Raw genomic sequence first — 57,671 nt, forward strand, 5'->3', positions numbered from 1 at the left:
CACACGTGGATCACGCGTGCGGTGGGGACCGGTGGGAAACGGACGAGTTGGTGCAGCGTGACCTGGAGCGGGACGCCGTGCTCCGCGGCCTCGGTCAGCCAGGTACCGAGTACCGGGCCGCGGGCGGGCAGGTTGAGGGTCAGCACGCGGCTGGCCAGGTCGTCCTGGACCACGTCGTTCTCCTCCCACAGGGCGCGGCGCTCCTGGGCGTCCCTGTCGGCGGGGCGGGTGGTGCCGGAGCGCGCCGCCAGGGCCGCGAGCACGAGGCCCGCCAGCGGGCGGTCGCTGTTGAGCGCCTTGGTGTCGCCGGTGGCGTGCACGGCCAGGCTCTGCAGGAGCAGCGGTGAGGTCCCGGTGGCGGAGGCCTCGGTGTTGTGGGCGTCGACCGTCTCCAGGACCCGGACGGCCTGCCCGAAGGTGTCGGTGTCCTTCTTCCGGACCCGTCGGGTGACCGCCGCCCGGGTGTCCCGGTGTTCGAGCCAGGAGCGGAACCACTCGGCCTCGTACAGGGGGCTGGCCAGGGCCGGGGCGAGGATCCGCGCGCGCAGCTCCTCGGTCTCCCGGTCCGCCCGGCTCCTGAAACGCAACGGGGTTCCCAGGGCTTCGAAGAGCTCGGCCAGGCCGATCCCGTAGCCGGCGCGGACGGTCGCGTCGAGGTGTGCGAGTCTGACCGGCACCCGGTCCGGGTGCCGCCCCGGTTCCGTGCCGAGGAAGCCGTGGACGTGTCCGGCCTCCTCCTCGGTCAGCCCCTTGAGGGTGAAGCCCCCGGAGAGCGCCCCGTCACGGCGTTCCAGCTGTTCGCGTGTCCGGGCGAGCAGTGCGGCGAGGCGGGGGCCGCGGAAGACGTCCAGGTTCACTGTCCTGCCGCCCCGTCCAGGAGGGTGCCCGCGGTGGACTGGGGGACGTACCTCGTCGGGGCGATGCCGAGCAGTTCCGCGGCGAGTTCCTCGTTTCCGGCGAACCCGGCGTCGGCGTCCAGGGTCTGCTCGCCGTCCCAGAGCATGAGCAGGGCCGAGACGGTGTGGCTGGCCTTGTCGTGGTGCATGTCGTAGTGGGCGGCCATGGGGACGGTGTCGTAGTGCACCCACAGGTCGTGGCCGGTCATGAACATGTCCAGGTCGAAGGTGACGGTCAGGCCCATGAGTTCGGGCTTGTAGCGGTCGTCGATACCGGCGAAGGCCTCGTCGAGGGCGACGACGCGGGGGCAGGTCGGCGCGGCCGAGGAGTACAGGGCGTTGGCGGCGGCGAACAGGGGCAGGTGGATGGCGGCGGACTTCTCGCCGCCGGACATCTGCTCGTGCTTGTTCTTGGTGAGGGTGACCTCGTCCTTGCCCGGTTCGGCCAGGCGCAGTTCGAACCGGTACCAGTCGCGGTAGTCCAGGACCGCGGCCAGGACCTGCTTGTGGCTGGCCCGGGGGTGGGTCGCGTGGTAGTCGCGGATCATCCGCCGCAGGACGGCGCGGAGTTCGCCCAGGCCCCGGGGGCCGAGCCCGGCGCCGTCGCGGCGCACGAGTTCGGTGGCCTGGCGCTGGTGGTCGGTGAGGCCGTCCGAGCGGGACCAGCGGATGCCCACCCTGGTGCCGGAGGACATGGGCCGGGCGCGGGTGTCGCGGTCCATGGCGCGCACCAACTGTTTGGCGGTGCGGACCCGGTCGTGGATCTGCTGGGCGATACCGCTGAGCAGCTCGTCCTCCAGGACCCCCTGCTCCTCCTCGTGCAGGAGCGCGCCCTGCTCCTCCACCCGTTCGGCGACGGCGCGCGCGAAGGCGGAGACGGGGTTGCGGCCGTTCTCGTCGTTGACGTGCACCGTCACCAGTCCGCTGGCTCCGACCTCGTGGTCGACGCGGTAGCCCTCGGCGTCACCGCCCAGGGCCTCCTGGAAGGTGCGCAGTGCCTGGGACATGCGGTTCCCCGCGGTCTTGAGCTCGGCCTCGCCGACCTCGCCGGTGCCGACTGCCCCGGCGAAGCCGTCCAGCAGGTCGGCGGCCGTTCCGGGCAGGACCTCGCGGACGGTGGCGGCCCGACCGGTGAGCAGGCGCTGCGCGGCCTCCTCCGGGGCGGGCCACTGGTCGGGAGCGGGCCAGGTGCCCGGGGTGTCCACGCCCATGACGGCGCGCACGGCGGGCTGGGTGAGCCCGGCGAAGGCGGCGGCGTGTTCGAAGAGGGTGCCCAGGGCCTGGGCCAGGGACTGGCGTCCGCTGTCGCGCAGGGTTTCGGAGCGCACGGCCAGGTCGTGTTCACGGGAGGCCTCCCCCGTGGCGCCGCGGTGCCTGCCCCGGACGTCGCCGAGTTCGGTCTGGGCCCGCTCCAGCTGGTCGAGGAGTTCACGGGCCGGGGCGTCGATGGCCGCCTCCAGGGTGGCCAGCTCCTCCGTCTCGCGTTGGTGCTCGGTGCGGCTCCGGTCGAGGTCGGCGCGGTCGCCCTCGAGCGCTTCGGTCAGCCGGGCGACGGTGTCCCTGCGGCCGGTGAGGTCGCGTTCGTGGTCGGCGATGCCGGCGCGGGTGGCGTGCAGGTTCCGGGCGGTGTCCCGGAAGGCCCCGGCCGCGGCGGCGACCGCGTCGACGTCCTCCCTGCCGGTGGGCATCGCGCGTTCGGCGGCCGCGGTGCGGACCTGGCGGCGTTCGGCGTCGACCTGCGCGACGGCGGCGTCGAAGTCGCGGCGGGTCTCGGAGCGGGCGGCCCGGGCCGAGGCCAGGAGGGTGGAGTGGTGTTCGAGCGTGCGCAGCGCCCTGACGACCTCGGTGGCGTCGGGCAGGTCGGCGCGGGCGCGGTCGAAGTCCTTGAGCAGTTCGTGGTCCCGGGCGAGCCGGGCGCCGAGTTCGGTGTACCGGGCGGAGAGCTCGCTGATGCGGGCGTCGTGGGCTTCCAGGCGTTCGCGGCGGCGTTGGGCGCGGTTGGTGGCGCCGATGAACTCGGCGGCGGGCTTGGGGTGGGCGCCGGTGAGCGGTCCCAGGCGGAAGCGGGACCCGGTGTCCACGCCGGCCGGGAGTTCGGTGAGCGGGGCGCCGTCCCCTCCGGCGAGGGGGACGGAGGCCAGGACGCGGGCGATGGTGTCGGTGGGGACCCGGTCCTGGGTTTCCGGGACCAGGAGGTCGGCGAGTGTGGGCCCGGTGTGCGCGGGCTGCGCGGATCCGGCCCCGTCGCCGGCGTCCGCTCCCGTGCCCGCGTCCGCGCCGGGGAGCAGGTAGACGTCGGCCTCGGCCCGTTCGAGGGCCTGGCGGGTCAGGTCGGGGTCGGGGTGGATCCAGGCGGTGAGCAGCCCGGCGGTGTGCAGGGCGCCCTCGACGGCGGCGCCGTGCTCCTCGGGCAGGTCGTCGGCGAAGCGGACCAGCTGCCAGAGGGGGGCTCCGGGCCGGTCCCCGCGCGGTGCGGGGCGCAGGGGGTCGGCGGGCGGGGCGTCGTCGCGCTCGGCCGCGATGTCCTCGCGTTCGCGGCGGACGGCGGCCAGCTCCTCGCCGAGCCGGGTCTGCTCGGACTCCAGGCCGTTGGCCCGGGCGGCCGCGTGCAGCTGCTGGTCGTGGAGTTGTTCGTTGAACACCTGGGCGAGGGTGGGGGTGCCGGGTTCGCCGTAGTGCTCCAGGGTGCCGCGCAGGGCCGTCAGGCAGTCCGGTCCGGCGATCTCCCACCGCTCGGACCAGCCGTCCAGGTTCCGGGCAGCGGTGCGGCGGAGTCCGGCGAGCTCCTCCTCGGCGCCGGCGCACTCCCGTTCGCGCGCACCGAGGGTGTCCTCGGCCCTGGCGGCGGCCGTCTCGGCGCGCACGCGCCCGTCCTCGGCGCGGTCCAGGGCGGCGAGCCGTTCGCGTACGGCGCGCACGTCGTCGAGGCGGGCGTCGGCCCTGGCCCGTGCGGTCTCGGGCAGGTCGTCGCCGGTGTCGACGGGCCCTTCGGCGTCGTGGACGATACCGGAGTGTTCGGCGGCCGCGGTGAGTTCGGTGCGCAGTTCCCCGGCCCGGGCGCGTTCGCGCTCGACGCGCTCGGCGACGCGGGCGGTCTCGCCGCTCAGGCGGGAGATCTCCTCCTCCTGGGCGCGCACCCGCGCCCGCTGGGTGGCGATCTGGCGGGCGCGTCCGTCGTTGTTCTCCCGCCTGACCTGGAGGGCCTGCTGGTCGCGGAGGGTCTCGTGCTGGCGCAGGGCGGCGCACTGGGCGTCCAGGCGCTCAGCCTCCTCGGAGAGTTCGGCGGCGCGCTCGCGGGCCCGGTCCCGGGCGGCGGTGGCCCGGTCGAGTTCGGCGGCGGCCTCGGTGACGGTGCGGGCGTGGGTGTCGGCCTGGTCGGTGGCGGCGGCGACCCGGGACAGCCGGTGCCGGGCGTTGGTCGTCAGGTAGTCGGCGTAGACGCCGGTGAAGGTCCGGGCGGCCTCGTGGGCCGCGGTGGCGCTGGCGAACCGGCTCTGGACGGCGGCGAGGTTGGCGAAGTCGCGCGCCGCCTGGTCGACGAGGGCGTCGTCGAGGGGGCTGAGGCCGCCGGTGAGGGTGTGGGAGACCTTCTCCGGGTCCAGGTCCTTGGCCAGCAGGGGGCGGCGCAGGGCAAGCAGGAGGTCGAGGAGCTGGACGTAGCGCTCTCCCAGCCCGAACAGGCGCGCGTCGACGGCCCTGCGGTAGTCGGCCGCGGTGGAGTGGTGGGCGTCCTCGCCGAGGGCCGCCTTGAGCTGGCGTTCGGTGAGCGGTCGCCCGTCGGTGGCCAGCAGTCCGAAGTCCACCCCGAGGCGTTGGCCGGTGACGAAGAAGGAGGGGGTGACGCCGTCGCGGTGGCGGTGTGCGCGCAGGCCGATGACCAGGGTGACGGTCTCGGTGCCCGGGTCGGCGGCGGCCGGGGCGCCGGTTTCCGGGGTGTCGCCGTCGGCGGCGCGGGCGAACTCCATCCACACGTACCCGTACGCGGACTCGTCGCCCCGGTAGAGGAGGTTGGACTTCATGGTGCGGTTCTGTCCGCTGAAGGGGTCGAGCCTGCGGGCGTCGGTGTAGCCGTCCAGGACGAAGGGGAACAGCACCTCCAGCGCCTTGGTCTTGCCCGAACCGTTGTGGCCGCGCAGGACGAGGCGGCCGTCGGCGAAGACGAACTCCTCGTCTGCGTAGTCCCAGACGTTGACGACACCGGCCCGGCTGGGCCGGAAGCGGTCGCTCCTGCGGGTCATGGCGCGGTTTCCTCGGTTCCTTCGGTCTCGGGCTGCTCTGGCTGGGCGGTGGGCGTTTCTGTCCCGGCGGCGCCGTCGTCGGGCCGGTCGCTCTCGGGTCGGCCGCTGTCGGACCGGTCGCCGTCGGGGCCGCCACCGTTCTGACCGGCCTCGGGCTGTCCGGCCTCGGGCTGGTCGAGCGGACCGAACGGGAGCAGGCCGGTGTCGGGGCGTTCGGGCAGCGCGCCCCGGATGTTGCGGTAGCGCAGCGCGGCGGGCGTGACCAGGACCCCGCCCGGGACCGGGCGGACCAGGGCCAGGTCGGTCAGCAGGGCCAGGGCGGCGTCGAGCAGGCCCTGGGGGTCCTGTTGCCAGGTGGCGGTGAAGGAGGCGGCGCCGAACTCCTCGAACAGGTCGGCGAGCATGTCCTCCAGGCGTTCGCGCTCCACCAACGGCACCGTGGCGGGCGCCCCGACCGTCGGGACGCGCTCCCCCTCGGCCCAGGCCAGCTCCGTGACGATCCCCTCCCGGGGGATCCCGGCGTCGATCCGCGCGACCAGCCCGGGGTGCTCGTGGACGGCGCCCGGGGCGGGCAGGCGGGCCAGACCGGCCCAGGACTCCTCGAAGTAGGTGGCGATCTGGGCCAGCAGCAGTCCGGCCGTACGGGTGACGGCGCCTCCCCGGCCCGGGAAGGCCCGGTCGGTGAAGGTGCCGGAGGCGTCGGCCAGCAGGACCCCCTCCGCGCGGCGCTCCAGCTTCGTCCCGGTGAGGCGGCTCACCTCCTCGGCCGGGCCCCTGCCGCGCAGTGCGGCGGCGACCTCGGGTTCGACGTCCGCGTAGTACACCACGGGGTACTCCACCAGCAGGCGGCGGGCTCGCCGGGCGGCGCGTTCGCGCGGGGCGTCCTGGCCGAGGGCGTCGCTGAGCAGCCCGGAGGCGCTGTGCAGGTGCTGGATCGGCCGGGTGGGCCGGAAGAGGACCTCGCAGATCTCGTGGTCGATGTCGAAGAGCGCGTCGCCCTGTTCGCCGCCGCGCGCCCAGGCCTCGACGGAGCCGTCGGACAGGTGCAGGGCGCCCCGGTCCAGCAACCAGTGGACGACGTCGACCAGCGCGGCCTTGTGCGTGGAGTCGGTGGGGTCGTAGCCCAGGCCCTCGATCTGGTTGGCCGAGGGGGTGACGCGTCGGACCAGGTCACCGAGGCTGATCTCGACCTGGGAGCGCTGGAAGGCGGCCAGCAGCAGGCACAGGTAGGCCAGGCGGCGGCGGTCGAAGGGTTTGCCCTTGCGGGCGAAGGTCTGGCGCTGGGTGGGGTCGAGCAGGTCGAGTTCGCGGACCAGGCGGACGTGGTCGGTGGTGGCGATGAGGGTGTACCCGAACAGGGCGCGCAGGTCCTCGGCCATCTGGTCGGCCCAGTACAGGACCTGGTCGAGTACGCCCGGGCGCGGGCGGGAGGCGGTGATGACGTCGCAGGTGAGGACCTTGCGCACGGCCTGCTGGTAGGAGCCCAGGTCCACGGTCTCGACGCGGGGGCGGGTGCGGGCGGCCATCAGTTCCCCTTCCGGGTACTCGCCCGGTCGGCCCGGTCGGCGCCTGCCGCGTCCGCGGCGCCCCGTCGGGCTCCGCGGACGCGGGAGGCCAGTTCGACCCGGAAGCCGGGCAGGTGGAGGTTGCCCTGCGAGGTGCGCACGGTGCTGCCCCGCAGGTCGGGCACGAGCTTGACGAGGGTGCCGCCGTCGTCGCCGGTGGCGGACTTCAGGCGCCCGACGACCGCCGGCGGCGACCCCTCGGGGCCGGTGTACACCTCCCGCGACTCCAGGGCCTTGGTGACCAGCCGCAGCAGGACCCGGGTGTCGCTGTCGTCGAGGACGCGCTCGTGTGCGCCCTCGCGGACCAGGAGCGCGGCCGAGGCGCGTTCGGCCTCGCGTTCCTCACGCTGGCGGCGGCGCAGCTCGGAGCGGGCACCGGTGTCACGGCGCACCGGTTTGGGGACTCCGGGGGTGGGCGCCCGGTCGTTGCGGAACAGGGTGACCGAGACCTCCACTCCGGCCGCGTCGTGCCAGGAGTCGGTGGGTGAGAACTCGTCGCCGTCCTCGTGGGCGACGCCCAGGTGGCGGGCGGAACGGGTGTTGAAGGCGGCGCCCATGAGGGCGTGTGCCGCCCCGTCGTCGGGGGTGTCGAACACCCAGGCGGCCAGGTGGCGGAGCTGGGTGGAGCGGTTGACTCCGCCGCGCCGGGCCTCGGTGATCTGGCGCAGCAGGGCGACCACCCCGGAGACGGCGGACCGGGTGGCCTGGCCGAGTTCGGCGGCCCGGGTGGGCGCCCCGCCCTCGGAGGCGAACCAGGCGCGCACCGCCCACCAGCGGCGCGACCAGTCCTCCAGGCGTTCGGCCCGCTCCATGAAGAGTCGTTCGTCGGCCTCGGCCGCGCGGGAGAGCAGGGTGCTCAGGCCGGTGGCCTCGACCTCGTGGACGGCCCGGTCCAGGCGGGGCAGGTAGCGGTCCAGCTCGGCCATGAAGTCGGACATGTGGACCAGCAGGGCGTTCTTGTGGCGCAGGAAGACCTCCGGCGAGGCCTCCGTGGAGCGCAGGATCTCCCCGAGGGTCACGTGGAACTGCGCGGAGCGCCGCCCCATGTCCTCCATGACCGAGTCCAGGCGCGACAGGCGCCGGTAGACGTCCTCGGCCCGGCCGGTGCGGTTGGCCTCGGCCAGGGCTCCGAGGTCCTCCAGCACGTCGGAGAAGACGAGCCGGGACAGGTTGACGTCCTCCGCCCGGGCGCCGAGGACGTTCTCCACCGCGTGATAGGCCCGGTAGCCGAGTTCGCTGAACTGGTAGACGGACTGGCGGTTGCGGTAGCTCGCGAGCGTGCCCGCGCGGGAGGCGTCGTCGAAGCGGTGCACCACGCCGTCGGCCGCGAGTTCGTCGAGGCGGCTGCGCAGCCCCTGGGCGGGGAGCGCGGGCACCTCCGCGTGGGCCGCGCCCAGTTCGCGCAGGGTCGCCTCGACCTCGTCCGCACCGACCTGCACCTGGTGGACCTCGCGGAGGCGGTCCACGGCCCGCAGGATCCACAGGTAGGTGACGTGATCGTCGCGGCGGGTGAAGTTGAACAGGCGGAAGCGGTCGCTGACCGCCAGCGCGTCCAGGTCCAACGCCCTGCGTTCGGCCACCACTCAACCCCCGCGGTATCGGTCCCTGGTCGTTCCCGTTCACTCCCGTGGCGCGCGCCCCTGAAGGGCTCGCGTACGCGCGCGGGTCGCCCCCCGGCGGGACCGGTGCTCTCGTCCGGAGGGCGGCTGGTGCCATTGTGGCAGCGCCCGGGGACAGCCCCGTCCCGTCGTACCGGGACGGGGCTGTCGGGTTGGCCACCCGTGGGATGATGTGCTCCGTTATGAGACCGCAGACCGTGTCCCGGGGAGGAACGTGAGCGCACGACAGGGTCGGCGCGGGGCCCGGCGGCGTCGACGCGGGGCCCGGCTGCGGGCCCGGTGGCTCCGAGGAACTCTGCCCCTGGCCGTGGTGGTGTCACTGTTGGCCCTGGGCTGGCTGCACGACAACGCCGACCGTCCGCTGGTGTGGCTGGGCCTGGCCCTGGCGGCCGCCGCCGCGCTGGCCGTGCTGGTCTGGTGGGTCCGGGGCCGGATCCGGCTGGCCGGGGACCGCAGGGTGGTGGCCCGCACCGACCTGTCCGCGGTCGACCGGATGACGGGTGTGCGCTTCGAGGAGTACGTCGCGAGCCTGCTGCGGTCCCACGGCTACACCAGGGTCACGGTGGTGGGCGGCTCCTTCGACGGCGGGGCGGACCTGCGCGCCCAGACCCCGGACGGGCGCCCCCTGGTCGTGCAGTGCAAGCGCTGGCGCAGACCGGTCCCGCCGAACGAGGTGCGGGCCTTCCTGGGGGTGCTGGCCGGAACCCACCGGGGCTACCTGGGGATGTTCGTGGCCTCCGACGGTTTCACCGAGGCCGCCGCGTGGGAGGCGGGGGACGAGATGGTGCTGGTGGGCCGGGATGAGCTGGCCCTGTGGATGAGCGGCACCCGCCCTCCCGAGCTGCCCCGGCCCTCCTCCCACCACCCGCGATAACCCTTTGCGGCCGGCCGTCCCGGCGTGCGAGCCTGCCCGCGGGCGCCGATCGGGCGTGCGGGCGGTTCGTGAGCAGCGGGAGAAGAGCGGTCGTGGGTTACGTCGACGTCAACCGGGTCACACACACCCTGCCCGACGGGAGGGTGCTGTTGGACGGGGTGTCGTTCCGGGTCGGCGCGGGGTCCAGGACCGCCCTCGTGGGTGCCAACGGCGCGGGCAAGAGCACACTGCTGAGCCTGGTCAAAGGTGAGTTCGCGCCCCAGTCGGGCGCGGTGACCGTGGACGGCGAGCTGGGGGTGATGCCGCAGTTCGTGGGGCACGTGCGGGACGCGAGCACCGTGCACGAACTCCTGGTGTCGGTCTCCCCCGCGGCCGTGCGCCGAGCGCACGCGGACCTGGATCGGGCCGAGGAGGCCATGATGGTCTCCGAGGACGAGAAGACGCAGATGCGCTACGCCGAGGCGATCGCGCGTTACGGCGACGCCGGGGGTTACGGGGCCGAGGTCGTGTGGGACCAGTGCTGTGTGGCGGCCCTGGGCGCGCCCTACGGGCGCTGCCGGTGGCGGCAGGTGCGCACGCTCTCCGGAGGTGAGCAGAAACGGCTGGTCATCGAGGCGCTGCTGCGCGGGCCCGCGCCGGTGCTGCTGCTGGACGAACCGGACAACTACCTGGACGTTCCGGGCAAGCGCTGGCTGGAGGAGGCCCTGCGCGCCACACCCAAGACGGTCCTGTTCGTCTCGCACGACCGCGAACTGCTCAGCCGGGTGCCGGACCGGATCGTCACGGTGGAGCTGGGTGCGGCGGGCAACAGCGTGTGGACGCACGGGGGCGCCTTCGACACCTACCACGAGGCCCGGCGGGAGCGGTTCGCCCGCCTGGACGAGCTGCGCAGGCGCTGGGACGAGGAGCACGCCAAGCTGAAGGCGCTCGTGTCCATGTACAAGCAGAAGGCCGCCTACAACTCGGACATGGCCACGCGGTACCAGTCCGCGCGGACCCGGCTGCGCCGGTTCGAGGAGGCGGGGCCGCCGCAGCAGCAGCCCCGGGACCAGAACCTGCGGATGCGGTTGCGCGGCGGGCGCACCGGCAGGCGCGCCCTGGTGTGCGAGAACCTGGAGCTGACGGGGCTGATGCACCCCTTCGACCTGGAGGTCTGGTACGACGAGCGGGTCGCGGTGCTGGGCGCCAACGGTTCGGGCAAGTCGCACTTCCTGCGGCTGCTCGCCGGCGGCGGTGACGACCCCGAGTCCTCACTGGTGCCGGAGGAGGAGCGCGCCGGTGTCGAGCCGGTTCCGCACACCGGCCGGGCCCGGCTGGGCGCCCGGGTGCTGCCGGGGTGGTTCGCGCAGACGCACGAGCACCCGGAGTTCGCCGGGCGGACCCTGTTGGAGATCCTGCACAGCGGGCGGGGCACCAGGAAGGGCGTACCCCGGGACGAGGCCGGGCGGGCGCTGGACCGCTACGAACTGGCGCTCTGTGCCGAGCAGTCGTTCGACACCCTCTCCGGCGGCCAGCAGGCCCGGTTCCAGGTGCTGTTGCTGGAGCTGTCGGGCGCCACCATGCTGCTGCTCGACGAGCCCACCGACAACCTGGACGTGGTCTCGGCCGAGGCCCTGGAGTCGGCGCTGGAGGCCTACCGGGGGACGATCCTGGCGGTCACCCACGACCGGTGGTTCGCGCGGAGCTTCGACCGGTTCGTGGTGTTCGGTGCCGACGGCCGGGTAAGGGAGGAATCCGAGCCGAAGGCTCTCCTCTGAGGGTGGTGGCGGGCGACGGTGCGGGAGAGGGCGACGGGCCGGTGTGGGACGAGTGGCGGGTCGAGCCGACCGGGTAGGAGAGCGGTGCCCGGGACGTGCAGCCCACGGGCGCCGTGCGGCACGGTGGGTGGTTCGGGCTCACTCCAGCGGCAGGGAGAGGTGGACCTCGCCCTCGCATCCCTCAACGCACTCCAGGACCAGGTCGACGGTGCCGCCCCCGTCCGTGCTCTCGAACCAGAGCATGACCTGGCCCGGGGAGGCGGGTGTGAAGTGGTCCTGACCGGTGACTCCGTAGCGGGGGTCCAGGGGCCCGAGCTCTCCGTCGGGGGCCTCGTGCGTGGCGTCGAGGACACTGACCTCGACCGACTCGGTCTCCACGTCCGCGAACACGATCAGGCAGTCGGCCCGGATCGCGTGGTAGCTGCTGGCGACCGTCACGGTGACCCCTTCGACTGTGTCACCTCCTCCGCCGGGGAGGAGGTGGTCGCCGACGAGGTCGCCCTCCACCCGGAAGTCGGCGAGCAGTCCTTCCACGAACACGAAGCCGCCGAAGGTGGCGCACCCGCTGGTCCGGCAGAGCCGGATGCCCTGGTCGGTCAGCTCGACCGGGTCGTCCTGGAGACGGTGCCCGCTGACGAGGTTGGCCCGGACTCCGTTCGCCTGGTGTTGCAGGTACCCGTGGGCGGGCCAGTCCGGGTGGGCGAACTCCAGGCCCTCCTCCACCAGCTCGGGATCGCTCGAACGGCCCAGTGCCTCGACGTAGGGCAGGGCGTCCTCGGCGCTTCCCGGTTCGGGAGATGGTTCCGCTGCTGGTTCCGCGGACTCCGCCTGTGTCTGCGCGGTCTCCTCGGCGTCCCGGAGGAGGCCGCAGGAGGTGAGGGGGACGAGGAGTGCCAGGGCCAGGGCGCCGAGGGTCAACCTGGAACAGGTCATACCGAAGGACCTTCTAGTTCGGGGGATGGGGCCCGGGACCGACGCCCCGAGGACGGCAGAAGGGACTCCACGAGCGCGGGACGGAGTCGGTTCATTCCTAGCAGAACACGGGCCACGTCCCTGCCCTGCGGCGCTCTGCCGACGAAAAAGCGGGTGGCCACCATCGGCCACCTGAACCTGAACCGGGCGAAGAGCCGCTACGTCGCGGCCGCGGGCGCGGTCTTCCTCGTGGTCACGGGCCTCCTCCCGGTCCTGGGCAGGGTCGTGGCGGGGATCCCCCGTCCTGGGCGGCGGGCGGAGGCGGCCCGTGACGGCCGCGGGTTCCGCTGAGGGCCCCGCCGGGCAGCGGGAGGACGCTGTGAACACCGACCGAGCCGGGGATGCCGCAGACGCCGGGGCTGCCGGGGACACCGGGGACACCGGGGCGAAGGCCTGACCCGGCCGTGCCGCTCCTGCGTCGGGCGGATCGGCACGGCACACTCCGCGCACCCGGCCCGGGGCGCCCGGCGGGGAGCCGGAACCAGCGCCCGGCTCCCCGCCCCGGGCGCCCGAGGACACGGGCACCCGGGGAAGAGCACCGCGGGCACCACAAGCGGCCCCGGGGCCGGGCAGGCGGGTCGGACGCCGGGCTAGAACGCGTCCGGGTAGAGCTCCCGGGCGATCGTCTCCACGGCGTCGACGTTCCCCAGGGCGCCGGGGTACAGGTCGCTCGCGGGGATGGCGACGAGGAGGTCGTTCTCCACGGCCGGGACCTCGGGGAAGGTGTCGCGGAGGTACTCGCGCGTCTGCTCTTCGTGCTCCGGTCCACTCACACCGAACACGACGGCTTCGGGGCTGCGGCTGACGATCTCCTCGGGGTTGATCTGCGCGGCGAAGAAGTCGGCGAACTCGGGGCTGTCGGGGTCGAAGACGTTGGCGCCGCCGGCGGTCCTGATGATGTCCGCCTCGATGCCGGCGCCGATGGCCGACAGCGAGTTGCCCTCGACGTAGACCTGCGCGACGCTGGGCTGTTCGGAGCCGCTGATCGCCTCCTCCACGGCGGCCAGTCGTTCCTCGGTGTCCTGGACGAGCCTTTCGGCCTCCTCGGGGACGCGCAGGATGGCGCCGAGGTCGGTGACGTCCGTCAGCACGTCGGTGACCTGCGCGGTGTTGCGGCGGTCGGCGCAGCCACCGGTCGCGACGTAGGCCTGGGCGCCGTTCTCGTCCAGCTGCTCGATGCTGGCGAAGCCCTGTTCCGCGGTGAACTCGTACTCCGTGGGGGCGGCCACCAGGTCGGGGGCGACGGCCAGGAGGTCCTCACGAGCCGGCGGGGCGTCCGTGCTGAGCACCGGGATGCCGTCGGCCTGCCCGGCAACGTCCTCCGGCAGCGCCGAGACCTCGGTCTGGGCCTGGCCCGCCATGGAGTCCCGCACACCGAGGCGGAGGAGCAGTTCGGTCTGCGAGGGCATCAGCCCGACGACGCTGCCGGGAGCGGTGTCGAAGGACAGCTCCCGTCCGCAGTTCGTGACCGTCACGGTGTCCCCGGAGGCGTCGGAGGCGTCGGAGGCCGCCTGGTCGCCGGTGACGCCGGTACCGCAGGCGGTCAGCACCAGCGGCGCCGCGAGGAGTGCGGCCCAGCCGGTCGAGAGGCCGCGGGTACGGGAACGGCGCCGGGACGCGGCCCGGGTGGTGTTGCGTGTCATGGGGTGGTTGCTTCTTCCTCGGTCGGGGCGGGTGGGTTAGCGGGGGTCGGGTCGTTCGGCTCCGGCGCGCTGCGGGCGTCGAAGAGCAGGTGTCGCCGTCCGGAACGCGGGTGGGCGACGGCTGTCGACTCGACGCCGAAGACCGAGCGGACCAGGTCGGTGTGGAGTACCTCGTCCGGGGTGCCGAGGGAGATCAGGCGCCCCTCGGCCAGGACACCGATGGCGTCGCAGGAGCGTGCGGCCAGGTTCAGGTCGTGCAGGGCGACCAGCACGGTGCGGTCGGTGGCCCGGACCCGGTCGAGGAGTTCGAGCTGGTGGGCGATGTCGAGGTGGTTCGTGGGCTCGTCGAGGACGAGCACGGGGGTGTCCTGGGTGAGCGCGCGGGCGAAGAGCACGCGTTGGCGCTCACCGCCCGAGAGGGCCGAGAACGAGCGGTTCTCCAGGTGCGCGGCGCCGACGCGGGCCAGGGCCTGCCGGGCGAGGGTGACGTCGTGGTCGGAATCGCGCCCGTACCCGCGTCCGTGCGGGATGCGTCCGAGCAGGACGAGGTCGAGGACGGGGATCTCGAATTCCTCGCTGTGCTCCTGGGCCATCACCGCGACGTGCCGGGCCAGCTCCCTGCGGCTCAGCGCGGTGATGTCGGTGCCGTCGAAGCGCACACGGCCGGCTGACGGGGCCGCGAGCCCGGACACGGCGCGCAGCAGGGTGGACTTGCCGCTCCCGTTGGGCCCGAGCAGGCCGAGCACGGTGCCCGAGGGCACCGAGACGCTCACGTCGGTGACGACGGGCCGCCCGCCGCGGTGGGCTCGGAGGTTCTCGACGTCGACTCTCATCGGCCCACCCCCACGCTGTCGGCGCGGTCGCGTCGCAGCAGCCACAGGAAGAACGGCGCTCCGACCATCGCGGTGAGCACACCCAGCGGGATCTCCGAGGGGTCCGCCAGGGTGCGGGCCAGGAAGTCGCAGGTGGCGAGGAAGACCGCCCCGCCGAGCAGGGCGACGGGGAGCATCCTGCGGTGGTCGGAGCCGACGATGATGCGTGCGATGTGCGGGATGATCAGCCCGACGAAGCCGATGCCTCCGGAGACCGCGACGACCGATCCGGTCAGCAGCGCGGCGGCGACGAGGGCGCCGCTGCGCAGCCGGTTGACGTTGACGCCCAGGGACGCGGCCGCGTCGTCTCCGACGAGGAGCGCGTTGAGCGCCCGGGCGTGGAACGCGGCGTAGAGGCCCACGATGAGCAGCGCCGCCGAGGGCAGGGCGAGATGGTTCATCGTGGCGGCGGAGACCGAACCCAGGAGGAAGAACATGATGCTGAAGACGTTCTGCGCGTGGGTGGTGATGGTCAGGTAGCTGGTCACGGCGCTGAACAGGGAGCCCAGGGCGACGCCCGCGAGGATGAGGCGCTGGGGTGCGATGCGCCCGTTCTTGTGGGCCAGGGTGTAGACGGCCGCGGTGGCCGCGAGCGCGCCGAGGAAGGCCGCGCCCCCCACGCCGAGAGCGCTGGTCCCGACGCCCAGGACGATGAACGAGACCGCTCCGACGCCGGCGCCGGCGGAGACACCGAGGATGTAGGGCTCGGCGAGGGAGTTGTGGACCACGGCCTGCATCAGCGCACCGGCCAGGGCCAGCGCGGCGCCGGCGGTCGCTGCCAGGAGTGCGCGGGGCAGCCGGAACTGCCAGACGGCGTTGTCCTGCACCGTCGTCAGTGATCCGTCCGACATCCACGGCATCCCGGGCACGAGGTGGCCGACGATGATGCGCAGGGCCTCCGCCGGGGACACGTCGATCGTGCCGACGCTGCTGGACAGCACCACCACCGCCAGCAGCGTCAGGGCCAGGGCCGGAACGAGGATCCGGGCGGCGAGCACGCCGCGCCGCCGGGTGTTGCCAGCGGAAGGGGTCGGGGGCGGTGCGCCGTCGGGGGGCGCTCCTGTGGGGCGCGCGTTGGTCAGGAGGCGCCGGAAGGGGACCGGCGCCCGTCTCCCGTTGGTTGCTTGTGCCATCTGTCGCGGGGGCTCTCTTAGCTGGTGGATGGATGGGTCCGCACGGTTCTGGTGGTCGTGGCGGCGAAGCCGAGGACGGTCGTTCCGAGGCGGTGCAGGCTGTCGAGGTGGTTGCCGCCGTGGCCGGTTTCCGGTGCGCGCCACACGTCGGCGCTGCCTCCGGCGCGGCGCAGCGCGTCGGCGACCGCCAGGGTGTCGTCGGCGGCGACCCGGGAGTCCTCCGCCAGCACGATGCCGAGGAAGCGGGGAGGCACGGTGCCGGGGGTGAGCTCCCTGGCACGGTGCAGGGGCGAGATCCGGCGCAGGTGTTCGGTCCCCTCGGGGGTGTCCGAGGCTCCGAACTCGGCGGCCCAACGCCGTCCGAGCGGGTGGGCGCCGAGGTTGAGCAGGTCGAGCGGCGCCGCGGTGCTGACGACCCCGGCGCACAGGTCCGGCGTTCCGAGAGCGCAGCTGGTGGCCAGGACCCCGCCGTGCGAGGCGCCGGCCAGGACGAGCAGGTCGGGTCGGGTGAGCCCGGCCTCGACCAGGCCGCGTGCGACGGCGGCGAGGTCCTCGATGCCGCGTCCCTTGGCGGGGCCGCGCCCGGCCTGCCGCCAGGCCGGGCCGTGCTCGCCGCCGCCCCGGACCTGGGCGATGGCGTACCGTCCGCCGTACTCGACCCACGCCGGCACGGTCGGTTCGAACACCGGCAGGCTCGGCACACCGAAACCGCCGTAGCAGGTGAGGATCAGCGGTGCGGGCCCCTCGGCGCCGACCGGTGAGGTGACCACGACGGGGACGCGCGCTCCGTCCCCGGCGGTGAAGACGTGCCGTTCGGTGCGTGCCGGGGTTTCCGGGCCGACCGCTGCCGGACGGTCGGACAGCAGATCCTCGGCGGGTACGACCCGTGGGGGCAGGACCGGGCCTTCGATGAGGACGTGGAACCGGCCGGCGTCAGCGCTCACCCCGGTCGCGACGGCCGGAGCGCCCCGGTGGGCGACCTCTCGTTCGGCCGCGACCGAGCCCTGGACGAGCCGGACGAGGACACTGCGGCCGGCGCGCACGCCGACGGCGACGATGTCCTGGCCGCGGGCTGCGAACGAGGTGATCCGCAGGTCCGGGTCGTCCCAGCACCATCTCCGGGCGCCGCTGTCCGGGTCGAGTCCCTGCAGGCGGGCGCCGTCGTCGACGACGATGTCGTCCCCCGCGGGCAGGGCCCGGACGATGGCGGCGAACGCGGCGAGCTCGGTACCGGTGGCCCGGTCGACGAGGCGGCTGGGGCTGCCGGGGCGGCTCTCGGCGAGCAGTCCGCGCCGGCCTCCGGGGAAGAGTCTGAGCCGGGTGTCCGGCGGTACGGCCGAGACCGTCGGCCGCCCGGTGCCGACGTCGAGGCGGACGAGGCCGTGGGAGCGGCCGGCGACCAGTTCGACACCGGAGGAGTCGGCGTCCCAGAGCACGGGGTCGTAGCGGCAGCGAACCCGCGGGTACAGCCGCAGGGCTCCGCTGGCGGTGTCGACCAGTCCCAGGGCGGCGTCCTCGTCCGCGTGCTCGGCCAGTTGGACGCAGATGCTGCGCCCGTCCGGGGAGGGGGCCATGCGCAGGATGTGGCCCTCGGGCTCGATCACCGGTGCGCCGGTGTCCGCCCGGTAGATCCCCCGGCGTCGGCGTCCGGGCGGTCGGCTGAGTACGAAACCGTTCTCCGGCAGGCCCGGGCGGCCGTGCCGTTCCCACTTCGTGAGCGCGGCGTCGAGGGCGGGGACGGCGGGAGGAGGGGACTCGTGCATCGCGCTACCGGCCGATGGTGTCGGTGTCGCCGCCGTGCCAGTACAGGTGCCCGCCCTCGTCGAGCGGGCCGGGCACGGTGACGGTGTCGAGTGCGCCGTCGTGGAACAGGTGCAGTTGGCCGTCGCCTCCCCGGGTCACGGCGACCGTCGTCCCGGCGGGGTCGACGGCCACGGAGCGCCGCTGTGCGGGTGAGTCGCCGACGGGGTCCCAGGGCAGGTGTCCGGGGGCGGGCGGGCGCGACATCGGGGGGAGCGGGGTCCTGTGCGGGACGCGCATCAGCGGCTCGGCCCGCTCGATGACGGTGAGCTCGTCTCCGTCGGGGTGGATCGTGGCGACGGCGGCCCGGGTGCCGCCGAGCGCGAAGCGGAAGGCCAGCCCCCGGGGCAGCTCCAGGCAGCGCGTCCGGCCGGTGGACAGGTCGACGTCGACCAGGTGGTTCGTCCATTCGGTCCATGCCGTCGGGGACGCGGGGCCGCCTCGGACCACGCCCACCGCGCGGCCGGCGGCGGGGTCCAGGCGCAGGTAGTAGGCGCGGCCGGGCACGGGCCAGGCGACGGTGCCGAGCATGCGCGGGACACCGTCCTCGACGACGAAACGCTCCAGTCCTCTACTGGTCGCGGTCGCCGCGATGCCGGTGCGCTGGTCGACGACGTCGCCGTGTCCGTCGTCGGCGAGCTCGCGGACGACCTCACCGGTGATCCGGGGCACGTGCGGGGCGGCGTCGAGGCACCGGGAGAGGGGGAACGCCTCCAGGGCTCCGGGCTCCCGGTGGCGCAGCACGACCGCCGGTTCGCCGCCGGCCTGGTCGGGGACGATCAGCACCCCGGGCTCACCGGTCCGGGAGCGGAACCGTACCGACCCGCTCCGCTCGCGGTCGACGAGGGTGACGACGTCGCTCCACGCCTCCGCGTTCGCGCCCAGGCCGGTCGTCACCGCCACGTAGCGGCCGGAGGCGTCGCAGGCGAGGTGCTCGCCGGGGATGGCCGCGGGGAAGCGCTGTTCGCCGCGGCCCCCCGAGACCACGAGCTCGCCGGAGCGGTCGTCGACGTAGGCCCATGAGGCGCGCCTCTCCCCCTCCCTGCGGGGCAGCGTCAGGAACCCGGCGTGCTCGGCGAGGACGGCGTCGCCGAGCGGTCTCACCGTGCCGTCCGCGACGGCGTACATGCGGCCTCCGCGGTAGTCGGCCACGAGGAGCTTCTGGAAGTTCATGGACCAAAGCTATTGGAAACGGTAATCATTATCAACTAGAGTGACCGTCGTTCGTCCCCCACGAACACGTATCGGCCCCTATGACCGATGCGTCATGACCCGAGAAGGGAACGACCCATGGACAACCAGATCGTCACCGAGATCGAGGAGTCCGAGCAGCTCGCCCATCTGTCGGCCTCGCACTCCAACGCGCTCGTCGAGAACCCCTTCGACGTCGTCACCGAGATCGAGGAGTCCGAGCAGCTCGCCCACCTGTCGGCCTCGCACTCCAACGCGCTCGTCGAGAACCCCTTCGACTAGCACCCGCCCCGCGACGTAGTCAGTGAGCAACCCGGTCGGGCAGCCCCGCGCTGCCCGACCGGGCCGTTCGAGAGGTCGGCCATGCCCCCAGAACCATCCATCGCCCGCGTGCCGGGGACCGGCGCGCACGTCATCGTCGACAGCGGGGGTGCCGGCGTCGTACGCACCTCCTCGGGGCGCTTCCTCCGTCTCGTGTCCCCTCCGCCCGGCCTCCTGGACGCCCTGGGCGGCGTTTCGGGCGGCGACGGGGAGGCCTCCGCGTACGCCGAGACGCTCCGGGTGAAGATGTCCTCGCTCGAGGAGGAGGACGCACAGCGCCGTTGGCCGTCCCCGCAGCGCCGGGTCGCCCTGGTCGGCGGGGGCCCGCCCCTCGACGCGGTGGCCGAGGCCCTGACCGGCTGGGGCGCGGCCGTCACCCGCCACACCGACGGCGAGGCCCTGCTCGCCTCGGTGGACGGGACGACCGGCGACGAACACCGGGGCAGCGGCGCGGCCGGTCACCGGGGGGAGGACGCCTGGCCGTGGGGACTGGTGGTCGCGTACGCGGACTCCCCCGCCGAACGCACCGGGTGGGACCGGCTCGACGCGCTTCCGGGCCGGGGCGTCGCCTGGCTGCGCGCCTACCGCGAGGGCGAGAACTGCTTCGTCGATCCGATCTGCCTCGACGGGGACGACCCCGGAGCCGAACAGGTGTACCGGCGGCGCCTGGCGGCGAGCTTCGTCCCCCGTGAACTCGACACCTGGCGACACGCGGCCGCGGCCGCCGCGCCCCCCTCGGCCGCCGCACAGGTGCTGATGACGGGCCGACTGCTCACCCTGGCCCTCGCCTGGGCGCAGGGGTCGGAGGCGTTGGGGGGCTACCGCGGCACGCTGTGGAAGCTGGTCGCCGCCACCGGCACGATCAGCGAACACCCGGTCCTGGCCTATGACCCGCCCTCCTCCGTCGACCGAGGGGCGCGTCGGCGGACATGACGGTGGAACCCGGACGCGAACACCTCTGCCGGGGCCGCGACGGCACGGTCCTGCGCGGGCGGCTGTGGGAATGCGCGAACCCCGAGGGCGTCGTGGTGGTCCGTACCCCCTACGACGCCGGACGGCACGTGTCGACGGCACGCTCATGGAACGCCCGCGGCTACCACTGCCTCGTCCAGGACGTGCGCGGACGGTACGGGTCGGCGGGGGCCTGGTCCCCCTACACGCACGAGGAGGACGACGGCGGCGACACGCTCGCCCACCTGCTCGACGAGTACGAGGGCCTGCCGCTGGTCCTCTTCGGCGCCTCGTACGCCGCCCACACCGCGCTCGAGGCGGCTCGGGCCGCGACCCGCGACGGCGCTTGCCCGGTCGCGGCGATCATCGCCCTCGTCCCCGCCCTCGGACTGGCCGAGACCGCGTGGGACCCCGGAGGCTCACCGCAGATCCTGCACCGGATCGGATGGTGGCACGAACACGGACGCCACCGGCGCTCCCGGCCCCCGCTGTCCCCGGCCGAGCTCGACCGGCGCGTCGCGCAGGCGCGGAGCCGGGGCGTGGTCGAGGCCGCCGGGAACTGGGGCTGGTCACCGTCGGCGCTGACCGGCTGGCGACGGCTGTGGAGCGCGGACCGGGTGGACACGGCGGCACGCTACGGCCGCGTCGGCGTACCGCTGCTGGTGGTCAGCGGCGACGACGACTTCTTCCACGAGGACGCCCGGCGGCTCGCGCGCGGGTGGAGCGCCCCGAGCCACTTCGCCAGCGGCCCCTGGGGGCACCGGTTGGCCGGCGGGGTCACCGACCGGGCCCTGCGGGCCCGCATCTCGGCCGCGGGCGGACTGACCCACGTCATCGACCCGTGGCTGGCGGCCCAAGGGCTGCCCGGTTCCCCGGCGGAGTGGACCGGGATCCTCACGTCCGCGCCCCGCACCCGGTCGACCCTCGATTCCGCGTCAGAGACCTGGCGCCACGAAAGGACCTCACCTTGACCCCCACCACAACCGGGCGGCCCCACCCGGGGGCCGCCGGAACCGCCGCGACCGAAACCGCCATAGCCGGGACCGACCGCCCCCTGCCGGTGGACGCGCTGGTCGACCCCGAATGCGGGATCATCCGCTCCGTGCGGGCCGTGGCGCACCCCGCCGGCGCCCCCGCCTCCTACCTGGGACTGACCGCGGCCGTCGCCGACGCCCGGCAGCTCGGCGAGTGGCCGGCCGACCGCGTCTCGTTGGGCACGTCGTTCGACGACGTCGAGCAGGCCAGGATCGCCGCGATCGCCGAAGGGATCGAGCGCTACTGCGGGAACTGGCTCCCCGCCGACCTCCCCCGCGACGAACTGCGCGTCGGATCCCGTGCGGAACTGCTGACCGCGGGCCGCCGCCCGATCGACCTGGACGAGCTGCCCCGGTTCGCCCCGTGGCAGTACTCCCGCGCCGGGTTCCCCTACCAGCCCCTCGCCGAGGACACCCCCACCCTCTGGGCGCGCTGCGAGGAGCACGACGGCGCCGAGGTCTGGATGCCCTCCTCACTGGTCCACCTCAACTGGCGGCAGTCGCGCTTTCGCCACCTGCCGCGCGTGCACCACCTGAACTACGCCGGGATCGCCACCGGGCAGGGGACCGACGACGCGAGGGACCGGGGGGTCCTGGAGATCATCGAACGCGACGCCCTCGAACTGTGGTGGCACCTGGACGGCCCCACCTTCGGGATCGACCCCGCCAGCGTCCCCGGACTCGCCGACGACCTGCGCGGCAGCTCCCTGGACGTGTCCCTGGCACTCATGCCCTCGGAGTTCGCCCCCGCCGTGGCCGCACTCGTGCACGACCGGGAACGCGGCCTGTACGCCGCGGGGTTCTCCGCCGCGCTCGACCCCGTGCGGGCCGCCCGCAAGGCCGTCCTCGAAGCCGTGCACACCTGGGTCTACACCCAGGGCTGCACCACCGCCGACGGGTGGGTCTTCCGCGCCGTCGAACAGGGCCTGATGGCCCGCGGCCTCTACCTCGACTTCCGCGCCGACGCCGGCTACCTCGACGCCGCGGGCGCCCAGTGCGAGCACGTCGTCGACCTGGGCGCGCACGTCCAGGTCTGGCTCGACCCCCGGGTCCACGGCGAGGCCCGGCGCTTCACGGCACCCGCCCTGGGAACCCGGCCGATCACCGAGGTCGCGGCCGTGTCGATGGACGAGGTCCACCAACGGCTGGCGGAGCGCGGACACCGCGTCCTCACCCGCGACCTGACGACGAGCGATGTCCGCCGCACCTCGCTGCGGGTGGTGCGGAGCTTCGTCACGGGGCTCGTCCCGAACGCCCCGGCGGCCTTCGCCTACCTGGGCATGCCCCGTTTCGAGCACGCGGCCCTCGAACGGGGGTGGCGCACCTCCTGGGACGGGAGCCCCGAGAGCCTCACCCTCGTCCCGCCCCCGCACATGTGAGGCCGCGCCCATGCCCCTCCCCTTTCCCCCGGCCCCCTCGGCGCACGGCGCGAAGCGCGGTACGGCGGACCCCTCGCGCCTGCCGCCCGCACTCGCACGCGCCTTCTCGGCCGAGGCGCCGGGACCTCCCCGCCCGCCCGGGCCGCGCGCCAACCCCTGGCAACGGGCCGGAGCCGACCCGGTGGCGGTGCCGGTCCGCGAACGCGCCCTGTTCGACGGCCTGTGGCGCGGCGCGGGACACCACCGCCTGGCCGACGGGACGGTGACCCGTGTCCGCAGGCGTCCGGTGCCCTCCGCGGGCGCGACCTACCCCGTGCACACCCACCTGGTCGTCGGTACGGACGGCCCCCTGGACCCGGGCCGCTACGCCTTCGACCTGGAGGAGGGCACCCTCCACCGACGCGACGAGGCCCGTGAACGGGAAGCGGGCTGGCACGCCCCCGGTGCGGGCGCCGGGGCGGCCGGCACCCACCTGGTCCTGAGCGTGCAACCCGGTCGCAGCTTCGGCCGGTACCGTCACCGGGCCTGGCCGCTGTGGATCGCGGACACCGCCTACGCCCTGGCCGCGGTGGAGTTCCTGTGCGCTCCGGCCCCCGCCGCGGTACGGCTCGGCCCCGGGCCGCGGCTGCGCGAACTGCTCGGCGTCCCGCGCGCGGCGGAGCACGGGCGGTGGCTCGCGCGCGGACTCGCGCCGGAGATCCCGCTGGCCGCGGTCGAACTGCCCGACTCCTGGTCGGTGCCGCCCGAGCGCAGGGACGCGCTGGCCGCGAGGCGTTCCCCGGCGACCGGCGAGTTCGGGGCCGCGGCGCGCGCCCGCGATCCGCGGGCGGCGGAGGTCGCCGAGGCCTCCGGGCAGGCGTGGGTCCTCGGAGCCCGCCGGCTCAAGACGTGGTCCGTCGCGGTGGACACGCCCGCCGCCGAGCTCACCCGGGCCCTGTGGCGGGGCCACCGGGCCGCGGCCGAGCTGTGCTACGCGGGCGCCCTGTCCCGGCGGTGGCGCTGCCGCCCGGTGTCGGGGCTCGTCGCTTCGCGCGACCGCTGGACCTTCCACGCCCTGGCGATGCTCCCCGGCGAACACGACCTCGACAAGGAGTCAGCCGCATGATGATCGTTCCCCCGCTGTGGCGGGAGGCGGCCCGCTTCCCCGCCGACCTGGCGCGGAGCGTCGCCCTGCTGGTCCTCGTCTTCCTCGCCCACGTCGGGCAGGCCGTGGCGATCGCCTGGTCGATGTCGGCGGTGCTGCGCGGCCAGGCCCAGGACGTGCTCCTCGCGCTGTCGATGATCCTCGGGATCGCGATGCTGCGCCTGGTGCTCTCCCTGGCCCAGGCGTCGGCCGCCGCACGTCTGGGCGGCCGGGTCAGACAGGCGGTGCGCCGCCGCGCGATGGAGGCCGCGCTCGTGCCCGAGCGGCTGCACGACACGGCGGCCCGGGACGGTTCGATGCGGGCCAGCCTGGGCGACGGTGTCGACGGCATCGACGCCTACGTCTCCAAGTACGTTCCCGCGATCGTGCAACTACTCCTCACCTGCCCTATCGTCGTGGTCGTCCTGCTCGTAACCTCACCGTGGGCGGGGTTGTGCGTCGCCGCCGGGGTCCTGTTCGCACTGGTGGGGCCCATGGCGTGGAAACGGATGATGGCCCGGCGCGGACTCGACCACTGGGACAGCTACGAGGCGCTCAGCGCCGACCTGCTCGAGTCCCTGCGCGGCATGGCCACCCTGCGCACGCTCGGCGACGTGTCCGGCACCCGCGAGCGGCTGCAGCACCGCTCGGAGGCGCTGCGCAGGGCCACCGAACGCGTGATGCGCGTCTCCCTGGGCGAGACCTCCGTCACCGACGCGGCCGTCCAGGGGGGAGCGGTCGCCGCCGCCGCGGTCGCCGTCACCCACGCGGTCACCGGGCAGGCCCCGGCACTGGAGGTCTACCTGATCCTGCTGCTCTCCTCCGAGGCGTTCCGTCCCGTCCGGGAGCTGTCTCGGCACTGGCACGCAGGGTTCCTCGGCCTCACCGCGGTCCCCGGCCTCGAACGGATCGGGGCCCTCAGCGAACGGCGCACCGCCGCCCCCGGCCACACCACGTCCGATCCCGTGTCCGATCCCGAAGGCGGCCCCGGGAGCGACCGGGCGGCCGAGGACCGGCCCGCGGACGTGCTGCGGGTGAGGGGTCTGAGCTTCCGCTACCCCGACGCCCCCCGCGACGTCATCCACGACCTCGACCTGACGGCCCGGCGGGGCTCCCTCACCGCGGTCGTGGGAGCCTCCGGGGCCGGAAAGTCCACCCTCTTCGACCTCCTCCTCGGTTTCCTCACCCCGCGCACCGGAAGCATCGACCTCGACGGGCGGCCGCTCCGCGCCCGCGACATCGCCGTGGTCTCCCAGCGGCCGGTGCTCTTCGCCGGGACCGTCCGCGACAACCTCGCGGTCGCCGGTGCCACCGCGGAGGCGGACCTCGTCGAGGCCTGCCGGGACGCGGGGATCCTCGACGAGGTCCAGCGCTTCCCCCGCGGCTTCGACACCGAGGTCACCGAAGCCGGCACCAGCCTGTCGGGCGGGCAGCGCCAACGCCTCGCCCTGGCCCGCGCGCTGCTGGCCCGGAGCCCGGTCCTGCTGGTGGACGAGCCGACGAGCGCGTTGGACGCCGACCGCTCCGCGGACGTGGTCCGGACCCTGCACCGCGTGGCCCGCGACCGCGTCGTCCTCATGATCAGCCACCGCACCGAGACCCTCACCGGGGTCCCCGACGTGCTCAGCCTCGACTCCGAACACCTGGGGAGCACTTCTTGAACACCCTCTCCGCGTTCCGGGCCTTCCGTGAACTCCTGCCCGTCCTGCGCCCCGAGTGGCGGGGGATGGTCTGGATCTACCTGCTGGGCACCATGAGCGCGCTCGGCCTGGCCGGCCTGACCGTCCTCACGGCCTGGGCGGTCGGCCACGCCGTCGTGGAGCGCACGCCGCCCGGACCCCTCTGGTGGTCCCTGGTCCTCGGGCTCGTGCTGCTGCGGGTACTCCTGACCTGGCGGGAGATGGACGTCTCCCATGCCCTGGCCTACCGCGTGCTGGCCCGGCTGCGGATGGCGTTGTTCGACGCCTACGCGCGCAGCGTCCCCGGTCGGCGCCGTGAGCACTCCGGACGCGCGGCGGCCGTCGCGATGGACGACATCGAGAAGCTCGAGTTCTTCTACGCCCACACGGTCGCCCAGCTCGGCGCCTCGCTCACCCTGTTCGCCGCCTCCCTCGTCACCGCGTCCCTACTGCTGCCCGAGGCCGCGCTCGTCATGCTCCTCGGCGCCGCCGTCGTGGCGAGCAGCGCACTGTACTGGGCCCGGACCGCCCGGCGGCTGGGCGAGCGGGAACAGCGGGAGCGCTCGGACCTGTCCGAGCGCATCGTGGACGCGCTGGGCGCCCTGCGCGAGGTGCTCGCCTACGGGCTCGCCCCCCGGATCATCGCCGAGACCAGCGCCGCCACCGCACGCGCCGCCGCGATCGCGCAACGGCGTGAACTGCTGTCGCAGCTGGTCACCGCCCTGCGGGAACTCATCCTCACCGCCGTGGTCATCGGCGTCATCGCCACCAGCGCCACCGCCGCGGGTGTGCTCTCGGAAGGCGCCCAGGTGCGGCTGCCCCCCGCGGAACTGCCCGCGCTGGTCGCCCTGGCCCTGGTCGGCATCGCCGCGGTCGTGGACGCCACCGACACCCTCACCCGGCTCCATCCGCTCGTCTCCGGCGCCGGACGCGTCGCCGCCGGAATCAACCGGCCCCCGGTCGTCGCCGTCCCGCGGGCGCCACGGCAGCTGCCCGCCGGTCCGCTCGGCCTCCGGTTCCGGGACGTGTCCTTCTCCTACGAGGGCCGACAGCCCACGCTCAGTTCCTGGTCCGCCGAACTCGTCCCCGGCGAGCACGTCGGGCTGGTCGGCCCCTCCGGCTCGGGCAAGAGCACCGTCATCGCCCTCGCGGCCCGCCTCTGGGATCCCTCGGCGGGCACCGTGGAGCTCGTCACCGCGGACGGCGGGGGCGTCCCCGTCACCGATCTGGACGAGGCGGCGCTGCGGGGGGCCGTCGCCCTGGTCGACCAGGACGCGATGCTCTTCCACGGCACCGTGCGCGACAACCTGCTGCGCGGCTGCGGGCCACGGTCCGACGGCGACCTGACCCTTCTGCTCGAACGCGTCGAAGCCGCCGCCTGGATCGGTCTCGACGACGAACTCGGAGAGGGGGGCGTGCGGCTGTCCGGCGGGCAGAGGGCACGCCTGTGCCTGGCCCGCGCCCTCGCCCGCCGACCGCGTGTCCTGCTGGTGGACGAGGTCACCGCCAGCCTCGACCCGGCCACCGAACGGCTGGTGTCCGACGTCATCGCCGAGTTCCACGGCACGGTTCTGATCGCGTCCCACCGGGCCGAGACCCTGGCCCGCCTCGAACGCGTCGTCGACGTGGCCGCGGCCCCGCACGCCGTACGGTGACCGGGTGGCTGGCTCCGGGGCCGTTCCCTGTACGAAAGGCGGTCCCGGCACACGCCTGAGTTCCCGGCACTCCCGGCACGGAACACTCCACCCCAACCTACGCGTCCTGACTCAACCAAGGTCGAGCGGTGGTTCGCCGGGGTGCAGCGATGCGGTCTGGAGCGCGGTGTGCTCCACCCCAGGACTGGACCGGGCACTGGAACGAGCACACGGGTCCGTTCAAGTGGACCAGGACCGCCGACCAGATCCTCGACTGCATCTGCCGTTACTGCAAACGCTTTTCAGGACCAGCACACTGAGCCTTTTTCATTCTGAAGATGCAGGTCACGGCCTCGTACCAGCTCCCCGGAACCACTCCTGACAGCAAGAAGCCCCTGGTAGACGGGTTAACGACCAAGAAAACCTGCCCCACCAGAGGCTCCACATGCTGTTCTACCGTGCCTGCCTGCCCCTGTCACGCCGAACCCTGAACCTGGCTGCCGCACCATCCGCGCCCACCGTAAGAAGACCGGTTCCCGATGGCGGCGCCTGAACCCCGCACAGCAGGCTCTACTCGTACTGGTCCACCTGTACAAAGGTGAGACGTTCACCCAGGTCGCAGCCGGCTTCGAGGTGGGCACCACGACCGCCTGGCGCTACGTGCGCGAGACCACGGCCCTGCTCACTGAGCAGGTGCCCACCCTCGAACAAAGGCTACGCCGAGCACACCGCAAAGGGTGGGGATACGTGATCGTGGACGGCACCTTGATCGCCTGCGACCGCGTGGCGGCCGACCGCCCGTTCTATTCCGGCAAGCACAAGCAACACGGCATGAATGTCCAGGTGGTGGCCGCACCGAACCGAAGCAACATCATGGTCTACACCCAGTTGCGTCTGGCCCGGGGGTTGGTCGTTCAGGAGCGTTTGCCTTGGCACAGGGTTGTGGAGTCGGACCGGATGAGTCCGGCGCGGGTGCGTCGGGGGTTTCGGTACATCCACGCGGACCTGCCAAAGTGCGTGGGTGCACCGAAACCCTCACGGCCCGGTCCAGGGCGGCCACCGGGCAGACCGAACAAGAGCTCTGCGCCTCGGTACGGGGTTCCGAAGAAGAACAAAACGGGCGCTACAAGCCGTCCCGGAGCCAAGCAAGCAGGTTAAACGCCAAGCTAGGACGCCCCAGGGCATCGAGGACAAGCTTCACCACGTGTGTGATGTCGACCTACGACGAGGACCGCTCCCAGGTGCGCACGGGCAGTGCTCCTCAGACCATGGCGACCTTGCGCAACACCGCGATCGGGCTGTTGCGAGCGGCCGGGTTCGACAACATCGCCAAGGCCCACCGTCACATGATCCACGACGAAAACCGGCCGCTCAGACTCCTACAGACCTCAGAAAAACAAGGACCGATCTGCGATTACCTCCATTCTTTTTCGCGTTAAAAATGAGTGAATAACAGAGCAATAAGGAACATTGGGTGCCGCCGCTTATATTGTGACCGCACCGAACAACAGTATCCACCTCAGCGCCCTGGCGGCTTGGACATGGATGTAAAGCTTCTCGAAACCTTCATAGCTGTCGCGGAGATCAAGAGCTTCACGAGGGCAGCCACAAGACTAAGAGTGTCCCAACCTACCGTCACCGCTCGAGTCAAAATTCTCGAACAGATTCTGGGCGCACCTCTTGTGGAACGATTAACCACAGGGACGACGCTTACCTCCACCGGCGCCGACCTACTTCCACGCGCACGCGAGATCGTCGAACTCAGCCATCAGATTCTCACTTCGATAGGAGACAAGGACGCACCATCCGGCCACCTCCGCGTCGGCACAGTCGACAGCCTCCTCAACTACCGCCTGTTCTCACTGATCGAGTACATCTACCTGCGATTCGAAAAAATGGAAGTCTCCATGAAATCAGCACGTGGCCGGGAGTCCTTGGAGGATGTTCGGGACGGCCGCCTGGATTGCGCTTTCATCGTGGACTTCACGGAGAAGTGGCCTGGACTGGAGAGCAGGATCCTGTGCCCGGAACCCCTGGCTTTGGTGTGCTCCCCGAAACACCCGCTGGCCCACTGTTCACAGGTGACGGAGAGTGACCTGTTCGACGTGGACTTTCTCCTGGTGGACAGCCGTGAACAGTATCAGCTGGAATTCAAGCGCCTGATTGGAGCCCAGTCGACCAGACGCCAGTCCAGAGTGTTCGAACTGTATGCCGTGGACGCGGTCAAGCGAGGTGTGTACAACGGCATGGGTGCAGCCCTCCTCCCTGAAGTCACGGTGAGGGACGAGATCGAGGACAAGGTGTTCCACCGGGTTGACTGGACCCCTGACTTTAAAGTATTCGCCCAAGTCGTATGGCGGCTCGGGGCCAGTGAGAACCACATGGTGAGAGCTCTGGTGGACAACGCGGCACAAGCCATCGCCGAGCAGCACACGGAGTCCTTTTGGGACGGTTGAGTCAAAAACCCTGATTTACCGTTCCCACTGATCTTTCACAGCGCCTGAGCAGGTAAATGTCCGGGCATTGCGGTGGATCGCGACATGGTGGATCCACAAAGGTTCAAGGCGTCAGTGATGGCACCTGCCGCACTGCTCAGCCTGCGACACGATCCTTGAGCGCCAGTCGCGCGATCAGAGCCGCCCGATCAACCTTCCCGTTCGACGTGACCGGCAGGGATTCGACGCATTCAACAAACTGCGGCACCATATACGCAGGCAGGTTTCGCGCACAGAACTTCTGAATCATGTCGGGACCGTCTTCCGGATTCGTGTGGACGACGAAGGCCGCGAGGACGACCTCTCCACAACCATCGTCCACCACCAGAGCCGTGGCGGCCGACACGCCGGGGAACTCCAAGAGCCTGCGCTCGACCTCACCGAGCTCGACACGGTTCCCCCTGATCTGAACCTGCGAGTCGACGCGGCCGCAGAAGTAGAGCTCTCCCCCGCTGCCCCGATAGGCGAGGTCTCCCGTACGCAGGACGATCCTGCCTGAACGGGGGTCCTCCGGATCAACGACGAGAGAGCGCCGTGAACTCGCGGAGTCAGCCCAGTACCCGCTGAACAGCGCAGGCGTGCGGATGTGGATTTCTCCTGGGACGCCCGGTTCCTGGAGCGATATTCCCTGTTCATCGACGATGAACATCTCCGCCCCCGGGTGGGCATGACCGATCGACAGCACTTTCGTGTCTACGGGCAGCGGGTTGGGTACCTGAGTGAAGGAGCAGGCCATCGACTCGGTGCTGCCGTAACAGTTGACGATGCAGGCTTGAGGCTGCGCCTCCTGGAGAGCGCGCAGTTCGGGCACCGGGAACTCCTCCCCGCAGAACAGTACGCCGCGCACAGCCGTAAGCGCGGCCAACCTGTCGTACTCGTGCCGCAGTACCTGACGCCAGATGGACGGCACGCCGTTGACCTGTGTGGCACCGGTCTCGCTCAGCACTTGCAGGAATCGTCTGGGCCACCGCAGCAATGCTCGTGGAACCGGCACGACTGCCGCACCACTGCCCAGGGCCAGGCCGATGTCCAGGAGGGAGAAATCGAACTGCAGGGGCGATGTTGTGGCCACGCGACCGGTTTCGTCGACGATCCCGTACTGGAGCATGCCTCGGTAGAAGGCGACGACGGACTGGTGGCTCATCACCACGCCTTTGGGTTGTCCTGTGCTCCCAGAGGTAAAGATCATGTAGGCGGTGTCGGTCCCGGTCAGCGCGCGCCGACGACGCCTGCCCGCTTCCGGGGGCCGGGACAGACGGAGTCCGTCAGGGCCGAACGTGCCGAGGCCCCCGGACGACGGGGTCCACTCGCGGATACCGGTCCGGGACCGCAGGTAGAGGCGTGGCTCTGTGGCCTGAGCGATCATCTGGATCCGCAGCTCCGGAGCCTCGGGGCTGACTGGGATGAACACCAGGCCGAGCGAGGAGCAAGCCAGCAGCATCGCGATGCTCTCCGAAGACGTGTCCGCCTCCAGGATCACGCGGTCACCCACGTCCAGACCGAGCTCTTCGAGGTGTGCGGCGTAGCCCTGCATTCGCTCGTTGAGCTGCCGGTATGTGGTGATCGAGTGCCTTCCGGGGCCGAGGTACTCAACGACGGCGGGATGGTCGGGAATGCGCTCCACATGGCGCAGGAGAAACCCGTGCAGGGTCTCGGCACCGGGATCGGTGAAGTGGTGGGCCCTGATCGAATCCGGTGTCATACCTGGTCCCCGCTCTCCTCGATCGTGTCTCTCCAGGCGGCAAGCCGCGGACGGGCGACGTGGGCCTGTCCGTCCAAAAGCACCAGAGGGGTGTGCTCGTCCGTACGCGTCCACTGGACGGCACCGACCACGAGCGTGTGGTCATAGGCGGACACGACCTGGACCAGATCGCAGGCCAGACTGGCTGACGTGTCCGCGAGGACCGGCACATCCCCCCACCAGGTATGCGGCACCCCATCGAGCCTCCGGGAGGGATCACCGGTCGCGAAACGTGTCGAGAGCTCGTACTGAGAACTCGAGAGCATGTTCACCATGAACCGCCCGCTGGACAGGACGTTGACCAGTGTCGTGCTCGTGCTCCCCAGAGACACGACGAGGCTCGGTGGACGCAGGGACAGGGAGAAGACGGACGTAGCCGTACAGCCGACCGGACCGTCCGCGCCCGCGGTGGTGATCACCGTGCAGGACTTCGGAAAGCGCGACATGGTCTGGCGGTAGGTACGGGTGCTCAGGGCACCCTCGACGTGTTCGACGGTCTCGGTCATGATCGCCTTCCTTCTCAAGCAGTCTCTGACACGGGCTCGGACAGTGCGCGGCGGTCGATCTTGCCGTTCGCGTTGAGCGGCATCTCGTCGAGGAAGCGAACACCGCGGGGCACCATGTAGTGCGGCAGCCGCTGCCGCAGAGCTTCCAACAGGGCATTGACGTCGCTCGCCGCACCCGTGCACACTGCTTCGAGGACGACGTCCCCACTACTGCTCTCGAGGTCCGGCAGGGCCAGGACGACCGCTTCGGTCACACCGCGCTGATCACGCAGCGCCGCCTCGATCTCCCCCAGCTCCACCCGGTAACCGCGCAGCTTTATCTGGTGGTCCAGGCGGCCCTGGTGCACGAGCTGCCCGCCCCACTCCTGGACGCGGTCTCCGGTTCGGTACCAGTGCGACGGGGTGAGGGGCTCCGTTCCCTGGTACACAACTGCCTTGTCGCCGTCGAAAGTGAGAAAGCGACCTGCGTCGTCCTCAGGGTTCAGGTACCCGGGGAAGCGCTGTGGTCCGCGGACACAGAGTTCACCGTCATCGGTCGGACGCCCTTCCTCGTCCAGGATGAGGTGTTCCTGCCCCGGGTAAGGCGTACCGATCGGGACGGTGCCGTTGGCCGGACGGGGCCAATGAGCACGGTCCCGGGGAAGCCGGTACTCGGTCCAGGTGATCGTGTTCTCCGTGGGTCCGTAGATGTTCTCCACGCTGGACCGGGGTGCGGCGTCGTGCCACGCCTGTGCCTGCTGGAGGGTCAGAGCCTCCCCGCAGAAGAGGCTCCACCTCAGTGTCGGCATGCTGTCCGGCCGGAGCGCCCGCAGGCGTTTCGCGATAGTCACAAGGGACGGGACGGAGTTCCAGTGGGTGATTCTCTTCCGGTTGACGAAGCGGACCGGGGAGAGGAGGTCCTTCTGGTCGGGGACGACCAGGGTCGCGCCCGATCCCCAGGCCGCGAACATGTCGTAGACCGAAGGGTCGAATGTAAGGTCGAAGGTCTGCGAGACACGGTCCCCCGCTCCGAGCTCGTAGCGCGCGATCACGTGGTTCAGGTAAGCCGTGACGTTGGAGTGAGTAATGGGCACCCCTTTGGGCCGCCCGGTGGAACCAGAGGTGAAGAGAGCGTAGGCTGCGCGGTCGATCTCCGGAACCAGGGGCGGTGCCGGCGTCCTCGCCCCTCGACGCAGGGGGGCGAGGTCGTCCTGCCTCAGAGCTGACAGGGGTACGTTCAGCTGGACGTTCTGGGCTGCGCCCGCCTCGCCGAGCACCATGTCGAGGCGGGCCTCCGCGGCGATAGCGGCGATCCGGTTGACGGGGAAAGCAGGGTTCAGGGGGACGACGGTCGCACCGAGCCTCTGGACCGCCAGGTATCCCGCGTAGGCCAGCGTGCTCCTGCTGGCCAGGAGTCCGACGCGTTCGGGTACGGAGCCATGGAAGTCCGTGATGTGCTCGGCGAGTCCGGCGGCCAGGCGCGCCAGCTCGGCGTAGGTGAGGATTTCGTCGCCCACTTCCAGTGCCGCATGGGAGTCCGAAGAGCGCTCCGCTGATCGCTCGAACCAGCCGAACATGGTCTGAGGTGCTGTCATCGGTCTGCTCCTGTTCGGTAAACGAGAGAAAGCGTGGACATCACGTCGTGGAATGTCTTGACCATCACCCCGGGGCGGGGGCGGCCGCGCGCGGCCGAGGCCGCTGCGAAGCGCACCGCACGCGGTAGCTCGCCCCAGGCGGCCGAGGCGGCTTCGGCCTCGGCTCCCGAGAGCTGTCCATTCCTGGCGAGGTAGGCGATCCGGTGCTGGTGGTGGCGTGTAGCCGACCACACATCGAGGGAGTTGCGCTCCAGTGCCAGGCCGTCTTCGGCCAAGCGGTCGCAGACATGGCTCAGCGCGGCATGCGGGTCGTCGATCCAGCCGCCCTCAGCCGCCCGGTGGACGGGTGCGGGTTGTCGTACCAACCAGCTGTAGTGATGCGGGGGTGAAACGTCCATATCGCCACCGAGGGCGTAACGGTTGCGCATGACGAGTTCAGGCCCTTGGGTCACCACAGGTGTCAGGGCCCGCTGGAGCTCCCGGTCATCGAACCATCCGGTGAAGGGGAGCTGCTCACCCTGAGGAAGGAGGGCCTGAAAATGATCCGTCACCCGCCACTGGTCCCTGCGCCGATCCGTCAGCAGGATCCAGTGGGAGACGTCAGCAGTACCGAAGTGCGGAGACCAGGGAAGGTACCGGGTGTTGGCCGAGGCCAGTACCGTTCCTGACGCGGTGAGCTCCGCGGCCAACCCCTCCTGGGCCTTGCACCACGAGGGAGATCCCTTACAGGCGAGTTCGAGACCGTCCTCGCCGCGGTCGACGCGCTGGTGGTGGGAGAAGCCGAGGAGACCGCCCTCTCCGTCTGCTCGCACGCGGAGGTGGACGGATCGGGCCAGGCGCTCGGCGATGTCCGGAATGTGGCTTTGGAGGCAGGGGACGAGGTTCGTCGTGTAGCAGCTGAGTGCGGGCACGGCTGTCACGAAAGGAGCACTCACCGGGGAATCTCCTTCCACGCGCAGCTCAACGGTGTTTCGGACAGGCCGCGCAGGCTGAGCCAGTGGTAGCCCTTCCATGAGCCGACAGAGTGTCTCGGAGGCACGTCGATCGACCACGGTCGTCCGGACAGACCGGTGCCCTCGGCCTTCACACATGCCTCCTGCGCGGTCCAGATCCAGGCGAGCTCGCGTGCGCGCTGTGTCGGATTCATGGCGTCCAGGACTCCTGCTCCCTCCCGGACGCAACGCCGGACCAGCGATGCGTTCAAGTGCTCAGGGGGATGCTGGACGTCGACACCTACGTGCCGGTCGGGTGACACGCACGCGGCGACGGTCCAGTCGTCGTGCGCGATGCTGATACCCGCTTTGGGCCAGCCCGCCAGCTCGGGTCTACCGTTGCCGTCCGGTACGACGTCCGCGTCCGCGGCCTCGGGAAGGACCTCACTGAGAAGCGAGCGCAGCAGGGCGCGCCCGGCCAGAAACTCCCTGGCCCGCCAAGCGACCATGGTGCGCGCACGCGCCATGTCCCGACGGCGGGGGAAGCCGGTACCCAGGTCGTCCATGGAGGCTGAGACCAGCCAAACGCCTGGCGCGATCACAACGGGTGTCATGGGATCAACTCCGCGAGAATGGCGTCGCTCTTGTCCGCGATCACGGATCGGACCACTTCAGTCGTCCCGCCTCCGATCCCGAACAGAGCGGTCTGAGCGCGCAGGCGCTGGGCTCCGGCCCGGCTGAACCCTTCAGCGCCCTGGAGGTGGGCGCATTCGTTGAGCACGCGGTCGAGCATGGGTGCGACACTGGCTTTGAGCAGTGCGCCAGCGGTGGTGTCATGCTGGTAGGCGACCTTGGGCGCCAGCTCGTCGGTCAGCGCCCGAAACTGCCGAGTCAGGGCCAGGCAGGCTGCGAAACGCTGCCGGATGCTGTCGATGTGCCACATCGAAGTGTCCCTGACTGTGCGGCCTTTCAGCAGGTCACGGGTCTCGGTGAGTACCCGCCGGGCCAGAGCTGCACCCCACAGGGCACCGGCCAGGCGCTCGACAGCGATGCGTTTGGCGAAGTCGACCAATCCCCGCCCGTTGCGCCCAGCCATGTGATCGCGCGAGAGGCGGACCCCGTCGAAGCGGATGTGTCCGGTTCCAGAACCTTCGAAGAGTTCAGTGTCCGCTTCTTCCACGCTCACTCCAGCCAGGTCGGCCGGGACCAGGACCCATGTGAAGTTGGTGAAGTGGGTCCCTGGCCGGTGTCTTGCCAGAACCAGGTGCCAGTCAGCCTGGGTGGCGTTGGTGATCCACTTCTTGAGCCCGTTGAGGACGATGTCATCGCCTTCGTCGGCGATCTCCGTCTCCAGGGCGGTCAGGTCAGACCCCGGAACCGCGTCCGTGGCGGCGAACGAGACGACCGACCGCCCGGCCAAAGCGTCACTCAGTGCTCGGGCCGCCACGTCTCCGGGGGCACTTGCCAGCATCGGCACCGCGGTGGCGATCTGGACGCAGGCGGAGAGCGTCGAGCCGACCCCGACCCGCGCGTCCACTTCGGCGAGCAGGGAGCCCAGGCGTTCTGGCTCCACTCCCTGAGCGGGGTCATGATTTTGGTAGGCGCCCCGGATCCGGTCGTCTGAGCCGAGGGCCGCCCAGAGTTGTCGGCCGCCCGCCGTCGGGCACAGGGTGTCGACTGCGAGGGGGCTGTTCGAGTGAGGCGGTGCGACCACCGTTGAATCACGCAAGGGTCACCCCCTTGTCGAGCAGGACGAGGCGTCCGTCGGCCAGAAGCAGGCGGTCGTTGCTGTAGTTCATCGATGCAGAGCGCAGGTCACGCAGAGCCTTCTCCAGCATGCTGGGGGAATCCTTGAGGTAGCCGTGACGCAGCCCCAGCGCTTCGACGAGGTCGTTGACGGCCGCGTAGCACTGCTCGGAGGCCGTGATCTTGAGCGCGTTGAGCTGGAGCTGGTGGCGAGGAGCCGACAGGTCCGACAGGGGGGCGATGGTGCGCTCGGTGTGGCGGAGCAGAGCATGCACCGTGTCGATCCGCTGACGCGATCTGGCCAGACGGCTCAGCAACAGCTCGGACCCTGTGTCGAAGCGTTTGCGCTCGGCGGGAGAACGGATCAGGTCGACCACGCGGGAGAGCCCGCCGCAGGCGGTACCCAGCCAGCACGCTGCCCATCCGAGGTGGGCGTAGGGGGCGAACACATCTTGGGCGATCCGAGCGAACGCACCGTGTTCGCCCACCACGTTGCCTTCGGGCACCTGACCCTTGAGGGTCAGGGCCCCGCTGTGGCTCGCCCGCATACCGAGGGGCTGCCACTCACCAGAGGCGGTGACGTTGACCTGGTCCCGATCAGCGTAGATCAGGGACACCTCGCTGGGGGATGCGGCGTTGGGGCTCCGCATCGTCATGAGGAAGCCGTCGGCGTGGGCGCCCCCGGTCACGATCGGCGCGAACCGGTCGATCACCAGACTCCCCTCGTCAGCGACCAGTCCGGCTTCGGCGCTGAGCAGGTGCCCGCCCTTGCCGGCCTCGGTGGTGACTGAGGCGAGGTAGACCTCGCCGGCCGCGATACGGCGGAGGAGGCCTCGCCTCAGCGGTTCATGCGCGTACTTCACGATGGCGGCAGCCTGTTGACAATGCATGGTGAGGATCATCGCTGCGGACATGTCGGCACGACCGAGCCGGATCGCCACGTCCAGGAGGTCAGCGAGTGTTCCGCCGAGGCCGCCGTACTCAACTGGCACGACCAGCCCCAGAAGCCCGCTCTCCCGCATGGCGGTAAGGGCCTCTACGGGGAAGACGGCCTCCTCGTCGGTTCGGCGGGCGTGCTCCGCGACGGTCGCGGCCACCCGTTCCGTGCGTTCGATGATGCTCGGGGTGGTGCTCCGGGGTCGCTGCGCCGTGGCTGCGGGGGTGCTCATAGGGCGGTCACTCCCCCGCCTTCGGCCGCCATCGTGGTGGCGATGGCGCTCCACAAGGTCCCAGCGGTCGCGAAGGTGGCGTCGTTGAGGTACTCGTCCGCCAACGTGATACCGAACGTGTCCTCGATGGCGAACAGCAACTCGATGGACTGCATCGAGTCGAGGCCGAGGGCGGGTAGAGGCGAGTCCTCGGTGATGCTCTGGCCACCGAGGTACTTCAGGAACGGTGTGAGCAGCTGAGGCAGTCGGGAGTCCATCCGTGATTTCCTTCCGTCAGCGGTTCTGGGTCGAAGTGGCCAAGTGGACGAGGTCGTCCAGCCGGTGCAGGTTCTCGGGAACGAGATCCTCCGGATCGAACTCGATGCCGAGCTCGTGTTCGATGCGCTCCACGAGGGCGATGAGCCGGAACGAGCTGTATCCGATCAGGTCGGTCAGGTCGGCACCGGCGAGTACCGCGGCCTCGTTCGTGGAGAACACTGAAGTCACAGCGCCCAGGACGACCGCGCGTACTTCCGAAGCGGCTTGCGGCGAGCCGGACTCGCCGGTCGTCCGCTGCGCGAAGCGCCTGACCGGCAGGCTGCTGGTTCCGAAGACCGCGGTGTCGGCGGCGATGGTGTCGGCCAGGTCGGGAATCAGACGCTCGGGCTCGGCCCTGCCGCGTTGGACGCGACGGAGCGCGATATAGGCCTGCTCGGCCATGCGGTCCCAGCGGCGCAGGTGGTCGTTGACCTCCTGTTGGTCCGGCAGACCGAGTGAAACGCGAAACGCGGCGTGCAGTTTGCGTGAGCGGGCGAGGAGCCAGGTCTCGGTGCTGAGCTGCTCCAGCGCGGCCAGCCGGTCCGGATGGGCCGCATACGCGGCCAGATAGGCGTCGGCGTCACCCAGGCTGATCGTCGGTGAGCAGGTTGGGGGGCCGCCGGCACTGGGTGTGAAGACGACCGTGATGGAGGCGCGGGGGATCTCCTCCCAGCCATATACCCATTGCCCTGGTTCGGACAGCCCCCACGGAGTGGGGTTGTGGTAGGCGTCGGTGACCTGTGCCCTGCCGTTCTGGTCAACGGCGATCAGGCTGTGTTCCATATGGCGTCGCCCGTAGTAGGGCGACCAGGGCATCGAGTACGAGTCCGCGACGATGTAGAGCGGCCCCTCCTCCTCGGCGATCCGTGCCAGGTCGGCTCCGGATGTGCCCATATGGACGGACCTGGCGTGAAGACCCAGCGCCTTCACCTCGGCGAGTTGGTCGGAGAACGAGGGCTCGACCGTCGGCAGGCCCGAATCGGTGGGTCTGCACTGGAAGCGGAGAGTCGCGCCGAGGGCCAGGTGCGTCCCTGCTCCATGGTGGTGGTCGGCCAGGACCGCGAGGTTGGATTGGATGCAGTCCAGGAGCGGGGCCCGGACGCCGGGCACGGCCGACCCCAGGTTGGTGTTCGTCAGGGTCATGCTGGTCCTCCTACGGTCTGCCGCGGTGGGAGGAGAGTGGGTGCACCGGCCGGGGTGAGCCCCGAAACCGCCGCCATGAGGGCGTGTTCCGCGGGCGCCTCGTCCTCCAGCTCACCGTTGAGGAACTGCTCGTAGGCGGCTAGGTCCAGGTACCCGTGTCCGCTCACGCAGACTAAGACCCCGCGCTCGGCGCGTAACCCGTCGCTGCCGCGCGTGGCGAGCTTCGCGGCCGCGGCGAGCGCGTGTCCGGACTCCGGAGCGGCCAGCACGGTTTCGCTGACGGTGAGCTGACGGCCCGCTTCCAGCGCTTCCGTCTGGCTGACGGCCATCGCTTCGATGTCACCGCGGTGCCGCATCGCCGAGATCACCTTGGCCGCCCCGTGGAAGCGCAGGCCTGCCGAGTGAGCGTCCGGGATGGGGTAGTCGCTGCCGATCGTGTACATGGCTTCGAGCGGCCCTGTACCGGTGGCGTCGGTTTTGTCGTAGGCGAAGACGCCCCTGGTGAGTTTGGGCGCGGTGGTTGACTCCGCGCCGACCAGCATGGGGGGCCGGGTGTTTGCCGACGCCGCGGAGCAGTGGAAGGGAAGGGCGATCCCGCCGAAGTTGGACCCAGCCCCGACCGCGCCGACGACCGCGTCGACGTGCCCGTCCAGTCCGGCGAGCTGTTCCCGGGCCTCGATGCCGATGATCGACTGGTGCAGGATGCTGTAGGTCTCACCGCTGCCGATGCAGAAGGCCGTCCCCTCGTGGGTGTTGGCGTACTCCACCGCTTCACCGATCGCCAGGGACAGGCTGTTTCCTCTGCCGCTGTCGTGGTCCGCGCTCACGCGGGTCAGGCCGCTCGGGCTGGACAACACCTCGGCGCCCAGCATGCGCATCAGGACACCGCGGTAAGGTTTGCGGCGCAGGCTCGACTCGACCATGAAGACCCGACAGCCCAGCCCGAACAGAGCGCACGCCGCGGCCAAAGCGGTCCCCCACTGGCCGGCTCCGGTACCGGTGACCAGTTCCCGAACCCCGGCCTTCTTGTAGTAGTAGGCCTGGGCCAGCGCGGTGTTCAGCTTGTGGCTGCCGGAGATGTTGCCGCCTTCGTACTTGACGTAGACGGGCACCCTCGACCCGATGGCGTCCTCGAAGTTCCTCGCGCGCCAAAGCGGGGTCGGCCGGTAGCGACCGTACGCCTGCGCCACCTCTTCGGGGATCGGCCAGTGCTCGCGTTCCTGAACGCTCTGGCGCACCAGCTCCAAGGGGAGGTTGAGCTGCACTCCGGAACTTCCGGGGTTCTCGGGGCTGCGGTCCGAGGGCAGCGACTCGGAGAGGTAGGGCAGTACGCTCTGCCAGCTGGAGGGAACGCCCGTGCCGCTCATCGCGCCTCCGATCCCTTGAGCACGACGTCGACCAGGTCGGCGACCACGTGGAACTTCCTACCGACGAACAGGTCGTCGGAGAGGACGACGGACAGCTCGTCCTCGATCCGCAGGAGCATGCCGAGCAGTCCGAGCGAGTTGAGCCGCAGCCGGTCTCCGACCAGGGGTTCCTGCTCGGTTATCTCCGATACGGTGATGGACAGTTTGGACTCGGCGATCACGACCCGCTTGACGGCCTCTGCCACGGTCGCGCGGTCGAGTTGTTCGGTGGTGGACATGGGACCTCTCTTGGTTCGTTGTCACTGCCTTGCTCGTTCGGTCCTGGTGGGGGGTTGGGGTTCACCCGCGCAGGGCGCCCTCGGACTCGACCAACCAGGAATGCGTGACCAGGTCTTCGAGGGTGACGGGGCCGCGAGCGTGCAGCCTCCCGGTGGAGATGGCCAGCTCCGGGCCAAGGCCGAGGGTGGGTGCGTCATGCAGGCGGAGTGAACCGTTGACGATGAGCGCGGCGGCGTCGACCCGGCCGGTGAACTCCTCGGCCACGGCTGGCTCCGCGGTGATGACGCCCTCGGTGTGCGCGGAACCGTGTTCCCCGATGTGGCGCACGGCCGCGTCGACACCGCTGACGGCGAGCACGCCGATGGTCGGGCTGGCGAACTCACGGCCGAGGTCGTACTCCTGGAGAGACTCGACCCGCAACGGTCCACCGCTGGTGTGGGGAGGCGTCAGTCCCGGGCAGAGTCTGACGGTGAGCTCTTCACCCCTGGCACTGGCTGACTCGTGCAGGGCGGCCAGGTACCGGTCTCCTACTTCCTCGTCGACCAGGACCAACTCCACCGAAGTGCAACCCGCTGGTTCGGGAATCTTGCTGTCCAGAGTCACTTCCGCCGCCATGCCCAGGTCTGCGCTGCGGTGTACGTAGAGGTGGTTGGTACCGCCGCCGCTGGCGATCAGGGGAATGGAGCTGTTGGAGCGGCAGTAGTCCACGAGGGAAGGGCTCCCACGGGGGATGAGCACATCGATCGCGTCCGGTCTGGCCAGGAACGCCTTCATCACCGACCGGTCGGCGTCGTTGATCACCGTCACCAGGTGCTCCGGGAGTCCGGCGTCCCGAAGGGCGGCACGGGCTACTTCCTGGAGCGCGGCGTCGGTCAGGGCCATTTCCTTACCGCCGCGCAGCAGCACGGCGTTGCCCATCGCGACCGGCAGGAGCGCGCCGTCGAAGGTGACGGTCGGGCGCGCCTCGTACACGAGGAAGAGGACGCCCAGGGGCTTGTGGACTCGACGCAGGGCGATGGAGTCACCGACCCTGTGCTCCGGTTTCCTGCGGGCGAACGAAGCCAGTCCCTCCCCGACCTCCGCGGCCCGGCTGGTCAGGTCCGTCAGGTGCTGATCGGTCAACCGCAGCCTGTCGACAATCGTCGCTGGCAACCCGCGACGCTGGGCCTCGTGAACATCCTGGTCGTTGGCCCGGCGGACCTCGGGCCAGTGTTCCTCCAGGCGACGTGCGAGTTCCGCGCAATAGCGCTGGTAGGCGGGAGCTCCCACGGAAGGACTGGAACGCAGGGCTTGCCGCGCGTTGGACAACACCTGTTCTGGGTTTGCTCTCATATCAGTCATCACCACATGAACTGTCCGCCGTCGACGATGAGCTTCTGCCCGTTCACATAGGTGGCCGCGGGGCCGATCAGGAACTCCAGGGCGTCGGCCACCTCGTCGGGCGACCCGATCCGGCGCTGGGGTACCGCCTCGGTGACCTCGACGCGCATCCTCTCGGGATCGTCGAGTCGCAGGCGCGTACGCAGTTCTTCGGTGTCGATCATCCCGGGGATGAGGGCGTTCACCCGGATGGTCGGTGCCAGTTCCAGCGCCAGGCACTTGGTCAACTGCAGCAGCCCGGCCTTGCTCGCGCAGTAGTTGGCGCCGTTGAGCCGCGGGCGCATCCCCGTGGTCGCGCCTATGTTGACCACGTTGCCGCCCCCTGCCGCCAACATCGCCGGGGCCAGGGCACGGGTGAGCCAGAACGGGGCTGACAGGTTGGTGTCAATGGTGCGGCGCCATTCCTGGTCGGTCATCTCCAGGAACGGTCGATCGGCGTTGAACCCGGCGTTGTTCACCAGAACCCGCGGTGCGCCGTGTTCGTTGAGCACGTACTCGGCCAGGTCCGCGGTCTGCCCGGGGTCTGACAGGTCTGTGCGCCTGACGTGCAGGCGCGCGCCGAGATCGGCCTCGGCTTTGCCCGCTGACTCCGGGTCTGACCAGTAGCAGGCGATAACCCGGTACCCGAGGCTCACCAGGCGTGTGCTGAACGCGAGGCCGATTCCCTTGGTTCCTCCGGTGACGACGGCGATCGGTTCGGTCATGAGTACTCCGTAGGTTGCTGGGTGGCCCGGGGGCATGACGGCGTTCCGGGGGCGTCGTCGGAAGAGCGAGTGTCGGTCAAGAACTCGCCGAGGTGTTCCAGGACGACAGACAGGTACGGTTCGGTCAGGGCTTCGAAGTGGTTGCCGGGCACCGCGCGCTCACGCAGGGACGGGGAGAGCGACTTCCACCGCCTGACGTGCTCCGTGTTGTCCTCATCGTCACAGGTGATGAGGAGAACGGAACCGTCGTACTCGGAGCGGGGCCGATGCGTCAGCAGCGCTCTCAGGTGGGCGCCGGTCGTCTCGGCGACCAGGGTCCGGTCGATGCCTCCGAGGAGGGGCCCGGCGGATTCCACCATGCGCTCGCACTGAAGTTTGAGTTCCTCGGCAGACGAGGTGGGGACGGCGGGGCTGTCCAGCATGACGACGCGGGGACGGTTCGCGTCCAGGGCCCGGGCCGCGAGCTCGAAGGCGAGAACTCCGCCAAGAGACCAGCCGAACAGCAGGTCGGGTGGGCGTTCGAGGCTGTCCAGCAGGGCTCTGTACTTGGCGGCCATCACCTCGACGGAGTCGTCTGGCTGTTCGCCCTTCATGAGCCCGGATGCCCGGATTCCGTGTACTGGACCCAAACGACCGAGCATCGAGGCCACTCCGAGGTAGGGGCTCAGCCCGCCACCCGCCGGGTGCAGCAGAACGCTGTGCAGGGGCCCTTGGCCGCTACCGACCGGGACCAGCAGTTCCTGTGCCGGGATCGTTCCACCGCTCATGGCTCCCGTCACTGCTCGGCCCTCCGGATCAGTGCGGCCAGGTCCCGGACGGTGGGGTTGCCGAAAACGTCGAGAATCGCGAGTCGAACACCTTCCTGCTGCTCGATACGTGAGACGGCGTTGAGGACGGTGAGCGAGTGGGCCCCCGATTCCAACAGGGAGCGGTCCACAGTCAGGTCCGACCGGCTGAGCAGCTCCGACCAAAGCCTCAGGAGTCGTGACTGCAGCGGGTCGTCGGAAGCGGGAGCCGCGTCCTCCTCCCGCTGGCGGGCCCAACGGTTCATGAGGTCGTCGGCTCGCCCCAGTAGGGCCTGGCGGTCAACCTTGCCGTTACCCGTCTTGGGTATCTCCGCCACGGGCAGTACCGCTGCCGGCATCATGTACGCGGGCAGTGTGTCCTTCAGCAGGGACGAGATCTCGTCCTGAGCGCCGTCCCCACCCGAGTCCGCCGAACGGATGAAGAGCAGCAGATGCCGATCCGCTCCCTCGCCGCGAACCGCCGCCGCGGCCTCGGCCACCGACGGGTGCGACAGCACCGCGCTCTCGAGTTCACCGAGTTCAACACGGAAACCCCGGATCTTGACCTGCTCGTCGTCACGACCGAGAAAGATCAGGGCCCCCGTGTCGGACCACAGAACCTTGTCACCGGTGCGATAGCGGACGGATCCGGGCGAGCCGTGGGGGTCGGGGACGAACCGCTCCGCGGTCTTGGCCTCATCGTCGACGTAACCGTCCGCGGTGCACCGCCCGCCCAGCATCATCTCTCCAGGAACGCCGAGAGGAGCCAGATGCCCTGTGTCGTCGACCACCTGAGCGGTCACACCGGAGATCGGAAGCCCGATCGGGGTGTGGGTCCGCCAACCGTCGCGGTCCGATGAGAGCCGGTGCGTGGTCACGGCGTGCGTCTCGGTCGGGCCGTACAGGTTGATCAGTTCGATTCCAGGCCGCCGGGCGAAGAACCGTTCGACCAACGGATCCAGGATGAGCTGCTCACCTGAAACGCACACGTACTCGACGTGTTCGAGTCCAGCGTCCGCATCGGAGACCGCCTGCGCGAAGGGCCGTAGTGCGGCGGCGGGCAGGTACACATGGGTCGCGGCGCTCTCGACCACTCGCCGGACGACCGCGGGTAGATCCCTGCGGTCGGCAGGCTCTCGGGAGATGACCGTGCCGCCTGCCGCGAGCGTCGGCACGATCTCCTGGAAGGAGACGTCGAAGCCCAGAGGAGCGTACTGGAGGAACCGGGTCCGGGCACTCATCCCCAGCGCTTCGATCTGCCACGCCGTGAGATTGAGCAGGGGCCCGTTCGGCATCGCCACGCCCTTGGGCTGACCGGTCGACCCGGACGTGAACATCACGTACCCGCCAGCGCCCTCAGTACCGCTGGGCTCAGCAGAGGTGTCCTCGGCGAGGCTGTCCAACGGCACCGCGGGAAGACCACCCACACCGTGCTGGCCGATGATGATTCGGCAGTCGGCCTTGGCGAGCATGTAGGAGAGGCGTTCCGTGGGCAGCGTCCTGTCCAGCGGTAGGTAGAGACCGCCCACCCTCAGTACGGACATGACGGCCACGACGGTTTCCACCAGCGAGTCCGCGGCCAGACCCACTACGTCTCCTGAACCGACACCCCGTCGGCGCAGGCCGGCACAGACCCTGTCCACCTCCCGGTTCAACTGCCGGTAGTTCATACTGCGGTCGGACTCCTCGACCGCGACGGCGTCGGCCCGGTGCTCGGCGGTGTTCCGCAACCACGCGTCGAGATCCGCATACGGCGGTTCGAGACCATAGCCGTCCGTTGTCCGGGACAGTCTCAGGGACTCGTCCGCGAACAGATCGCGCAATTTGATCGAGTCGGCCGTGGCGGCTGATGCGACGGCACCGTGAAGCGACCGCGCGACCGCTTGCGCGACCGGGTCGGGAACGAGCTCGAGATCATGGTCGACTTCGAGCAACCACCCCTCCGGGGTCGGTGTCACACCGAGCCAGAGGTCGAACTTCGCGGTGCCGGGCGCGTGTTCGCGGATACCCGTGACCGCGCCTCCCAGCGCCACCGATGTGGAGTCCTGCATCGCCAGCATCACCGAGAACACGGGGTTTCGGTTGGTGCCGCGATCTGGGTCGGCGTACCGGACGACCCGGCTGAACGGTACCGACGAGCGGCTTCGGACCTTCCTGGCCTCGGGCTGGACGGCCTCGCGCAGGTAGTGAGCGAACTCCGCGTCCCAATCCACGTCCAGAACCACGGGGAGCGTGTTGACGAAGAACCCGCACAGGTCGTAGGAGCCGACTGTGCGCCGGGACAGCAGGGGGCTACCGAAGACGACGCGTCGCTGTCCGGTATGACGGGCCAGGACCGCACCGTACACCGCTGAGAAGAACTCGAACGGGGTCACGGACCACCGCGCGCACGCGCGGTCCACGGCCTCGGATACCTGCGCGCCGAGGGAGACTGTCCGCCTGCGCCCTTGGAACCGGGTCTCCTTGGAGCGTTCCGGACGGGGGTAGATCGTGGTGGCCGGCACCTGCCGCACAAGACGGCCGATCTCGGATGCGTTCTTCTCAACGCGCGAGGACCCCTCGGCCTTGTGTTGGGCTCGGAGCTCATGGAGAAGGGCGTGTTCCCTCGCGGGGCGGACAGCCTCGGTGTCGAGCCGCCCGAGCAAGGCGGAGTCGAAGTCCTTGGCCATCGGCTGCAGGGAGAAGCCGTCGAAGACGGTGTGGTGGACGACGAACACGAACCTGGAATCGTCACCGGCGGCTGAGCGCAGGTGGTGAGCACGGATCAGCGGTGCCCGTGAGGTGTCGAAAGCCGTCTCGGCGAGCTCGCGCACCACTTCGTCCCTGCGCTCTTCGATGCTGCCTTCGACTGTTTCCTGAACCAGGGGCAGGTCATCGTCAGGGGGTGGGACGCCGAGCGCGGCGTGGGGTTCGGGGTCCTCGAGGAGGCTGAGCCGCAGGTTCGGCTGCACCGCGAGTACGGCTGCCATCGCCGACCGCACGTCGGCGGCGGTGTACCCGGGATCGAGGCGCAGCTCGGCGAGCACGTTGTACAGGTTCGCCGTGGGCACAGAACGTTCGACAACGAGCAGCCCGGCCTGGGACTCCGTCACAGGTGCCGTCCACACGATCGTTCGGCCCGTGGTCTCCTCGACGGGGGGAGCGGTGGTGTCCGCGGTCATATTGTCTCGCCTCCGATTGCCGATTCGGCCAACCAGGCGCGCAGCTCGCCGACTGTGCTGACGCCGGCGAGACTGCTCACATCGATTTCCTGCTCCGAGTCCGGACTCGCCGCTACCACGATGCGGACGATCGCGAGTGAGTCCAATCCGATTTCAGTGAGTTTTGACCCGTCGCCGTAAGGAACCCTCACCTGGCCCTGCAAAGCGATTTCCAGCGCTGAATACGATTCGCTGGCCTGCTGCCGCATTGGCGCTCCCCTTGAGAATCTCTGACACATTCAAGCGATGGACAAAATCTACGCCCAGCACCCCGTGGCGCGTCAACAGCTCCACCGGACGCTCCGATAGGAACAAGCAATAAAGGCATAGCAGAACCTGCTCACCGGAACCATAAGAAAAAACTATGGGTCAATAGACAAACCAACTCCGGGGCCTTCTCGCAAACTCCCAGAAAACCCTTCACAAGGGCAACCAGGCCACAGGGAGCGAGAACACCGCGCCGGGCGGACCGGTCTCGCGCCGACCTCAAGGCCCCTTCGCCCCCGGTTCCACGAGGAGGGCAGGCCCCGACGGGCCGAGCACAGCTCGCGGGACCGCCGCCTGCCCCCTCAGCAGGAAGGAGTCCTGGCGGCTCTCGCCTTCGTGAGCTCGGATCCGAGCGGACTCACCCCTCCCGGGAACCGCCCCCTCCATCCAGAACCGAGCGCGCCCCTGGGGTGATCGAGAAGATCTATCGAGCACAGTAACCAACATGAGAACTTAGGTGGTTATACTAGTGATCTGGGTAACACCTGTTACAGCAAGGAAGCCAGTCAGAACCAACCATCAAAGGCGATAAGGAGGTCGCAGATGTCGAACAAGGAAGCCGGGTCTGCACCCGAGCCCCGAGCTCACGAGCCCGCGCAGCACACCGAGCAGCGCGGCGCCGAGGACCGCACAAGCGGGCGCAACACAGCGGTGCTGGTCTCATTCACCGCTCTGACGAACCTGGCCGACGGGGTCCTCAAGATCTCTTTGCCTCTGATCGCCACTCGCATCACCGAGTCCCCCGCGCAGATCGCCCTGGTGGCGATGTCACTGTCACTGCCCTGGCTGCTGACCGCCCTGCACGTGGGGGTCATGGTCGACCGGTTCGACCGGCGCCGGTTGGTGTGGATCGCCAACCTGATGCGCCTGGGTGCGATGACGTGGCTCATCACGGCCCTGCTCAGCGACACCATCACCCTGACCCTGATCTACACCGCCGGTGCGGTACTCGGCGTCGCCGAGGTCATCGCGATGACCTCGATCGCCTCCCTCGTACCCGCGGCAGTCCGACCGGCCAAGCGCCAGCGCGCGAACGCCTGGGTAGCGGGGGCCGAAACTGCCTGCAGCGAGTTCACCGGTCCCTTCCTGGGCGGGCTGCTCATGGCCCTGGGGGCGAGCATCGCCCTGGGCGCGACCGCGATCGGCTACGCGATCGGCATTTTGACCCTGCTTCTGCTGATCGGGCGCTTCACCCCCGACTTCGACCGGTCGAACCCCACGACCGGCGTGCACGAGCGCATCGCCGAAGGACTGCGCTTCCTCTGGAACCACCGGCTGCTGCGCGGGATGGCGGCGTTGATGGTGGTCCTGGCCGCCACCTGGGGAGCCTGGCTGGCGCTGATGCCGCTGGTGGCCAAGACCATGATGGGCCTGAGTGACCAGGAGTACGGCATCCTGCTCAGCGCGCTGGGCGCCGGAGGGATCATTGGCGCGCTGAGCGTCTCCTGGATCAACCGGATGGTGGGGCAGCGCTGGGCGATGCTCCTGGATCTGCTGGGCACCGCCGCGATGGTGGCCGCTCCCGCGTTGACCACCAACCTGTGGATCGTCAGCATCGCGGCGTTCATGGGTGGCATGGGCGGCACGCTGTGGGCGGTCAACACCCGAACCATCAGTCAGCGGCTTGTGCCTTCGGGGATGCTGGGCCGATACAATTCCGCAGCCCGCCTGTTCAGTTGGGGTGCGATGCCCCTGGGCGCTGGTCTGGTCGGGGTACTGGCGGAGTTCATCGGTATCCAGGCCGCGTTCGGGCTCTTCGCCCTGGCGTCGCTCCTGATGATCATTCCCTTTTTCCGCACCGTCACCCCTCAGGCACTCGCCGAGGTCCCGGAGTACCGTTGACCGCATCGGAGAACCGTGGCTTATTCCGCTGAGGCCCACCCGGACCAAAAAGTTCCACCTATTTACCCATAAGCCCTTCCTATCACTATCATCCAGCGAATCGCCTCGAACTACTCCTCGCTCAAATATATTGGACCCACCATCGACACCGGTCCACCCCGGGATTCCTTGGATGCCCTCGGTTCAAGTTTCCCGCATGGCCGGCGCGGAGCCAGCGAAGGAGTAGTTCGTGACGGTTACTTTCGAAAAAATCTCGCCGAATCTGGACCTGAACCACAAAGTCAACCTGCGCAAAGCGCGCGGTGAGTCCCTCGTGAACATGGCCTTCGGTGAGGCGAGGCTCCCGCCCTTCCCCGCCTTGGTGGATCACCTCATCGCCGGGGCGCGGCGCAACTCCTACGGATCCGTCCTCGGCGATGATCAGGCCCGTGAAGCCGTGTCCGGGTACTTCACCCGCCGCCGCCAACCCACGAGTCCGGACCAGGTGATTCTCGCACCGGGCAGCAAACCGCTGCTCATGGCACTGAGCCTCGTGCTTCCCGGAGACGTCCTGCTTCCCAGGCCCTGCTGGAACACCTACGCGCCACAGGCTCACCTGGCCGGAAAGCGCGCCTACGGGATTCCGATCCCGGACGACTGCGGAGGCGTACCCGAGCCAACCGCCCTGCGCGACAGCATCCGCGCCGCCAGGCTTTTGGGGCACGACCCCCGCATCGTCGTAGTGACCCTGCCGGACAATCCGACCGGCACCCTGGCCCCGCCTGACACGGTCCGCGAGATCTGCGCGATCGCGGAGGAGGAGGATCTGTTCATCGTGTCGGACGAGATCTATCGCGATCTCGTCCATGACACACGGGCACAGATACTGAGCCCGGCCGAAGTCGTGCCCCACCGCGTCGTGGTGACCAGTGGGCTGTCCAAGAGCCTGGCCATCGGCGGTTGGCGTATCGGGGTTGCCCGGTTTCCGTCCTCGTCAGCCGGTATGCACGTCCGAGACGGAGTGGCGTCGGCGGCCAGCGAGATCTGGTCGACCCTGGCCCGTCCGATGCAGTCCGTGGCCGCCTATGCGTTCAGCGAACCACCGGAACTACGCGCACACGTCGCGGCCACTGCGCGCCTGCACGGCGAGCTCGCCCGCGCGGTGCACGGCATCATGGTCAACGCGGGTGCCACCTGCCGCAGGCCGACGGGCGGGTTCTACGTATACCCCGACTTCGAGCCGCTCCGCGCCAACCTCGCGCTCCACGGCGTCACCGACTCCGACTCCCTGCGCGACCACCTCCTGGAAGAGTACGGAATCGCTGTGCTCGCGGGTCACTTGCTGGGGGACGACTCCAAGGCGCTTCGGTTCAAGGCGGCCACATCCATGCTCTACGGGGAGAACGAGGAGCAGCAGTGGGCCGCGCTGAACGCCCCGAGACCGCTCGCCTTGCCGCATATACGTGAGTACCTCACGCGTATCGAAGAAGCCATCGCCAAGCTGTGTGCGTGAACACCGGACGGTATCGGAGTGTTGGCCATGTCCCAGCGGTCGGTCCTGCGACCCCAACAGCAGACGACGGGTACCACACCGGGGCCGCCCCGGCACCGGTTGGCCCATGGACCACTTCTTCTGCCTTTCCGCGGACACCGCTACCGCGACGGCGAGGACCTCCGCCTGGAAGGAGCCCCCGCTCTATACGTGATCGAACAGGTGAGCCAGGGACGTACCGTCCAGCGCGGGGTCATCGGTGCGCTCGACCTCGGTTCGGCTGACGGTTCCGTCATCCCCCATGAGAACATCATCCCGGCCAAGGTCGACCTCCAATACCGGATAGCGCGTATGGTCCACGGGTACCCCGAACCGATCATGCTCGCCAGCAGCGGCGGAGTCGGTGCTCGTGGTCTGGCCGCGGTCACCCTCCGGGCACCGGACCAGGAGTTCACCTCCCCGGAAGGAACCACGCACAGACTCTGGGCGTGCACCGATCGCGACGAGCAACGTTCACTGACAGAAGGGCTGGACCGGGCACCGGTGCTGGTCGCTGACGGTCATCATCGCTTCGAAGCGGCTCTGCGCTGTCGACGGGAGTTCAGGGACCGCCGCAACGCCGACCGTGTCCCGGCCCTGTTGGTCGACACCGATCTGCACCCGCTGCGGTTGTCAGCCATCCACCGCTGGCTTCCGAATCTGGATCCCGCATGGGCGATCGCGCGGCTGAGCCGAGGCGCCTCCGTGACCGAGTGGCACGGACCCGCGCGGGATCCCGTACCGGGGGAGTTCATGCTGACCGGCAAGGGACGGACGTGGTCGGTTTCCGCTGTGGACCGCGGGTGGACGGACCAGGCGCTTGCGAGACACCCCTCGGCATGGCGTGACCTGGACACGGTGATCCTCCACCACCTGCTGATCGACCGGGTCTGGGCTTCCAGCCGCGCTGGTGAGGACATCCGCTATATCCACGACTCCGCTGTGGAGCACGGAGCCCCTCCGCCCGAGGGCACGTTGGTGCTTCTCGCTCCGCCCGCCCTGAACCACGTACGCGACCTCGCCGAATCCGGAACCCGTCTCCCGCACAAGACCACATCGTTCGAGCCCAAACCACTCCCATGGCAGCTGTACTACCGGTGGGACTCCTGAGCGACTGCCGAGTACGCGTTTGGTGGTGTGTGCCGATCCAAGGATTCCAGGGAGGTCATGTCCCTTGGAGTGGTGGAACTCCTCGGAGCAGGTTTTGCGGGCCATGCCCTGATTCTTGCTTCCTTCCGAAACGTGTTCCGGGTACAGCGAATCCAGGATCCGAGGTCAAGGAGCACGAGCCATCCAGGACTATCAAGGCAAAGCCCGTTCACCGGTTAGTCTATTGCCCACTCAGCTACCCGACCGTAAAAGCATCTGGTGAAATAAATAACCTGCTACTTGCGCACACCAGTTAGACTTGTGGTAACGACTGAAAGGGGAAGGGCATGGAGCGGCCAGAGGCGGCGGAAAGAATCGAACTATTCGCCAACACCTTCGACTTGGAGAGCGGACGCGACGACTTGGCTGACGCAGAACGGCTCAGACAATGGCTCGTGCGTGCCAGACTCATAGAGCGCACCTCCTCGGTTGGTGACGAGGAACACCGCATGTGCCTTGAACTGCGTGCCGGAATCCGCGAGGTGCTATCCACCGAAGGACCGCATGAGCCCCACCGCCTGGCCGCGGCCGAGGTGATACTGGAAAAACTCCCCGTTCTTGTTAGTTTCACGGGTTCGTCATCCACCGTTGCGGGGCAGCGCTCAGGGGCCGTTCTCGTACCGGCTACCGGACTGGCACCTGTGCACAGGGCGTGCGCACTACTCGCCCTGGATTGGGCGACACTGGTGATGACAGGGCAGGCCAGACGGCTCAAAAGGTGTGCTGAGCACAGCTGCCTCTGGGTCTTCTGGGACGGATCGAAGAACCAGAGCCGCCGTTGGTGCTCCATGAAGGTCTGCGGCAACCGTACGAAATCCCGCCGTCACAACGAGCGCTCCAGGCGCCCCCGAACACCTGCCGCCCTACCGCCCGGGCACGGCGAAGGATCGGAGTGAAACCGCGAGGCCAACATCGTATGAGCTGGGAAGACGGCGGTGTTTCCGCCCGAACCAGCCTCACCGCTCGCGCCCCTACCTGCTCAGAACACGCGTGGGCGGGTAGGTGATCAACCCTCTCGATCAGATCCCGAGGTTTCCCGGGTGGATTCGTCGAACGCGTAGAACCTGCGCCAGGTACACAGGAGGCCGTGTTCCGAGATAGTGAAGAAGTCGGCGAAGAACTCGGCACGGGAGCGGCTCGCGTCAGGCGAGTGCGGGGTGAGGGTGCCCGTGACGATCACGTCCGCGCCGCTGGAGATCACCCGTTCCGGGTGGCTTCGCCCATGTTCGACACACTGTTCGAAGACGAAAGCGGCCGCGGCCTCCGGGGCTCGCGCACGGTCGGGGTCAGTAGCGCAGAAACCACTCTCGCTGTCCAGGAGGGAGGCGTACCCGTCGAGGTCACGCTCGTCCAGGTACAGGTATGACAGCAGGACATGCTCCACTCCTACGGAGGCGATCTGCGCGCTGAGGGTTCGTCGAACTTCATGTGAGGTGGACACAAGGCGCCTTCGTCGTCGGTGTTCCGATCTAACGCTTCCATCCTGCGCCAACAGATAATTGTTGGACTATCGTGCGGATATCACCTGGGCCCGTGCGGCACACCAAGCTCGTTCATGGCCATGGGCCCCACACCCTGTTCTGCGCCCTGCTCATCGGTGTCCGCGCCGTGATCTCCGGCGCCACACATCAAGAACCACCCAACAAAGCGGTGAACCCGTGTGGCCGGTTCCGGACTTCCCCATCCGGCGTCGCAGCGAACTCCATAGTGGGTCCGTACAGGTCAGTACGTAATTTCGTGTGCACGGACCGCATCCGCTCCCCTGTCACCCAAGTTTGCTCCAGATTCGCTGCCTGATAATAAGAAACACTCGGAGAGTGGATCGTTCGCTAGCCTCTGGAGGAGAGATCGACACGCTACGGGCATCACCCGAAACCCATTTCAGGCTGCTCGGGCCGCTGAAGGTCATCGGACCGAACGGTCCGCTGATCATCCCTTCAGGGCGTCAGCAGATCGTCCTGGGAGCCTTCCTCGTCGAACTCGAACGGGTGGTCTCCATCGACCAATTGATTGATCTCATCTGGGAATACGATCCCCCGAACACTGCACGCACTCAGGTGCAGATCTGCGTCTCTCTGCTGCGACGGCTCCTAGCACCCACCGGCGCGGAAATCGCGACCCACGCGCCCGGCTACCAACTGGTGGTCGAGCCCTGGAGAGTCGACGCCCACGTTCAGCGGAACCTGGCGAACGAGGCGGCTGCCTTGCTGAAGGAGGGCCGACGGGAAGAGGCGGCTGACCGATACCGCGCCGCCGCCGCGCTGTGGACCGGCCCCACTCTGAACGGCCTAGGGTCGGGCCCTCTACGGGCCAGGGCCGCCCAGCTCGACGAGGAACGGATCTCCCTCATCGAGTCCCGGCTGGAGATCGAGCTCGATTTGGGCAGACACAGGCAGGTCATCGGCGAGATCGGCGCCCTGGTCGAAGAGTACCCACTACGTGAACGCCTGCGGGCGCAACTCATGCTTGCCCTGTACCGCTCGGGACGCCAGGCCGACGCACTGAACGCCTACCGGGTAGGCCGTGAGCTACTCGTGGAAGAGCTCGGTCTGGAGCCCGGGGAAGAACTCCGGGATCTGGAGAGCGCGGTGTTGTCCGCGGACCCAGCCCTACGCGCCCCGGAGACCTGGCGGGAGAAAACCCTCACCATGGCAGGTCACCCCTCGGCTGGTCGAAGCGTGCCCCGGCAACTGCCCTCGGACACCTCTGACTTCATCGGACGAAAGCACGTCATCACCGACCTACGTAACGCTCTTCTGGAAGGAGAGGCCGCCAACGTGGCGGTGCTCATGGGCCGTCCAGGCGTGGGTAAGAGCGCCACCGCGGTGCGGGTCGCTCACCTCCTGGCCGACGAGCACTACCCTGATGGCCAGCTCTACTGCGATCTCAGGGCGACCCGGGGAACCCCGGTCTCCGCGACCACCGCTCTCAGCAGGTTCCTGCGTGCCCTTGGGGTCCCAGCCCAGGCTATCCCCGAGGACGTCGACGAGCGGGCCGCCATTTACCGGGAGCTCCTGGCCACACGTCGAATGCTCGTCGTACTGGACGACGCGGCCCTGGAGTCACAGTTGCTTCCCCTGCTCCCCGCCGGACCCGGGTGCGGGGTCGTCATCACTTCCAGATACTTTCTCACCGGACTTCCCGGGGCGACGTCGATCCAGGTGGAAAACCTCACTGACGAAGCATCGATCGCATTGCTGAGCCAGGTCCTGGGCGCGGACCGGGTCAGCGCCGAACCGGAGGCCGCCCGAGCGCTGGTGCGCGCGGTCGGACACCTGCCGCTCGCCTTACGCATCGTCTCCGCCCGTCTGGCGGCCCGCCCTCGGTGGGGCCTGACCGCGATGGTCGAACGCCTGGCCGATGAGAGGCACCGCCTCGACGAGCTCGCGCACGGGGACATGACGGTCCGGGCCAGCCTCTCTTTGTCGCATGAGGGAATCGACCCGCTGGCGGCCCGAGCCTTCAGACTACTCGGCGCTCTGGAGGGACCGACCGTGCCGATGTGGGCGGCGGCGGCCCTACTGGACGACAGCAGGCCCTTTCCCACAGATCTGGTCGAACCCCTCGTCAACGCGCACATGATCGACATCATCGGTGTGGACTCGGCGAACGAACCGGTCTATCGGTTCCACGAACTGGTACGTGACTACGCTCGCGAACAGTTGGCGAGGCAGGACGTCGTACACAGACGGGACGCGGTCGCTCGCGTGCTGGGGGGCTGGCTGTCACTGCTGGATTCAGCCAACCAGGTGATGACGGGCGGCGACTATCTGCGTCTGCGAGGCAACGCTCCACGTTGGAACCCACCCAAGCAATACGTTTCCAGGTTGCTGACCGACCCCTACTGCTGGCTGGAGGCAGAGCGGGCCAACATCAAGCACACCGTTTTCCAGGCTGTGGCCGAGGGCATGGACGAACACGCCTGGGACGTCGTGGTGGGCTACTCCCTCTTCTTGGGGCGCAAGGGTTACACCGAGGACATGGACGAGCTCTTCGCCGCGGTCGAACCACTTCTTCGAGAGCGTGAGAACCGTCGCGGGCTCGCAGCGCTCATCGTCTCGGCGCAGGACGCCAGCCTCGCTCAGCGGGGCTCCCTCGAACGCATCGCACGCGTGAACGAAGCCCTGGACGTTTTCGCGGACTTGGGCGACACGCACGGGCAAGCCCTGGTGCAACGGCAGCTGGCCGATCTGGTCGACAAGCAGGAGGTGCGTACACGTATTCACCTCTGCGAACAGGCACTACAGGGTTTTATCAAGGTCGGAGACCTCGGTGGACAACGCAGGTGCTTAATCCTCATGGGTTACCTGCGTTTCCGTGATGGAGACGAGAAGCGAGGCATGGCCGAACTCGGGCAGGGGCTGTCCCTGGCGGAGAAGAGTGGAGATCCCAGGGCACTGGCACAGGCCCTGCGCAAGATGGGGGTGTTGGAGAAGGAACGCACCGAATACGACCGTGCGTCAGAGCACCTGGAGCGTGCGTACACGCTGGTCGACACCCTCGACGACCCCGTGGGCAAGGCCATCATCCTGCGGGAACTCGGCAGGGTTCAGGGAATCTCGGGGCGAACTGCACAGGCACGCTCACTGCTGACCCGCTCAGCGGAAATCTTCGGCGAATTGCGGTTCACAGAGAAGCGGAACGAGGTTGAGCTCGACCTCGTGGGGCTGGGATGAAAGTCCCTCCCTCAGTCTTCCCACGGGTCGCTCTCAGAAGCCGCGCAGGTGTTCTGGGACATAGCGCACACCCGACTGGCGGAGGCCGTGTCAGCGTACAGATCAGCCTTCACACCGACCACGCCCGCCGGGTGAGAAGCACTCTGGCCAACGAGCGACACCCCGAGGCAAGCGGTTCCCGCAAAGACGAAAGTGGAGGCGAGGACACCGGCGGGGTGGATCAGCTTGGTCGTGGTCTTCATCGTGGGAGCCTTTCGCGTGGGTCCTGTTCATTCGAGATGACCACAACTTAGGCAGTGAAGTTCGATTCTCCCTATCAATCCGTTATTCGAACGGCTTCCCCGTGAAAAGAGTTCGATATGACATCAGTCCAGCCCGGTTTTCAAGGGTTCGCAATTTGATGGATGACCGACATCAGACCGGCGGAATTAGTTATTTCAACTAAGCCGTCCTGGAGATTTCAAGCTCGGTGTGCTGCTTAGCACTCCAGCCGCACTCGGATATCTCGGTTCGAGCAACCCCCGGACATGAGACGGGCACTGCAACGGAAGCCGATCCCACCGGGCGAACGGGTTCGACGACCTGTTCTCCCAGCTCGTAGCGCCCTCCTTCGGCCGCAGAGAGCCCCGACCGCGCGCCCGATCCTCAGCGCTGTCCCCGAACTGCACGAACACGGGAAACCCGCGCTCCTCCTTCGCCCCCACCTGGCAGGGCTCGTGCAAGTTCCGGCTTGGTGTGGATCGTCCGGTTCGAGGAGATCACGGCCGTACACGCAGACAGGCACGGGGACCCGTGATCATTGTGGTGTCGAAGCCAAATGATCCCGAAGGTCTCCCGTGCCCGCCCTCTCATCATCCACGGTCCCGGCCGTACTCGCCAAACTCGCGCCCCTCAACACCCCCGACATCACGGACCTGCGCCCCTACCTGGCCACGGTCCCCGACCCCCGCTCACGCCACGGCCGCTGGTACCCGCTGCACTGCCTGTTGACCATCTGCGCCTGCGCCGTGATCTCCGGCGCCAGAACCATCGAGGAGATCACCGAATGGGGACAACGCACCCCCTTCCACCTCTTGGAAGCGATCGGCGTGCGCCCCCACCCGCTGCGCCGAAGGCGTTCCCCGGCCGCCTGCACCATCGACCGCGTCCTGTGCCGCATCGACCCACACGCCCTGGACACCGCCGTGTGCGCCTACCTTGCCGACCGCCACCGCGCCGCCACCGAGACCACCCCTGACGGCGACAAGGCCGCACACCAGGCGATCGCCGTGGACGGCAAAGCGCTCAAAGGCTCGGCCCGCACCGACCAAGCCGGGCGCCACCTGCTCTCGGCCCTGACCCACCACCTTCCCGTCACCCTGGCTCAGACCGAGGTCGGCGCCAAAACGAACGAGACCCGCCACTTCCTCCCCCTCCTTCAGGGCCTGGACCTGGCCGGGCACGTGGTCACCTGCGACGCCCTGCACACCGTCCAAGGCCACCTCAAGAGGCTCGTCGAGGACAGGAAGGCCCACTACGTGGCGGTGGTCAAGACCAACCAGCCCACCCTGCACGCCCAGATCTCGGCCCTGCCCTGGGACGAGCTGCCCCTCGCCCACACCCGCTCGGAGAAGGGCCACGGGCGGCGCGAGTCCCGATCGATCAAGGTCCTGGGCATCGTCGACAGCCTCGGCGGCATCTGCTTCCCCCACGCCAAGCTCGCCTTGCGGATCCACCGCCGCCGGCGGCAGACCGGCAAGAAGCAGACCCGCGAGACGGTCTTCGCCGTCACCAGCTTGGACGCCCACCAGGCCACCCCCGCCCAGCTCGCGGCCCTGGTCCGCGGCCATTGGGCGATCGAGAACTCCAGCCACCACATCCGGGACGTGACGTTCGGTGAGGATGCTTCCACGGTCCATGCCGGTGGTGCTCCCCAGGCGATGGTCGCGCTGCGCAACCTGGCGATCGGGGCGTTGAAGGTGACGGGAGCGGTCAACATCGCCAAGACCACCCGCGCGATCCGGGACCTACCCGAACGAGCACTGCCGTTCTTCGGAATCAGTCACGAACCCGACCTCTCGGGAACTTGAACGAGCCCTGCGGCACACACCGAGGGCTCTCAAGGCCCCGGCCACTGGTATCCACAGATCAGCGCAGCCCGTGACACCGGTAGTACGAATCAGGTGGCTCGAAAGCCATCCCGTTCTCATCGAGGGCGTTCAGAACAACCATCTGCCCACTCATGAACC

At 69.7% G+C, this 57,671-nt stretch carries 47 protein-coding genes and 1 pseudogene (2 of these 48 running past the window's edge); 19 read left to right on the forward strand and 29 right to left on the reverse strand.

The window, feature by feature from the left end:
* The 4 genes in view from IE195_RS12520 to IE195_RS12535 are tightly spaced (each overlapping or abutting the next) and all read right to left on the reverse strand, a layout consistent with a single transcriptional unit that may run on beyond the window.
* Window positions 1-857, reverse strand: the 5' portion of a protein-coding gene (locus IE195_RS12520) for a TIGR02679 family protein (RefSeq protein WP_191270926.1). It extends 391 nt beyond the left edge of the window; 857 of the gene's 1,248 nt are visible here — the first part of the coding sequence; it begins with the start codon at window positions 855-857; its stop codon lies off the left edge, out of view.
* On the reverse strand, window positions 854-5,134 hold the full coding sequence (locus IE195_RS12525) for a TIGR02680 family protein (RefSeq protein ID WP_191270928.1): 4,281 nt from the start codon (window positions 5,132-5,134) through the stop codon (window positions 854-856). The genes IE195_RS12520 and IE195_RS12525 overlap by 4 nt, the downstream gene beginning before the upstream one ends.
* Window positions 5,131-6,660 carry a DUF2398 family protein gene (locus IE195_RS12530; protein ID WP_191270931.1) on the reverse strand — a complete coding sequence of 510 codons (1,530 nt, stop codon included), beginning with the start codon at window positions 6,658-6,660 and terminating at the stop codon, window positions 5,131-5,133. Before IE195_RS12530 ends, IE195_RS12525 begins: the two co-directional genes overlap by 4 nt.
* The gene (locus IE195_RS12535) at window positions 6,660-8,279 is read right to left on the reverse strand and encodes a TIGR02677 family protein (RefSeq protein ID WP_229826185.1); all 1,620 of its coding nucleotides are present in this window, start codon (window positions 8,277-8,279) and stop codon (window positions 6,660-6,662) included. Before IE195_RS12535 ends, IE195_RS12530 begins: the two co-directional genes overlap by 1 nt.
* A gap of 253 nt (window positions 8,280-8,532) precedes the next feature.
* Here IE195_RS12535 and IE195_RS12540 point away from each other — a divergent pair, with 253 nt between their 5' ends.
* Together IE195_RS12540 and IE195_RS12545 are read left to right on the forward strand one after the other, a co-directional pair.
* Window positions 8,533-9,192 carry a restriction endonuclease gene (locus IE195_RS12540; protein ID WP_444544293.1) on the forward strand — a complete coding sequence of 220 codons (660 nt, stop codon included), beginning with the start codon at window positions 8,533-8,535 and terminating at the stop codon, window positions 9,190-9,192.
* Window positions 9,193-9,284: 92 nt separating this feature from the next.
* Window positions 9,285-10,949 (forward strand): ABC-F family ATP-binding cassette domain-containing protein, encoded by a 1,665-nt coding sequence (locus IE195_RS12545; RefSeq protein WP_191270935.1) that lies wholly within the window; start codon window positions 9,285-9,287, stop codon window positions 10,947-10,949.
* A 138-nt stretch (window positions 10,950-11,087) separates the two neighbouring features.
* Here the strand turns inward: IE195_RS12545 and IE195_RS12550 are convergent, their stop codons facing one another.
* On the reverse strand, window positions 11,088-11,882 hold the full coding sequence (locus IE195_RS12550) for a hypothetical protein (RefSeq protein WP_191270937.1): 795 nt from the start codon (window positions 11,880-11,882) through the stop codon (window positions 11,088-11,090).
* Between the two features lie 153 nt (window positions 11,883-12,035).
* On the opposite strand from IE195_RS12550, the gene IE195_RS12555 reads away from it, so the two are divergent.
* A complete protein-coding gene (locus tag IE195_RS12555; RefSeq protein WP_191271633.1) occupies window positions 12,036-12,212 on the forward strand; it encodes a solute carrier family 23 protein in 177 nt (58 codons plus the stop codon).
* A gap of 299 nt (window positions 12,213-12,511) precedes the next feature.
* Here the strand turns inward: IE195_RS12555 and IE195_RS12560 are convergent, their stop codons facing one another.
* The 5 genes from IE195_RS12560 to IE195_RS12580 all read right to left on the reverse strand — a co-directional run bounded on the left by IE195_RS12560 (window position 12,512) and on the right by IE195_RS12580 (window position 18,542).
* Window positions 12,512-13,564: an ABC transporter substrate-binding protein gene (locus tag IE195_RS12560; RefSeq protein ID WP_191270939.1), complete on the reverse strand. Its 1,053-nt coding sequence runs from the start codon at window positions 13,562-13,564 to the stop codon at window positions 12,512-12,514.
* On the reverse strand, window positions 13,561-14,397 hold the full coding sequence (locus tag IE195_RS12565) for an ABC transporter ATP-binding protein (RefSeq protein WP_191270941.1): 837 nt from the start codon (window positions 14,395-14,397) through the stop codon (window positions 13,561-13,563). The genes IE195_RS12560 and IE195_RS12565 overlap by 4 nt, the downstream gene beginning before the upstream one ends.
* Window positions 14,394-15,419, reverse strand: a complete 1,026-nt coding sequence (locus IE195_RS12570) for a FecCD family ABC transporter permease (protein ID WP_191271569.1) — start codon at window positions 15,417-15,419, stop codon at window positions 14,394-14,396. Before IE195_RS12570 ends, IE195_RS12565 begins: the two co-directional genes overlap by 4 nt.
* Window positions 15,420-15,586: 167 nt before the next feature.
* Window positions 15,587-17,332, reverse strand: a complete 1,746-nt coding sequence (locus IE195_RS12575; RefSeq protein WP_191270944.1) for a prolyl oligopeptidase family serine peptidase — start codon at window positions 17,330-17,332, stop codon at window positions 15,587-15,589.
* 4 nt (window positions 17,333-17,336) lie between these two features.
* Window positions 17,337-18,542 carry a hypothetical protein gene (locus IE195_RS12580; protein ID WP_191270946.1) on the reverse strand — a complete coding sequence of 402 codons (1,206 nt, stop codon included), beginning with the start codon at window positions 18,540-18,542 and terminating at the stop codon, window positions 17,337-17,339.
* Window positions 18,543-18,659: 117 nt separating this feature from the next.
* Between IE195_RS12580 and amiA the strand changes: the two genes are divergently transcribed.
* The 10 genes and pseudogenes from amiA (at window position 18,660) to IE195_RS12630 (ending at window position 29,137) form a co-directional block, all read left to right on the forward strand.
* Window positions 18,660-18,842, forward strand: coding sequence for a streptamidine family RiPP (gene amiA / locus IE195_RS12585; protein ID WP_191270947.1), 183 nt, complete (start codon window positions 18,660-18,662; stop codon window positions 18,840-18,842).
* Window positions 18,843-18,923: 81 nt separating this feature from the next.
* Window positions 18,924-19,814 (forward strand): hypothetical protein, encoded by an 891-nt coding sequence (locus IE195_RS12590; RefSeq protein ID WP_191270948.1) that lies wholly within the window; start codon window positions 18,924-18,926, stop codon window positions 19,812-19,814.
* A complete protein-coding gene (locus tag IE195_RS12595; protein WP_191270949.1) occupies window positions 19,811-20,803 on the forward strand; it encodes a CocE/NonD family hydrolase in 993 nt (330 codons plus the stop codon). The genes IE195_RS12590 and IE195_RS12595 overlap by 4 nt, the downstream gene beginning before the upstream one ends.
* Window positions 20,800-22,245 (forward strand): YcaO-like family protein, encoded by a 1,446-nt coding sequence (locus IE195_RS12600; protein WP_191270950.1) that lies wholly within the window; start codon window positions 20,800-20,802, stop codon window positions 22,243-22,245. The genes IE195_RS12595 and IE195_RS12600 overlap by 4 nt, the downstream gene beginning before the upstream one ends.
* 10 nt (window positions 22,246-22,255) lie before the next feature.
* Window positions 22,256-23,350: a nitroreductase family protein gene (locus IE195_RS12605; protein WP_191270952.1), complete on the forward strand. Its 1,095-nt coding sequence runs from the start codon at window positions 22,256-22,258 to the stop codon at window positions 23,348-23,350.
* Complete coding sequence (locus IE195_RS12610; RefSeq protein ID WP_191270954.1) at window positions 23,347-25,029, forward strand: ATP-binding cassette domain-containing protein; 1,683 nt, start codon at window positions 23,347-23,349, stop codon at window positions 25,027-25,029. The genes IE195_RS12605 and IE195_RS12610 overlap by 4 nt, the downstream gene beginning before the upstream one ends.
* On the forward strand, window positions 25,026-26,702 hold the full coding sequence (locus IE195_RS12615) for an ABC transporter ATP-binding protein (protein ID WP_191270956.1): 1,677 nt from the start codon (window positions 25,026-25,028) through the stop codon (window positions 26,700-26,702). Before IE195_RS12610 ends, IE195_RS12615 begins: the two co-directional genes overlap by 4 nt.
* Before the next feature lie 424 nt (window positions 26,703-27,126).
* Window positions 27,127-27,560, forward strand: a pseudogene (locus IE195_RS12620) (transposase family protein); the annotation flags it as partial.
* 332 nt (window positions 27,561-27,892) lie between these two features.
* Window positions 27,893-28,120: a hypothetical protein gene (locus IE195_RS12625; protein WP_191270959.1), complete on the forward strand. Its 228-nt coding sequence runs from the start codon at window positions 27,893-27,895 to the stop codon at window positions 28,118-28,120.
* Between the two features lie 102 nt (window positions 28,121-28,222).
* Window positions 28,223-29,137 (forward strand): LysR family transcriptional regulator, encoded by a 915-nt coding sequence (locus tag IE195_RS12630; RefSeq protein WP_225943080.1) that lies wholly within the window; start codon window positions 28,223-28,225, stop codon window positions 29,135-29,137.
* A gap of 136 nt (window positions 29,138-29,273) precedes the next feature.
* On the opposite strand, the gene IE195_RS12635 is transcribed toward IE195_RS12630, so the two are convergent.
* From IE195_RS12635 to IE195_RS12710, 16 genes are all read right to left on the reverse strand, one after another.
* The gene (locus IE195_RS12635; protein WP_191270963.1) at window positions 29,274-30,878 is read right to left on the reverse strand and encodes an AMP-binding protein; all 1,605 of its coding nucleotides are present in this window, start codon (window positions 30,876-30,878) and stop codon (window positions 29,274-29,276) included.
* Window positions 30,875-31,423, reverse strand: a complete 549-nt coding sequence (locus IE195_RS12640; protein ID WP_191270966.1) for a flavin reductase family protein — start codon at window positions 31,421-31,423, stop codon at window positions 30,875-30,877. Before IE195_RS12640 ends, IE195_RS12635 begins: the two co-directional genes overlap by 4 nt.
* Window positions 31,424-31,437: 14 nt before the next feature.
* A complete protein-coding gene (locus IE195_RS12645) occupies window positions 31,438-32,997 on the reverse strand; it encodes an amino acid adenylation domain-containing protein (RefSeq protein ID WP_191270968.1) in 1,560 nt (519 codons plus the stop codon).
* Window positions 32,994-33,932, reverse strand: coding sequence for a hypothetical protein (locus IE195_RS12650; RefSeq protein ID WP_191270970.1), 939 nt, complete (start codon window positions 33,930-33,932; stop codon window positions 32,994-32,996). Before IE195_RS12650 ends, IE195_RS12645 begins: the two co-directional genes overlap by 4 nt.
* Window positions 33,929-34,543, reverse strand: coding sequence for a 4'-phosphopantetheinyl transferase family protein (locus IE195_RS12655; protein ID WP_191270972.1), 615 nt, complete (start codon window positions 34,541-34,543; stop codon window positions 33,929-33,931). The genes IE195_RS12650 and IE195_RS12655 overlap by 4 nt, the downstream gene beginning before the upstream one ends.
* The gene (locus IE195_RS12660; RefSeq protein WP_229826186.1) at window positions 34,540-35,502 is read right to left on the reverse strand and encodes an acyl-CoA dehydrogenase family protein; all 963 of its coding nucleotides are present in this window, start codon (window positions 35,500-35,502) and stop codon (window positions 34,540-34,542) included. Before IE195_RS12660 ends, IE195_RS12655 begins: the two co-directional genes overlap by 4 nt.
* A gap of 148 nt (window positions 35,503-35,650) precedes the next feature.
* Window positions 35,651-36,844, reverse strand: a complete 1,194-nt coding sequence (locus IE195_RS12665) for an acyl-CoA dehydrogenase family protein (RefSeq protein ID WP_191270974.1) — start codon at window positions 36,842-36,844, stop codon at window positions 35,651-35,653.
* The gene (locus IE195_RS12670) at window positions 36,841-37,101 is read right to left on the reverse strand and encodes a phosphopantetheine-binding protein (RefSeq protein ID WP_191270976.1); all 261 of its coding nucleotides are present in this window, start codon (window positions 37,099-37,101) and stop codon (window positions 36,841-36,843) included. Before IE195_RS12670 ends, IE195_RS12665 begins: the two co-directional genes overlap by 4 nt.
* A gap of 16 nt (window positions 37,102-37,117) precedes the next feature.
* Entirely contained in the window at window positions 37,118-38,284 is a 1,167-nt protein-coding gene (locus IE195_RS12675) for an acyl carrier protein (RefSeq protein ID WP_191270977.1), read from the reverse strand.
* Window positions 38,281-39,651, reverse strand: a complete 1,371-nt coding sequence (locus tag IE195_RS12680) for a TrpB-like pyridoxal phosphate-dependent enzyme (protein WP_191270978.1) — start codon at window positions 39,649-39,651, stop codon at window positions 38,281-38,283. The genes IE195_RS12675 and IE195_RS12680 overlap by 4 nt, the downstream gene beginning before the upstream one ends.
* Window positions 39,648-39,929 (reverse strand): phosphopantetheine-binding protein, encoded by a 282-nt coding sequence (locus tag IE195_RS12685; protein WP_191270979.1) that lies wholly within the window; start codon window positions 39,927-39,929, stop codon window positions 39,648-39,650. Before IE195_RS12685 ends, IE195_RS12680 begins: the two co-directional genes overlap by 4 nt.
* A gap of 61 nt (window positions 39,930-39,990) precedes the next feature.
* Entirely contained in the window at window positions 39,991-41,271 is a 1,281-nt protein-coding gene (locus IE195_RS12690) for a glutamate-5-semialdehyde dehydrogenase (RefSeq protein WP_308428425.1), read from the reverse strand.
* Window positions 41,271-42,014, reverse strand: a complete 744-nt coding sequence (locus IE195_RS12695; protein WP_191270981.1) for an SDR family NAD(P)-dependent oxidoreductase — start codon at window positions 42,012-42,014, stop codon at window positions 41,271-41,273. Before IE195_RS12695 ends, IE195_RS12690 begins: the two co-directional genes overlap by 1 nt.
* Window positions 42,011-42,781 carry a thioesterase domain-containing protein gene (locus tag IE195_RS12700; RefSeq protein WP_191270982.1) on the reverse strand — a complete coding sequence of 257 codons (771 nt, stop codon included), beginning with the start codon at window positions 42,779-42,781 and terminating at the stop codon, window positions 42,011-42,013. Before IE195_RS12700 ends, IE195_RS12695 begins: the two co-directional genes overlap by 4 nt.
* A gap of 8 nt (window positions 42,782-42,789) precedes the next feature.
* On the reverse strand, window positions 42,790-45,960 hold the full coding sequence (locus tag IE195_RS12705; protein WP_191270983.1) for a non-ribosomal peptide synthetase: 3,171 nt from the start codon (window positions 45,958-45,960) through the stop codon (window positions 42,790-42,792).
* Window positions 45,957-46,208, reverse strand: a complete 252-nt coding sequence (locus tag IE195_RS12710; RefSeq protein ID WP_191270985.1) for a phosphopantetheine-binding protein — start codon at window positions 46,206-46,208, stop codon at window positions 45,957-45,959. The genes IE195_RS12705 and IE195_RS12710 overlap by 4 nt, the downstream gene beginning before the upstream one ends.
* A 601-nt stretch (window positions 46,209-46,809) precedes the next feature.
* On the opposite strand from IE195_RS12710, the gene IE195_RS12715 reads away from it, so the two are divergent.
* The 4 genes from IE195_RS12715 to IE195_RS26695 all read left to right on the forward strand — a co-directional run bounded on the left by IE195_RS12715 (window position 46,810) and on the right by IE195_RS26695 (window position 51,663).
* Window positions 46,810-48,108: an MFS transporter gene (locus IE195_RS12715; RefSeq protein WP_191270988.1), complete on the forward strand. Its 1,299-nt coding sequence runs from the start codon at window positions 46,810-46,812 to the stop codon at window positions 48,106-48,108.
* A gap of 229 nt (window positions 48,109-48,337) precedes the next feature.
* Window positions 48,338-49,600, forward strand: coding sequence for a pyridoxal phosphate-dependent aminotransferase (locus tag IE195_RS12720; RefSeq protein ID WP_229826188.1), 1,263 nt, complete (start codon window positions 48,338-48,340; stop codon window positions 49,598-49,600).
* A 27-nt stretch (window positions 49,601-49,627) separates the two neighbouring features.
* On the forward strand, window positions 49,628-50,728 hold the full coding sequence (locus tag IE195_RS12725) for a DUF1015 family protein (RefSeq protein WP_191270990.1): 1,101 nt from the start codon (window positions 49,628-49,630) through the stop codon (window positions 50,726-50,728).
* A gap of 326 nt (window positions 50,729-51,054) precedes the next feature.
* The gene (locus IE195_RS26695) at window positions 51,055-51,663 is read left to right on the forward strand and encodes a CGNR zinc finger domain-containing protein (protein WP_191270992.1); all 609 of its coding nucleotides are present in this window, start codon (window positions 51,055-51,057) and stop codon (window positions 51,661-51,663) included.
* Window positions 51,664-51,773: 110 nt separating this feature from the next.
* Here IE195_RS26695 and IE195_RS12735 read toward each other — a convergent pair whose 3' ends face one another.
* A complete protein-coding gene (locus IE195_RS12735) occupies window positions 51,774-52,151 on the reverse strand; it encodes a hypothetical protein (RefSeq protein WP_191270994.1) in 378 nt (125 codons plus the stop codon).
* A gap of 433 nt (window positions 52,152-52,584) precedes the next feature.
* Between IE195_RS12735 and IE195_RS12740 the strand changes: the two genes are divergently transcribed.
* Window positions 52,585-55,443 (forward strand): AfsR/SARP family transcriptional regulator, encoded by a 2,859-nt coding sequence (locus IE195_RS12740; RefSeq protein WP_229826190.1) that lies wholly within the window; start codon window positions 52,585-52,587, stop codon window positions 55,441-55,443.
* 11 nt (window positions 55,444-55,454) lie between these two features.
* Here IE195_RS12740 and IE195_RS12745 read toward each other — a convergent pair whose 3' ends face one another.
* Complete coding sequence (locus IE195_RS12745; protein ID WP_191270996.1) at window positions 55,455-55,685, reverse strand: hypothetical protein; 231 nt, start codon at window positions 55,683-55,685, stop codon at window positions 55,455-55,457.
* A gap of 594 nt (window positions 55,686-56,279) precedes the next feature.
* On the opposite strand from IE195_RS12745, the gene IE195_RS12750 reads away from it, so the two are divergent.
* The gene (locus IE195_RS12750; RefSeq protein WP_229826191.1) at window positions 56,280-57,512 is read left to right on the forward strand and encodes an ISAs1 family transposase; all 1,233 of its coding nucleotides are present in this window, start codon (window positions 56,280-56,282) and stop codon (window positions 57,510-57,512) included.
* A gap of 58 nt (window positions 57,513-57,570) precedes the next feature.
* Here the strand turns inward: IE195_RS12750 and IE195_RS12755 are convergent, their stop codons facing one another.
* On the reverse strand, window positions 57,571-57,671 hold the 3' portion of the coding sequence (locus IE195_RS12755) for a hypothetical protein (RefSeq protein ID WP_191270998.1). It continues 406 nt past the right edge of the window; 101 of the gene's 507 nt are visible here — the last part of the coding sequence; its start codon lies beyond the right edge, outside the window — the gene reads right to left on this strand; it ends in the stop codon at window positions 57,571-57,573.

The sequence above is a fragment of the Nocardiopsis terrae genome, assembly GCF_014651695.1.
GTDB classification, from domain to species: domain Bacteria; phylum Actinomycetota; class Actinomycetes; order Streptosporangiales; family Streptosporangiaceae; genus Nocardiopsis; species Nocardiopsis terrae.

Excerpts from the sequence above, each read along its gene's own strand:
- IE195_RS12595 (WP_191270949.1), top strand. The coding sequence starts at position 19,811 with ATGACGGTGGAACCCGGACGCGAACACCTCTGCCGGGGCCGCGACGGC.
- IE195_RS12625 (WP_191270959.1), top strand. The coding sequence starts at position 27,893 with ATGTCGACCTACGACGAGGACCGCTCCCAGGTGCGCACGGGCAGTGCT.
- IE195_RS12640 (WP_191270966.1), bottom strand. The coding sequence starts at position 31,423 with ATGACCGAGACCGTCGAACACGTCGAGGGTGCCCTGAGCACCCGTACC.
- IE195_RS12685 (WP_191270979.1), bottom strand. The coding sequence starts at position 39,929 with ATGTCCACCACCGAACAACTCGACCGCGCGACCGTGGCAGAGGCCGTC.
- IE195_RS12690 (WP_308428425.1), bottom strand. The coding sequence starts at position 41,271 with ATGACTGATATGAGAGCAAACCCAGAACAGGTGTTGTCCAACGCGCGG.
- IE195_RS12680 (WP_191270978.1), bottom strand. The coding sequence starts at position 39,651 with ATGAGCGGCACGGGCGTTCCCTCCAGCTGGCAGAGCGTACTGCCCTAC.
- IE195_RS12645 (WP_191270968.1), bottom strand. The coding sequence starts at position 32,997 with ATGACAGCACCTCAGACCATGTTCGGCTGGTTCGAGCGATCAGCGGAG.
- IE195_RS12575 (WP_191270944.1), bottom strand. The coding sequence starts at position 17,332 with ATGCACGAGTCCCCTCCTCCCGCCGTCCCCGCCCTCGACGCCGCGCTC.
- IE195_RS12655 (WP_191270972.1), bottom strand. The coding sequence starts at position 34,543 with ATGACACCCGTTGTGATCGCGCCAGGCGTTTGGCTGGTCTCAGCCTCC.
- IE195_RS12710 (WP_191270985.1), bottom strand. The coding sequence starts at position 46,208 with ATGCGGCAGCAGGCCAGCGAATCGTATTCAGCGCTGGAAATCGCTTTG.
- IE195_RS12630 (WP_225943080.1), top strand. The coding sequence starts at position 28,223 with ATGGATGTAAAGCTTCTCGAAACCTTCATAGCTGTCGCGGAGATCAAG.
- IE195_RS26695 (WP_191270992.1), top strand. The coding sequence starts at position 51,055 with ATGGAGCGGCCAGAGGCGGCGGAAAGAATCGAACTATTCGCCAACACC.
- IE195_RS12560 (WP_191270939.1), bottom strand. The coding sequence starts at position 13,564 with ATGACACGCAACACCACCCGGGCCGCGTCCCGGCGCCGTTCCCGTACC.
- IE195_RS12635 (WP_191270963.1), bottom strand. The coding sequence starts at position 30,878 with ATGACACCGGATTCGATCAGGGCCCACCACTTCACCGATCCCGGTGCC.
- IE195_RS12605 (WP_191270952.1), top strand. The coding sequence starts at position 22,256 with ATGCCCCTCCCCTTTCCCCCGGCCCCCTCGGCGCACGGCGCGAAGCGC.
- IE195_RS12565 (WP_191270941.1), bottom strand. The coding sequence starts at position 14,397 with ATGAGAGTCGACGTCGAGAACCTCCGAGCCCACCGCGGCGGGCGGCCC.
- IE195_RS12725 (WP_191270990.1), top strand. The coding sequence starts at position 49,628 with ATGTCCCAGCGGTCGGTCCTGCGACCCCAACAGCAGACGACGGGTACC.
- IE195_RS12610 (WP_191270954.1), top strand. The coding sequence starts at position 23,347 with ATGATGATCGTTCCCCCGCTGTGGCGGGAGGCGGCCCGCTTCCCCGCC.
- amiA (WP_191270947.1), top strand. The coding sequence starts at position 18,660 with ATGGACAACCAGATCGTCACCGAGATCGAGGAGTCCGAGCAGCTCGCC.
- IE195_RS12700 (WP_191270982.1), bottom strand. The coding sequence starts at position 42,781 with ATGAGCGGTGGAACGATCCCGGCACAGGAACTGCTGGTCCCGGTCGGT.
- IE195_RS12590 (WP_191270948.1), top strand. The coding sequence starts at position 18,924 with ATGCCCCCAGAACCATCCATCGCCCGCGTGCCGGGGACCGGCGCGCAC.
- IE195_RS12530 (WP_191270931.1), bottom strand. The coding sequence starts at position 6,660 with ATGGCCGCCCGCACCCGCCCCCGCGTCGAGACCGTGGACCTGGGCTCC.
- IE195_RS12525 (WP_191270928.1), bottom strand. The coding sequence starts at position 5,134 with ATGACCCGCAGGAGCGACCGCTTCCGGCCCAGCCGGGCCGGTGTCGTC.
- IE195_RS12675 (WP_191270977.1), bottom strand. The coding sequence starts at position 38,284 with ATGACCCTGACGAACACCAACCTGGGGTCGGCCGTGCCCGGCGTCCGG.
- IE195_RS12580 (WP_191270946.1), bottom strand. The coding sequence starts at position 18,542 with ATGAACTTCCAGAAGCTCCTCGTGGCCGACTACCGCGGAGGCCGCATG.
- IE195_RS12715 (WP_191270988.1), top strand. The coding sequence starts at position 46,810 with ATGTCGAACAAGGAAGCCGGGTCTGCACCCGAGCCCCGAGCTCACGAG.
- IE195_RS12695 (WP_191270981.1), bottom strand. The coding sequence starts at position 42,014 with ATGACCGAACCGATCGCCGTCGTCACCGGAGGAACCAAGGGAATCGGC.
- IE195_RS12665 (WP_191270974.1), bottom strand. The coding sequence starts at position 36,844 with ATGAGCACCCCCGCAGCCACGGCGCAGCGACCCCGGAGCACCACCCCG.
- IE195_RS12670 (WP_191270976.1), bottom strand. The coding sequence starts at position 37,101 with ATGGACTCCCGACTGCCTCAGCTGCTCACACCGTTCCTGAAGTACCTC.
- IE195_RS12745 (WP_191270996.1), bottom strand. The coding sequence starts at position 55,685 with ATGAAGACCACGACCAAGCTGATCCACCCCGCCGGTGTCCTCGCCTCC.
- IE195_RS12550 (WP_191270937.1), bottom strand. The coding sequence starts at position 11,882 with ATGACCTGTTCCAGGTTGACCCTCGGCGCCCTGGCCCTGGCACTCCTC.
- IE195_RS12705 (WP_191270983.1), bottom strand. The coding sequence starts at position 45,960 with ATGACCGCGGACACCACCGCTCCCCCCGTCGAGGAGACCACGGGCCGA.